General features: G+C 73.8%; 43 protein-coding genes and 1 tRNA gene (1 of these 44 running past the window's edge). 28 read left to right on the top strand and 16 right to left on the bottom strand.

What is annotated here, in order from left to right; genetic code table 11:
• The 4 genes from AC6EXY_RS10675 to AC6EXY_RS10660 form a co-directional block, all read right to left on the bottom strand.
• Positions 1-468: the 5' end (the start) of an RCC1 domain-containing protein gene (locus tag AC6EXY_RS10675; protein ID WP_165818184.1), read on the bottom strand. The gene continues 723 nt to the left of window position 1, outside the view; the window shows 468 of its 1191 coding nt (coding positions 1-468); its start codon is at positions 466-468; its stop codon lies off the left edge, out of view.
• Positions 469-700: 232 nt separating this feature from the next.
• The gene (locus AC6EXY_RS10670) at positions 701-1144 is read right to left on the bottom strand and encodes a phage scaffolding protein (protein ID WP_101829708.1); all 444 of its coding nucleotides are present in this window, start codon (positions 1142-1144) and stop codon (positions 701-703) included.
• A 466-nt stretch (positions 1145-1610) separates the two neighbouring features.
• Positions 1611-1684 (bottom strand) — tRNA-Pro (locus tag AC6EXY_RS10665).
• Positions 1685-1866: 182 nt separating this feature from the next.
• Entirely contained in the window at positions 1867-2433 is a 567-nt protein-coding gene (locus AC6EXY_RS10660) for a hypothetical protein (protein ID WP_101829724.1), read from the bottom strand.
• Between the two features lie 317 nt (positions 2434-2750).
• On the opposite strand from AC6EXY_RS10660, the gene AC6EXY_RS10655 reads away from it, so the two are divergent.
• The 14 genes from AC6EXY_RS10655 to AC6EXY_RS10590 all read left to right on the top strand — a co-directional run bounded on the left by AC6EXY_RS10655 (position 2751) and on the right by AC6EXY_RS10590 (position 17182).
• The gene (locus tag AC6EXY_RS10655; RefSeq protein WP_499817811.1) at positions 2751-3788 is read left to right on the top strand and encodes a class F sortase; all 1038 of its coding nucleotides are present in this window, start codon (positions 2751-2753) and stop codon (positions 3786-3788) included.
• 657 nt (positions 3789-4445) lie between these two features.
• Complete coding sequence (locus AC6EXY_RS10650) at positions 4446-5564, top strand: C40 family peptidase (RefSeq protein WP_101829709.1); 1119 nt, start codon at positions 4446-4448, stop codon at positions 5562-5564.
• A gap of 152 nt (positions 5565-5716) precedes the next feature.
• On the top strand, positions 5717-6457 hold the full coding sequence (gene clsA, locus AC6EXY_RS10645) for a cardiolipin synthase ClsA (RefSeq protein WP_101829710.1): 741 nt from the start codon (positions 5717-5719) through the stop codon (positions 6455-6457).
• Positions 6458-6468: 11 nt separating this feature from the next.
• Positions 6469-8955: a mannose-1-phosphate guanyltransferase gene (locus AC6EXY_RS10640; protein ID WP_101829726.1), complete on the top strand. Its 2487-nt coding sequence runs from the start codon at positions 6469-6471 to the stop codon at positions 8953-8955.
• A gap of 67 nt (positions 8956-9022) precedes the next feature.
• Positions 9023-9823, top strand: a complete 801-nt coding sequence (locus AC6EXY_RS10635; RefSeq protein ID WP_101829711.1) for a DUF881 domain-containing protein — start codon at positions 9023-9025, stop codon at positions 9821-9823.
• Positions 9820-10152 carry a DUF1290 domain-containing protein gene (locus tag AC6EXY_RS10630; protein ID WP_101829712.1) on the top strand — a complete coding sequence of 111 codons (333 nt, stop codon included), beginning with the start codon at positions 9820-9822 and terminating at the stop codon, positions 10150-10152. The genes AC6EXY_RS10635 and AC6EXY_RS10630 overlap by 4 nt, the downstream gene beginning before the upstream one ends.
• 1 nt (position 10153) lies before the next feature.
• Positions 10154-11215 (top strand): DUF881 domain-containing protein, encoded by a 1062-nt coding sequence (locus AC6EXY_RS10625; protein WP_499817812.1) that lies wholly within the window; start codon positions 10154-10156, stop codon positions 11213-11215.
• A gap of 153 nt (positions 11216-11368) precedes the next feature.
• Complete coding sequence (gene gcvH / locus AC6EXY_RS10620) at positions 11369-11749, top strand: glycine cleavage system protein GcvH (protein ID WP_101829714.1); 381 nt, start codon at positions 11369-11371, stop codon at positions 11747-11749.
• Between the two features lie 291 nt (positions 11750-12040).
• Positions 12041-12586 carry an FHA domain-containing protein gene (locus AC6EXY_RS10615; RefSeq protein WP_101829715.1) on the top strand — a complete coding sequence of 182 codons (546 nt, stop codon included), beginning with the start codon at positions 12041-12043 and terminating at the stop codon, positions 12584-12586.
• Positions 12587-12602: 16 nt separating this feature from the next.
• Entirely contained in the window at positions 12603-13382 is a 780-nt protein-coding gene (gene ftsR / locus AC6EXY_RS10610; RefSeq protein WP_101829716.1) for a transcriptional regulator FtsR, read from the top strand.
• A gap of 159 nt (positions 13383-13541) precedes the next feature.
• Positions 13542-14027 (top strand): bifunctional nuclease family protein, encoded by a 486-nt coding sequence (locus AC6EXY_RS10605; protein ID WP_101829717.1) that lies wholly within the window; start codon positions 13542-13544, stop codon positions 14025-14027.
• A 611-nt stretch (positions 14028-14638) separates the two neighbouring features.
• On the top strand, positions 14639-15178 hold the full coding sequence (locus tag AC6EXY_RS10600) for a MerR family transcriptional regulator (RefSeq protein ID WP_101829727.1): 540 nt from the start codon (positions 14639-14641) through the stop codon (positions 15176-15178).
• Positions 15179-15284: 106 nt separating this feature from the next.
• Positions 15285-16346 (top strand): ATP-binding cassette domain-containing protein, encoded by a 1062-nt coding sequence (locus AC6EXY_RS10595; protein WP_101829718.1) that lies wholly within the window; start codon positions 15285-15287, stop codon positions 16344-16346.
• The gene (locus tag AC6EXY_RS10590) at positions 16343-17182 is read left to right on the top strand and encodes an ABC transporter permease (RefSeq protein ID WP_101829719.1); all 840 of its coding nucleotides are present in this window, start codon (positions 16343-16345) and stop codon (positions 17180-17182) included. Before AC6EXY_RS10595 ends, AC6EXY_RS10590 begins: the two co-directional genes overlap by 4 nt.
• 58 nt (positions 17183-17240) lie before the next feature.
• Here the strand turns inward: AC6EXY_RS10590 and AC6EXY_RS10585 are convergent, their stop codons facing one another.
• On the bottom strand, positions 17241-17825 hold the full coding sequence (locus AC6EXY_RS10585; protein ID WP_423748020.1) for a phosphatase domain-containing protein: 585 nt from the start codon (positions 17823-17825) through the stop codon (positions 17241-17243).
• A 685-nt stretch (positions 17826-18510) separates the two neighbouring features.
• Here AC6EXY_RS10585 and AC6EXY_RS10580 point away from each other — a divergent pair.
• The 5 genes from AC6EXY_RS10580 (at position 18511) to AC6EXY_RS10560 (ending at position 25583) form a co-directional block, all read left to right on the top strand.
• Positions 18511-21663 carry an FtsK/SpoIIIE domain-containing protein gene (locus AC6EXY_RS10580; protein WP_499817813.1) on the top strand — a complete coding sequence of 1051 codons (3153 nt, stop codon included), beginning with the start codon at positions 18511-18513 and terminating at the stop codon, positions 21661-21663.
• Positions 21664-21774: 111 nt separating this feature from the next.
• Complete coding sequence (locus tag AC6EXY_RS10575; RefSeq protein WP_499817814.1) at positions 21775-23112, top strand: hypothetical protein; 1338 nt, start codon at positions 21775-21777, stop codon at positions 23110-23112.
• 6 nt (positions 23113-23118) lie between these two features.
• Positions 23119-23382, top strand: coding sequence for a hypothetical protein (locus tag AC6EXY_RS10570; RefSeq protein ID WP_101834421.1), 264 nt, complete (start codon positions 23119-23121; stop codon positions 23380-23382).
• 271 nt (positions 23383-23653) lie between these two features.
• The gene (locus tag AC6EXY_RS10565; protein WP_101834419.1) at positions 23654-25174 is read left to right on the top strand and encodes an alpha,alpha-trehalose-phosphate synthase (UDP-forming); all 1521 of its coding nucleotides are present in this window, start codon (positions 23654-23656) and stop codon (positions 25172-25174) included.
• A 217-nt stretch (positions 25175-25391) separates the two neighbouring features.
• A complete protein-coding gene (locus AC6EXY_RS10560; RefSeq protein WP_423748154.1) occupies positions 25392-25583 on the top strand; it encodes a hypothetical protein in 192 nt (63 codons plus the stop codon).
• Between the two features lie 176 nt (positions 25584-25759).
• On the opposite strand, the gene AC6EXY_RS10555 is transcribed toward AC6EXY_RS10560, so the two are convergent.
• From AC6EXY_RS10555 to AC6EXY_RS10540, 4 genes are all read right to left on the bottom strand, one after another.
• A complete protein-coding gene (locus tag AC6EXY_RS10555; RefSeq protein ID WP_101834416.1) occupies positions 25760-26305 on the bottom strand; it encodes a SixA phosphatase family protein in 546 nt (181 codons plus the stop codon).
• Positions 26306-26605: 300 nt separating this feature from the next.
• Entirely contained in the window at positions 26606-26980 is a 375-nt protein-coding gene (locus AC6EXY_RS10550; protein WP_101834439.1) for a WhiB family transcriptional regulator, read from the bottom strand.
• A gap of 791 nt (positions 26981-27771) precedes the next feature.
• The gene (locus AC6EXY_RS10545) at positions 27772-28134 is read right to left on the bottom strand and encodes a rhodanese-like domain-containing protein (RefSeq protein WP_101834437.1); all 363 of its coding nucleotides are present in this window, start codon (positions 28132-28134) and stop codon (positions 27772-27774) included.
• 80 nt (positions 28135-28214) lie between these two features.
• Positions 28215-28814 carry a cysteine dioxygenase gene (locus AC6EXY_RS10540; RefSeq protein ID WP_101834414.1) on the bottom strand — a complete coding sequence of 200 codons (600 nt, stop codon included), beginning with the start codon at positions 28812-28814 and terminating at the stop codon, positions 28215-28217.
• An 830-nt stretch (positions 28815-29644) separates the two neighbouring features.
• On the opposite strand from AC6EXY_RS10540, the gene AC6EXY_RS10535 reads away from it, so the two are divergent.
• On the top strand, positions 29645-31336 hold the full coding sequence (locus AC6EXY_RS10535) for a GAF domain-containing sensor histidine kinase (protein ID WP_499817815.1): 1692 nt from the start codon (positions 29645-29647) through the stop codon (positions 31334-31336).
• Positions 31337-31405: 69 nt separating this feature from the next.
• Here AC6EXY_RS10535 and AC6EXY_RS10530 read toward each other — a convergent pair whose 3' ends face one another.
• Positions 31406-32104 (bottom strand): response regulator, encoded by a 699-nt coding sequence (locus tag AC6EXY_RS10530; protein WP_480014759.1) that lies wholly within the window; start codon positions 32102-32104, stop codon positions 31406-31408.
• A gap of 800 nt (positions 32105-32904) precedes the next feature.
• On the opposite strand from AC6EXY_RS10530, the gene AC6EXY_RS10525 reads away from it, so the two are divergent.
• The gene (locus AC6EXY_RS10525) at positions 32905-34146 is read left to right on the top strand and encodes a hypothetical protein (RefSeq protein ID WP_499842332.1); all 1242 of its coding nucleotides are present in this window, start codon (positions 32905-32907) and stop codon (positions 34144-34146) included.
• A gap of 302 nt (positions 34147-34448) precedes the next feature.
• Here the strand turns inward: AC6EXY_RS10525 and AC6EXY_RS10520 are convergent, their stop codons facing one another.
• Positions 34449-35648 carry an MFS transporter gene (locus AC6EXY_RS10520; protein ID WP_243407986.1) on the bottom strand — a complete coding sequence of 400 codons (1200 nt, stop codon included), beginning with the start codon at positions 35646-35648 and terminating at the stop codon, positions 34449-34451.
• Positions 35649-35930: 282 nt separating this feature from the next.
• Complete coding sequence (locus AC6EXY_RS10515) at positions 35931-36803, bottom strand: rhomboid family intramembrane serine protease (protein ID WP_101834431.1); 873 nt, start codon at positions 36801-36803, stop codon at positions 35931-35933.
• A 103-nt stretch (positions 36804-36906) separates the two neighbouring features.
• Between AC6EXY_RS10515 and bioA the strand changes: the two genes are divergently transcribed.
• Together bioA and AC6EXY_RS10505 are read left to right on the top strand one after the other, a co-directional pair.
• Positions 36907-38307, top strand: a complete 1401-nt coding sequence (gene bioA, locus AC6EXY_RS10510) for an adenosylmethionine--8-amino-7-oxononanoate transaminase (RefSeq protein WP_499842331.1) — start codon at positions 36907-36909, stop codon at positions 38305-38307.
• A 445-nt stretch (positions 38308-38752) separates the two neighbouring features.
• Entirely contained in the window at positions 38753-40840 is a 2088-nt protein-coding gene (locus AC6EXY_RS10505) for a sensor domain-containing diguanylate cyclase (RefSeq protein WP_499818718.1), read from the top strand.
• 9 nt (positions 40841-40849) lie between these two features.
• Here AC6EXY_RS10505 and AC6EXY_RS10500 read toward each other — a convergent pair whose 3' ends face one another.
• The 3 genes from AC6EXY_RS10500 to AC6EXY_RS10490 all read right to left on the bottom strand — a co-directional run bounded on the left by AC6EXY_RS10500 (position 40850) and on the right by AC6EXY_RS10490 (position 44858).
• The gene (locus AC6EXY_RS10500) at positions 40850-41680 is read right to left on the bottom strand and encodes a bifunctional 5,10-methylenetetrahydrofolate dehydrogenase/5,10-methenyltetrahydrofolate cyclohydrolase (RefSeq protein ID WP_101834404.1); all 831 of its coding nucleotides are present in this window, start codon (positions 41678-41680) and stop codon (positions 40850-40852) included.
• 268 nt (positions 41681-41948) lie between these two features.
• The gene (locus AC6EXY_RS10495) at positions 41949-42548 is read right to left on the bottom strand and encodes a TetR/AcrR family transcriptional regulator (protein ID WP_101834426.1); all 600 of its coding nucleotides are present in this window, start codon (positions 42546-42548) and stop codon (positions 41949-41951) included.
• Between the two features lie 468 nt (positions 42549-43016).
• On the bottom strand, positions 43017-44858 hold the full coding sequence (locus AC6EXY_RS10490) for a hypothetical protein (protein ID WP_165818605.1): 1842 nt from the start codon (positions 44856-44858) through the stop codon (positions 43017-43019).
• A 318-nt stretch (positions 44859-45176) separates the two neighbouring features.
• Here AC6EXY_RS10490 and nicT point away from each other — a divergent pair, with 318 nt between their 5' ends.
• Positions 45177-46370, top strand: a complete 1194-nt coding sequence (gene nicT / locus AC6EXY_RS10485) for a Nickel transporter NicT (RefSeq protein ID WP_101834402.1) — start codon at positions 45177-45179, stop codon at positions 46368-46370.
• 395 nt (positions 46371-46765) lie between these two features.
• Here the strand turns inward: nicT and AC6EXY_RS10480 are convergent, their stop codons facing one another.
• Positions 46766-47407, bottom strand: coding sequence for an SDR family oxidoreductase (locus AC6EXY_RS10480; protein ID WP_499818717.1), 642 nt, complete (start codon positions 47405-47407; stop codon positions 46766-46768).
• 417 nt (positions 47408-47824) lie between these two features.
• Between AC6EXY_RS10480 and AC6EXY_RS10475 the strand changes: the two genes are divergently transcribed.
• Genes AC6EXY_RS10475 through AC6EXY_RS10460 form a run of 4 tightly spaced genes read left to right on the top strand, consistent with a single transcriptional unit; the run spans position 47825 to position 56755 of the window.
• Positions 47825-49546, top strand: a complete 1722-nt coding sequence (locus AC6EXY_RS10475) for a TIGR02677 family protein (RefSeq protein ID WP_499818716.1) — start codon at positions 47825-47827, stop codon at positions 49544-49546.
• Positions 49543-50826: a TIGR02678 family protein gene (locus tag AC6EXY_RS10470; RefSeq protein WP_101834398.1), complete on the top strand. Its 1284-nt coding sequence runs from the start codon at positions 49543-49545 to the stop codon at positions 50824-50826. Before AC6EXY_RS10475 ends, AC6EXY_RS10470 begins: the two co-directional genes overlap by 4 nt.
• A complete protein-coding gene (locus AC6EXY_RS10465; protein ID WP_499818715.1) occupies positions 50823-55205 on the top strand; it encodes a TIGR02680 family protein in 4383 nt (1460 codons plus the stop codon). Before AC6EXY_RS10470 ends, AC6EXY_RS10465 begins: the two co-directional genes overlap by 4 nt.
• Positions 55202-56755 (top strand): TIGR02679 family protein, encoded by a 1554-nt coding sequence (locus AC6EXY_RS10460; protein WP_165818604.1) that lies wholly within the window; start codon positions 55202-55204, stop codon positions 56753-56755. The genes AC6EXY_RS10465 and AC6EXY_RS10460 overlap by 4 nt, the downstream gene beginning before the upstream one ends.
• Positions 56756-57671: the final 916 nt, after the last annotated feature.

The following is a 57671-nucleotide window of genomic DNA, read 5'->3' as shown; positions in this document are numbered from 1 at the left end:
CCCGCGGACCTGCACCGGGACGGGGCTGTCGGTCCGGGCGCCGTTGCCGAGCTGGCCCGAGCCACCCCGTCCCCAGGCCCAGACGGTGCCGTCCGAGCGCAGGGCGTAGGCGGTGGCGCCGCCGCCGGCGACCTGCCCTACCTCGTCCAGCCCCGGTACCAGCACTGGTAGCGGGCGGTCGGTGGTGGTGCCGTCGCCGAGCTGGCCGGAGTCGTTGCGGCCCCAGGCCCAGACGCGGCCGGGGTTGTAGAGCGTGAGGGCGTAGGCGGAGAGTCCGCCCGCGGAGATCTGGCTCGCGTACCAGATCACGGACACCGGGCCGAAGACGTGCCCGGTTTTCGGGGCCCGGCCGTTGCCCAGCTGCCCGTAGGCGTTGCTCCCCGCGGCGATGACCTGCCTGGGTGGGTACGCCTTCGCCGGGCCTGCCGGCAGTCCGACCGACGTCGCCACCGCGAGCAGGACCACCACCGCCCTGGCCGCCCAGTCCTTCCTGCGTCGCGAGTCTTCGCCTTCTCTGGTCCCGCGCCGTAGGCATCCGTACCGCATGCCGGCCTCCCGTGCGTTGACCCCGTCACCTACCTTGTGCGGACGGTAGCGGCGCATCGGGACTCAGCGTCGCCAGACGTGAACTATCCGTGCCAGAATGTCACGGGAAGACCACGGCCGGCGGCCCACCGGACGCCCCCTCGCCGAGCGTTGGTCAGCCTCCGCCGAGTTGTGCGGCGAGGGCCGCCGCCGACGTCTTTGGCCTGGTCGACTCCGGCTTGCGGTCGGAGCCGTCAGCTTTCGGTCGCGGTGGCGACTTCGGGCCGGCGAACAGCTCCGGGTAGTCGGTCTTGATCGACGCCACCTGATCGGCGAGGCCGGTGATCGTCCCGTCGTCGGTGACCTCGACCTCGGCGAGGTTCACGAGCCGCAACAGGCGGGCGAGCTTCTTCGGGTCGGCTTCGCCGTCCTTGTCGAAGACCTCGGCTTTGGCTCCGATGAACGCCGCGGAGGCTTCGGACCGGACGACAAGCGGCTTGTACCGCGCGTCGGCCGTCTGCGTCGCCAGCTCCCGCGCCTCCCGGACCGCGGTTTCCGCGGCGGTCTCCCCGTCCTTCGCCGCCTTCGCCGCGTCCGCTCTGAGCTGGCGGCCTTCCAACCGGTGTGGCGGTCGGCGCGGCTAGGCCCTCGACGTGCCGGGCGTAGGTGAGGAGGCCAGGTAGACCGTCGAGGGTGACGGTGTCGAGAAGGTCATTGTTGGCGTCGGGGCCCCAGCCCTGCGGGGTTTTGCTCTCGTCGTACTCGCCGGAGTAGTCCATACCCGCTCTCCATCGACAGTGCTTCATGGTGTCCTTGACGACAGTCTTGCACTATTAGCGATACGAAGCGATATGGCGCCGAGCGAGCTGGCCGACATCCACCCAACTGGCGCGGCCGCACGTTCGGGTACCGCTGTTGTATCGCTTACTGATCCAAGATGGAATTTGGTCGCAGCTAGGCGATAGATTCCGATACTACCGCGAACGAAGATCGCTCAGCGCTCCCCTGTGGCTCCCCTGAACAAGAAAGAAAAATCCCTCCGACCATGATCGGCCGGAGGGGCGATTTCCTTTTAACTGCAGTTGTCGGGACGACAGGATTTGAACCTGCGACCCCCAGACCCCCAGTCTGGTGCGCTACCAAGCTGCGCCACGTCCCGTACGCGAGCAACATTACCGTATCCGGGACCCGGCGTGTGACCGGGGGTCGCGCCGGGTTCGACGCGACCCCCGACCCTCGTGCGCGGCCCCGCGTGGGACCAGGCCGAGGCCGTCACCCACGAGGGTGTCCAGGCTGCCCGCGCTCCTGTAGGGGACGTGCGGGCCGCGTGGAGAGGGAGGGTCAGACGGCACCCTGGGCGCGCCGCCTGGCCACCCCGGCGCCGATCAGGAGCGCACCGACGGTGGCACCAGCGATCGGGAGCAGGGGCGAGGACGAGTCGTGGCCGCCAGCCATGCCGCCGCCACCGGCGGCCACACCGCCGGCGCCGACGCCACCGACACCCACACCGACACCGGCGACGACGCCGCCGACGCAGTTGTGGTCCTTGTCCCTGTCCTTGTCCTTGTCGTCCCAGTCGAACCAGTCGTCGTCCCTGTCGTTCCTGCCAAGGTCGTCGGCACGGCCCTGCTTGTCGCCGTCGATCTTGTCGTCGTGCCCGAGGCCCTTGTCGTCGTGCCCGAGGCCCTTGTCGCCGTCGATGCCGTCCTTGCCGTCCCTGTCGTCCTTGTGGTCCTTGCCGTCCTTGTCGCCGAAAAGGTCCCAACCGTCTTTCTTGTCGCCGCAGCCACGGTTGTCCTTGTCGTCGAAGGCGTAGGCGGCAGCCAGGCCCGGCCCCAAGGTGAGGGCGACGCTCGCCGCGCTCGACAGCGCGAGGACGGCGGCGCCGCGACCCATACCCTTCTTCATCTGGTCCCCTTTCTCACGTACGGTGATCAGCACATCACTGCGAGTGACACAGTAGCGACTCGATGTGGAGATGCGCGTCAAGCGCAGCGGGCGTGGTGCGGTCGGATTCGGGGGTCCGACCGGCGTCGACGGTGCGTCCGCGTCACCGGTCGTCCCGGTTCGGGCGGTGATGGCGGGCGCCGGTGGCGCTCCGGTCCCACCTGGTCCACATCCTCACCGATTGTGTTCACTCGAATCGATAGAGTAACGGTCGGTGAGGTCGTCAACGCGGGCGAGCCCGTGGATCCGACGGCACGCGCGCACAGGCGGGAGGCACCGTGGGACACGGCAGCAACGGCGGCCACTGGCCGCCCGGCGGCCCCCGGCCTCCCGGCGCCCGGCGGCCACTGATGTGGCGCGGCCTGCTCCTGGTCGGTGCGGTCCTCGTCCTGGGCAGCGGATTCCGGCTCGCGGAACCGGCGCTTGACGCCGTCCGCGGCGATTCCCGGTCAGACGCCACGGCAGACCTCCCGCCGATCCCGCCGATCCCGCCGCCCCCGTCGACCGCGCCCGCCGGCACGGGGACCGCGCTCCCGCAGCGCCCGGCGGTCGTCATCAGTGAACCGACCCGGCTGCGCGTCCCCAGGCTGTCGATCGACGCGCCGATCACCCACATCGGGCTGAACGCGGACGGCAGCATCGGCGTCCCCACGGCGTGGGGGGACGTCGGCTGGTTCGACCGCGGCCCCGCGCCTGGAGGGATCGGGCCGGCGGTCCTCGTCGGGCACTACGACTCCACCACCGGCCCGGCGGTGTTCTACCGGCTGCCGCAGGTGGTGGCGGGCGACCGGGTCGAGGTCGCGGGCCCCACCGGCGCCACCCAGGCGTTCATCGTCGACCGCTCCGAGGAGGTGACGAAGGCGACCTTCCCCGCCGACCGCGTCTACGGCCCGGTGGCGAGACCCGAGCTGCGCCTGATCACCTGCGGCGGCGCGTTCGACCACAAGACGCATCACTACCTGAGCAACCTGATCGTCTACGCGCACGCCGACACGTCGGCCCCACCCGTCCCCGGCGCGAACGTCCCCGGCGCCGCCCCGGGACAGGCGGCCCCCGCCCAGCCGCTACCGCGTCCGCCCGGCGCGGCGTCGCCACGCGTGACGCCACGCCCGCCGGCGACGTCCGCTCCCGGCGTGGCACCGCTTCCGCCGGCGACGTCCGCTCCCGGCGTGGCACCGCTTCCGCCGGCGACGTCCGCTCCCGGCGTGGCACCGCTTCCGCCGGCGACGTCCGCTCCCGGCGTGGCACACCTTCCCCCGGCGACCTCCGCCGCCGCCGCGGCGCCGCTGGCGACGGTGGCGCCCAGGCGGGCGTGAGGCCGCGCGGGACGGCCGCATACCCGTCGGCGGAGTACTGACCGACGCCGTGCGCGCGTTTCGTCGAGCCGGGGCGCGGGGGTGGCGGAGCGCAATGGCACCCGAATGTCACGGGCCGGGGGTGGCTCATCTGATCGCCTGCGGATCGTCACCGCGCCGCCCGCCGCCGGCACGCAGGGTCGGCATCCGTGCGCCCAGGTGGTGGTGCCGCCCGGTGGCGTGCCCGCCCGGCGGTGAATCCTGTCGCGGACGATCCTCGGACCGGCACTTTCTGCTGCCGGTCGACGAGGCCGCGGTTGCGTGTTCAAACGTTGGGTTCAGGGTGGTTGCCGGCCATCCCGGCATGTCCACTATGGTCATCTCCAACACGTCTGATCCGGGTTCGGAACGTCACCCAGAACAGGGCGTGCTGGTTGAACCTGCATGGCGAACAGCGATTCCCGTCGAACCGATGCGCCTTGTCCTGCCCCCGGTTCGGCGGCCCCTCCGAGCATTGTCGGGGCAGGCGTGGGGGACCTCTGGTGGTCCCGGGGGGTTCCATCGGCAGTCGTGCCGGTGGCGTGCCCGGGGACGATCAGCGGGGTCCAGGCGGCTGGCCTCGGGCTCCCCGGCCCGGATCCGGCAGCTCACCTCGTCGGCGCACGGGAAGGACGCGTCTTGCCCCGTCGTGGTATGGCCTGGCTGCCGGAGGACTGGGAACAGTTCGTCCGGGGTCGCCAGCGCCCGCCGGCGCCCCGCGCATCCTCCGGCGCCGGCACGGGCACCGCCCGCCGCCGTACCACGGCCCCGCCCCGGCGCGCGGTGACGATCGCCGCGTTCACCACCGGGACCATCGCCGCCTCGACCGCCGCGTTCGCCGCGACCGTGCCCAGCGGCACCGACGGCGCCGCCTCTCTCGACGCGAACGCGCTGACGTCCCAGACGCACGAGGCCGCCCTCATCCCGGGTCAGAGCGGGGGCTCGTCCGGCGATCTCAACGCCGCCCGCACCCTCGCCCCGCTGGCCAGCGCCATCGCCGACCACGACTCGGTGTTCACCAACGTCTCCATCAGCGCCGACAAGACGAACGTCGCCCCCAACACCCCGGTCGTGCTGACCGTGCGGGCCACCGAGGCGGACTCCGGCGCGCCGCTGGCGAACCAGGACGTGCGCATCGTCGTCGTCAACGGGCCGCAGTGGCAGACGTCCACCCGGCTGCACACCGACGCGAACGGCAACGCGCAGATCACCGCCCGGCTGCTGTCGACGACGACCATCACCGCGGTCTTCGACGGGTCGAGCGCGCTGCGCCCCTCCCTCGCCGGCGCCGCCACGGTGACGATCTCCAGCCCGACCCGCGGCGGGAGCGGCGCCGGCGGCCTCGGGGGAGTCGGTGGCAGCGGGTCGGCGATCGACCAGGCGATCCCCACCGTCATCCCGGGCAGCTCCATCGGCGACAAGGCCGTGTACCTGGCCTCGCTGAACAAGGGCAAGCCGTACGTGTGGGGCGCGGAGGGTCCCTACTCGTTCGACTGCTCCGGGCTCGTCCAGTACGTGTTCAAACAGCTCGGCCGGTCACTGCCGCGCACCGCGCAGGGGCAGTACAACGTGTCCACCAAGGTGCCACAGTCGGGCAAGCAGCCCGGCGACCTGATCTTCTATGGCACTCCGGGCAACATCTACCACGTCGGTATCTACGCCGGGAACGGCTACATGTGGGCCGCGCCGCAGACCGGCGGCGTCGTCTCGCTGCGCCCCATCTACAGTTCGACCTACAAGGTCGGCCGCATCCACTGAGCCCGCGGCCCGGTCCCCGTCCTCACGATCCCCTGAGCACTGCCGGCCGGCACCGGCCGACCTGACGCGACCACCATCGGCTAGCGTCAGCCATGCCCGGCCTGCCGGCCGGTCGACGCCCGTGGAGGAGGACGTCGCATGGAGGACGGCGGATGACCGCGCCCACCACCTCGCAGCCCGCGGCGTCCGGTCCGGCGGCGCCGTTGCCGGACCGGATCTGGACGATCCCCAACGCACTGTCCGCGCTGCGTCTCGTCGGTGTGCCGGTGTTCCTGTGGCTCGTGCTCGGGCCGGAGGCGGACGGCGCCGCGCTCGGCGTCCTCGCCTTCGCCGGGATCAGCGACTACCTCGACGGCAAGCTCGCCCGCGCGCTGAACCAGGCCAGCCGGCTCGGCGCGCTGCTCGACCCGCTCGCCGACCGCCTCTATATCCTGTCGACGATCGTCGCGCTGACCGTGCGCGACATCGTGCCGCTGTGGTTCGCGGTGGCGCTGCTCGCCCGGGACGCAGCCCTGCTCGTGCTGCCGCCGCTGCTGCGCCGCATCGGCGTCGGAGTCGCGCTGCCCGTGCACTACCTGGGCAAGGCGGCGACGTTCAACCTGCTCTACGCCTTCCCGCTGCTGCTGCTGTCCGCCGGGGACTCCTGGCTCGCGACGGCGGCGCGCCCCGCCGGATGGGCGTTCGCGATCTGGGGTATCGCCCTGTACTGGTGGTCCGGCGTCCTCTACTTCGTCCAGGCGGGCCAGCTCGCCCGGACCTACCGGGAGGTCGTCCACGGCGGCGCGGCGGTCCGGGACGGTACGGCGGCTCGGGACGGTACGGCTGCTCGGAATGGCGGGCCTGTTCGCGATGGCGGGCCTGTTCGGGACGGCGAGAGCGGAGGTGGCGGGTGAGGGCCGTCGTCATGGCGGGGGGTGAGGGCACCCGGCTGCGGCCGCTGACCGCCAACCTGCCCAAGCCGCTGCTGCCCGTCGTCAACCGGCCGATCATGGAGCACGTGCTGCGGCTGCTGCAGCGGCACGGCTTCGACGAGACGGTCGTGACGGTCCAGTTCCTCGCCTCGATGATCCGCACCTACTTCGGTGCTGGCGACGAGCTCGGCATGCATCTGTCCTACGCCACCGAGACGACGCCGCTGGGCACCGCCGGCAGTGTGAAGAACGCCGAGGACGCCCTGCGCGACGAGGCGTTCCTCGTCATCAGCGGCGACGCGCTCACCGACATCGACCTCACCGACCTCGTGGCCTACCACCGCCGCCGCGGCGCGCTGGTCACCGTCGCACTCAAGTCCGTGCCCGACCCGCTCGAGTTCGGCATCGTCATCACCGGCGAGGACGGCCGCATCCAGCGCTTCCTGGAGAAGCCGACCTGGGGGCAGGTGTTCTCGGACACCGTCAACACCGGCATCTACGTGATGGAACCCGAGGTGCTCGCGCATGTGCCGCGCGGCGAGCCGGTGGACTGGTCGGGCGACGTCCTCCCGAAGCTCGTCGAGGCCGGCGCGCCCGTCTACGGCTATGTCGCGGCCGGCTACTGGGAGGACGTCGGCACGATCGCGAGCTTCCAGCGGGCCCAGGCCGACGTGCTCAACCGGCAGGTCGACGTCGAGATCGGCGGCTTCGAGGTGTCGCCCGGGGTGTGGGTCGGCGAGGACGCGGAGGTCCACCCGGAGGCGGTGCTCAAGGGGCCGCTGGTCGTCGGCGACTACAGCAAGGTCGAGGCCGGCGCCGAGCTGCGCGAGTTCACCGTGCTCGGCAGCAACGTGCTGGTCAAGTCCGGCGCGTTCCTGCACCGGGCGATCGTCCAGGACAACGCGCTCATCGGCCCGCAGGCGAACCTGCGCGGCTGCGTGATCGGGCGCGGTACCGACGTGCTGCGGGCGGCCCGCATCGAGGAGGGTGCGGTCATCGGCGACGAGTGCGTCGTGCGCGAGGAGGCCTTCGTCTCTCACGACGTGAAGGTCTACCCGTTCAAGACGATCGAGGCCGGCGCGGTCGTCAACACCTCGGTGATCTGGGAGTCGCGCGGGCAGCGCACCCTGTTCGGCCCGCGGGGCGTGTCCGGGATGATCAACGCGGAGATCACTCCCGAGCTCGTCGTCCGCCTCGCCGCCGCCTACGCCACCACCCTGAAGAAGGGCGCCACCGTCACCACCGCGCGCGACGGCTCCCGCGCCGCCCGCGCGCTCAAGCGGGCCGTGATCAGCGCCCTGACGACCGGCGCGATCAACATCCGCGACCTCGAGGTCTCCCCGACGCCGGTCACCCGCTTCGACGTGCGCTCCTCCAGCGCCGCCGGCGGCATCATGGTCCGCACCACCCCCGGCGACCCCGAGCGCATCGACATCCTCTTCCTCGACGCCGACGGTGACGACCTCTCGCCCGCCGCGCAGCGCAAGCTCGACCGGGTCTTCTCCCGCCAGGAGTTCCGCCGCGCGTTCCCCGGCGAGATCGGTGACCTGCGCTTCCCCGCCCGCACCGTCGACCTCTACATTCAGGACCTGCTCGACCGGGTCGACACCACCGGCGTCGCCGAGGCCGAGCTCAAGATCGTCGTGGACCCGTCGGGCGGCTCGGCGTCACTGGTGCTGCCGACGCTGCTCGGCCGGCTCGGCGTCGACGTCCTCACCGTCAACGGCCGGGTCGACGAGATCATCCCCGCCCACAGCGCGTCGGACGACCTGAGGGCCACCGACCGGCTCGGCGCGCTGGTCGCGAGCTCCGGCGCGGCCTTCGGGGTCCGCTTCGACCATGTCGGCGAACGCATCGCCATCGTGGACGAGCGCGGTGACCTCATCGACGAGGACCGCGCGCTGCTGGTCTTCCTCGACCTGGTGTCCGCCGAGAGCCGCGGCGCCCGGGTCGCCCTGCCCGTCACCACCACCCGCGTCGCCGACCAGGTCACCGAGTTCCACGGCCTGCGCGTGCACCGGACGTCGCTGTCGGCGGCGGCGCTGTCGCACGAGGCCCGCCAGGACGGCGTGGTGTTCGCCGCCGACGGGCGGGGCGGTTTCGTCGTCCCCGAGTTCGGGCCCGCGATCGACGGCCTGGCCGCGTTCGTGAAGCTGCTCGCCCTGGTCGCCCGCACCCGCCTCACGCTGTCCGCCATCGATGCCCGGATCCCGTCCATCGCGATCCTGCGGCGCTCGGTGCCCACCCCGTGGGCGGCCAAGGGCACCGTGATGCGCCGCGTCGTCGAGTCCGTGGACACCGACGCCGGCTACGCCCTCGACACCACAGACGGCGTGCGCGTCGTCGGCCCGGACGGCTCCTGGGTCCTCGTGCTGCCCGACCCCAGCGAGGCCGTCACCCACCTGTGGGCCGAGGGCGCCGATCTGACCGAGGCCCACGCGCTGCTGCGCCGCTGGGCCGACGTCGTCGACTCCCCGTAGCGCCGACCTCCGCGCGGCACGCGCGGCGGGACCGAGGTCGGCGGTCTGGCGGGTTTGGTCGGTGAGAATGCCGCATGTGCGGGATGAGACCGGATGGCGACGGCGAGGGGGGAATTGCCTCGGCGGCCGTCGGCTGCGGGGCCTGGCGCTCGCGATGACGCTCGTCCTGCTCGGCGCCGTGATCGGCCTCGGCGTGCGGCGCGCCGCCGTCACGGACGCCAGCCGGGAGCGGCTCGCGCAGACCCTGCGGGCCCAGATCCGCGAGCGCACCACCGAACTCGCCGCGACCCGGTCGCGGGTCGGTGAGCTGCGAGGGCAGGTCGCGGCGAGCCGCGGCGAGCGCCGGCGCGCGGCCGCGGAGCGGGCCCGCGCCGACGCGGACGTCGCCGCGCTCGGACCGGCGGGTGGCTGGCTGGCGGTGCGCGGGCCCGGCGTGCGGATCACGCTGGTCAACCGGCTCGGCGGCGGATCCGGCCCGGCGGATCCCCGCGCGGGCGCGCCGCGCGGCGTGGCGGCCGGCGGACTCGTCCAGGATCATGACCTCGCCGACCTGGTGAACGTGCTGTGGATCGCCGGGGCCGAGGCGATCACCGTCAACGGCGTGCGGCTCACCGCGCTCAGCGCCATCCGCTCGGCGGGTGACGTCGTGCTCGTCGACTTCGTGCCCGTGCTCTCCCCGTACACCGTCGAGGCCGTTGGCGACGCGACGACGCTCGCGGGCCGGACCGAGCAGTCCGCGGTCGTCGACCGGCTGCGCCACCGGCCCGGCTCGCCCGTCACCTCCCTGACCGTGGCCACCGCCGCGGACCTGACCCTTCCCGCGGCGCCCGCCCCGGTGCTGCGCAACGTCCGACGGAGCGGATCATGATCGCACTGCTCGCGCTCGCCCTCGGTGTCGTGGCCGGACTCGTGCTGGGGCCCACCGCGCCGGGCTGGCTCGACCCCTACCTGCCGGTCGCGGTCGTCGCCGCGGTGGACGCCGCCCTCGGCGCGGCCCGCTCGGCGCTCGAGCGGGAGTTCGACGACCGGGAGTTCATCGTCACCTTCCTGTCCGACGTGCTTCTCGCCGTGCTGCTCGTGCTGCTCGGCGACCTCATCGGCTTCGGCGGGGCGCTGTCGACGGCGGTCGTGGTGGTCTTCGGCATCCGGATCTTCACGACCGCCTCGGCCCTGCGCCGCGTCCTGATCGGCCGCTGACATGCCACCGGACACCCCCGAGCCCGCAAGCCCCGCCGAGCCCGCGGCACAGCCCGGCGATGACCCCAAGCCGGCCGATGACCCCAAGCCGGCCGAGGTCCCCAAGCCGGCCGAGGTCCCCAAGCCGGCCGAGGTCCCCAAGCCGGCCGAGGTCCCCAAGCCGGCCGAGGAGTCCAAGCCGGCCGAGGAGTCCAAGCCGGCCGAGGACCCTGAGCCGGCCGAGGACCCTGAGCCCGGCGAGGAGTCCAGGCTGGCCGAGGATCCCGGAACCGGAGAGGACCCCGGAACCGACGAACCGCCGCCCGCTCAGCCGACGGACACGGACCCGTCGGCTGAGCCGCCCGCGGACCGCGGCCGGGGCGGCGGGGCGTCGGCGCGGGCCCGGGTGGCGCGCGGGGCGACGCTGGTGCTGCTGGCGGTCCTCGGCTTCGCCACGGTGGTCGCGGTGCGCTCCGCGGACCCGTCCCACTCGCTGGCCACGGCGAGCCCGGACCAGCTCGCCGCCCGGCTGCGGGCGATCGGCGCGGACGACCGGTCGCTCGCCGCGCGGGAGGGCCGGCTGCGCGGCGAGCGGGACGCCCTGGCCAGCTCGCCGCCGGCGGCCGCACAGGCGAGCCCGGGCGGCGACGCGGTGGCCCGGGCCGACGAGTTCGCCGTGCTGGCCGGGACGGTGCCGGTGGACGGGCCGGGCCTGGAGCTCACCGTCCGCGACCCGCAGCGGTCCGTCGACGCGTCCGTCCTGGTCGACGCCCTGCAGGAACTGCGCGACGCGGGGGCGGAGGCGATCGAGATCGCGGGGGTGCGCGCCGTCGTGTCGACCTACGTCGCCGACGACCCGGGGCATGGACTCATCGTGGACGGAATGTCGGTTTCTCCGCCCTATGTCCTTAGGGTCATCGGTGCTGCGCACACCCTTGACCAGGCCCTGCGCATTCCGGGCGGGGTGCTCGATACGGTAGCGGCGCGGGACGGCGCGCAGGCGAGCGTGCGGACCTCGGACCATCTTCGGATCGATGCGCTGCGGGCCGCACCCCGGCCCCGCTACGCTCGCCCGGCCGGATAGCTCCACCACCGCGCGGGTTGCCCGTAGCGGCGGTGTTCCTGGTACTTGCGGGGTCGCCGCCACGGCGGTGACGCCGGTGTCGCGGTGATGTCAGATGTCCGACGGCCCGCGCGGGCCCTCGGTGGGACGCGGATCAAGGGGAGGCGATCTCCGGTGTACCCGGAAGACCTGAAGTACACCCGTGAGCACGAGTGGGTCCGGCTCGACGGGTCCACGGCGATGATCGGGATCACCGCCTACGCTCAGGAAGCCCTCGGTGACATCGTGTTCGTCTCGCTGCCCGAGGTGGGGGCGGCGCTGGCGTCGGGGGAGTCGTTCGGTGAGATCGAGTCCACCAAGAGTGTCTCTGAGGTCTACACGCCAGGGGCCGGCAGGGTCACCGCACGTAACGATCAGCTCGAGAGCGAGCCCGAGCTGGTCAACTCCGACCCCTACGGTGACGGCTGGCTGGTCATCGTCGAGCTTGCGGATGCAAGCGGTCTCGAGGAACTCCTGACCGCCGGCGAGTACGTGGAGTACACGAAGCAGGGCTGAGAGTGGTGTACGTGCCGCCGGGTGGCCGGTGGGGCACGCCACGCCGAACAACACGGGTCGCACCCTTTTCACGACCGTGCCCCTGATGCACTAGCCTCGGAGTGCACCGGGGTGCGGTCGTGGACGGGCCGGTCGTCGGCATGTGATCATCCCGGTGGTGGGGGTGGGCTGCGAACGTCTGGCTACCACCATCGCAATGTTGGTAGAGACGTTCCCGCCGCCTGTCCGGCGGCGGCCGAGGCGGCTGGCGAGCCCGCGTGTGCGGGGTCCCGGCAGGAAGCGGACGCGACTGTGTTCTGCACGAGGTGCGGACAGCAGAACCCGTCCGACGCGCTGTATTGCGCGCGGTGCGGGTCCCCTCTCGTGCGCCCGGGTGAGCCCGTGGCGCCAGAGCGGCCCGCCGAACAGACATCGACGCTGAACCTCGCGGCCGCGCTGTCCGGGATCGAGGGCGACCACGTCGACGAGTCGACCGAGCGCGACGCCGTGGCCGCCGTCGACGCGCTGCCGCCGGGGTCGGCGTTGCTGGTCGTCAAGCGGGGCCCGAACGCCGGCAGCCGGTTCCTGCTCGACGCTGACCTGACCACCGTCGGCCGCCATCCGGAGAGCGACATCTTCCTCGATGACGTGACGGTCTCCCGGCGGCACGCGGAGTTCCACCGCTCGCCGTACACCAAGGGCTTCTCCGTGCGCGATGTCGGCAGCCTCAACGGCACGTACCTCAACCGTGAGCGCATCGACTCCGCCGAGCTCACCAGCGGCGACGAGGTACAGATCGGCAAGTTCCGGCTGGTGTTCCTCACCGGCTCGAGCTACGGGGGGTCGGCGGCGCGGTGATCGGCAAGGTCCAACGGTGAGTGGCGTCGCCGCGGCGTCGTCGGCGCCGGGTCCGCGTGTCCCCGGCCCGGCGGCCGGTATCGGCCAGGCCGCGAAGGTGCTCACCATCGGGCAGGTCCTGGAGCGGCTGCGGGCGGACTTCGCCGACATCACCCTGTCGAAGATCCGCTATCTGGAGGCGGAGGGCCTGGTCGAACCGGCCCGCACGAGCTCCAACTACCGCAAGTACTCCGCGGACGACGTGGCCCGGTTGCGTTACGTCCTGCACGCGCAGAGTGAGCGTTTCCTTCCGCTGCGGGTCATCAAGGAGGAGCTGGCGTCCCTGGACCGCGGGGAGACGTCGCCGGTGTACCGCCCCGGCCCGCGCGCGCTGCCGCCCCATCCCGCGCCCACCGGCCTGGACGCGATCCTCGGTGTGGATCGGGTCAGACTGTCGCGCCGGGAGCTCCTGGCGGCCGTGGGGCTCGGTGAGGAGGAACTGGCCGACCTCGAGCGGCACGGCCTGGTCGCGCCGATCGCCGGCGGCGGGTACTACGACTCCGACGCCCTGCTGGTCGCCCGCACGGTCGCGCTGCTCGCCGGGCACGGCGTGCAGGCCCGGCATCTGCGGGCCGCCCGGACGGTGGCGGATCGTGAGGCTGGTCTCATCGAGGCCGCCGTGGCCCCGTTGCGCGGCCAGCGAGGCGCGGACAGCGCCGGCCGGCACGCGCAGACCGCCGATGAGCTGGCGGCCTTGCTGGTGCGGCTGCACGCCGCGCTGCTGCGCTCCCGGCTGGCCGCCGGCAGATCGACCTGAGCGTTGGGCCGCGAGACCGGGGAGAAGTGCCCTGCCGGGCGGTGGAACCGGTGGGCGCGCTGACGCCGGGCGCAAGCGGGGATACTGTCTCCCCTGTGGGGTTTTCTGGCTCCGGTCACAACATCCCGCCCTGCCCCACCTGCGCGAGGAGGTAGATCGGTGCATCGGCTGGACATCGTCGGCGTGCGAGTCGAGCTTCCGTCGAAGCAGCCGATCGTCCTGCTCAAGGAAGTGGGGGGCGAGCGGTACCTGCCCATCTGGATCGGTGCCGTCGAGGCGACCGCGATCGCCTTCGCCCAGGAGGGCATCACGACGGCCCGCCCCATGACCCACGACCTGATGCGGGACGTGCTGCGGGCGCTGCAGACGGACCTGACCCGGGTGACCATCACCGACCTGCAGGACGGCGTCTTCTTCGCCACGCTGGTCTTCGGCAATGGCGTGGAGGTCTCCGCCCGCCCGTCCGACGCGATCGCGCTGGCGATGCGGATGGGCGCGCCGGTCTACGGCGTCGAGGCCGTGCTGGCGGAGGCCGGGATCACGGTGCCCGAGGAGCAGGAGCAGGAACAGGAGAACGAGCTGGAGAAGTTCCGGGAGTTCCTGGACACGATCTCCCCGGAGGACTTCAACACCCCGGGTTCCTGACGGCGCCCGGCCGCCGGCCCTGATCCGTCCCGCCGCGCCGCGCGGGGGTCGTCGGAGGCCCGCCGTCGCGGATGCCTGTTCGAGGGCGCCCTGACCACATTTCCTGCCTGGTGAGCCGTGGCCACGCGTTGTTTGACCCCCCAGGATTCCTTTTTGTCCGATCTGTCCGGTTGTGTCCGCTGGACTATGGACACGCCGGCTTAGATCATTGAAGGAACTGCGCGTCCCTCCTACGGTCGGAGAAGCCCGAACCCCGGAGCGTGCGCTCGCCCGTGCCCGGGGCGGGCGTGTCAGACGGATGAGCGAGCTCCGGCCCTGATCCCGCCGGGGAGTGAGTGCGGTGCCGGCCGGTCCGGCGCCGCGCGGCCAGCGGTGGGGGGACCGCCGGCCACGGACCGTGGGTGGGGATGGCGCCGACGGGCGAGGTGGCGCACGTGCCGTTCGTGCGTGATGCCGGCCGGCGACGTCCGCGCGCCGATCGGTTCGCGGCGGTGATGGAACGGACTCGACCGGACCGGACGTCCGGGATGGCGACCCGGGATGCCCGGCCGCCGGGACGACCCGGATCGAACGGAGGATGGGGCTGGCATGGCGGCGAAGTGCGTACGACGATGATCGAACAGGGCCAGCTCTTTCCCGACGAGATCCCCGATCCACCCGGGGACGACGTCGGGTACCGCGGGCCGACTGCCTGCGCGGCGGCGGGGATCACCTACCGCCAGCTCGACTACTGGGCCCGCACCGGACTCGTCGTCCCCAGCGTCCGCGGGGCATCGGGTTCCGGCAGCCAACGGCTCTACTCGTTCCGGGACGTGCTCGTCCTGCGGGTCGTGCGCAAGCTGCTGGAGGCCGGCGTGTCGCTGCAGAACATCCGGGTCGCCGTGGAGCACCTGCGCACCCGCGGAGTCGACGACCTGGCGCAGCTCACCCTCATCAGCGACGGGTCGACCGTCTACGAGTGCACCTCCGACGACCAGGTGATCGACCTGGTCCGCGGCGGCCAGGGCGTCTTCGCGATCGCCGTCGGCCGCGCCCTGCGGGACATGCGCGGCCAGCTCGCCGAGCTGCCGTGCGAGCGTCCCGGCGAGCCGCCCACCACCCATCCAGGCGACGAGCTGGCCAGCCGCCGCACCCGCCGCAGCACCGCCTAGCACCCGAGCGGACACGCCGGCGACCGTGCCTGGCCACTCGGGCCGAACTCCCCGCCGTCGAGGACCGGGCGGGAGAACGTCGGTGGTGTGCCGTACCGTCCGACGGGTGGCGGATGAACCAGCGGTCCTCGCCGAGGACCTGCGCAAGAGCTTCCGGGGCAAGCGGGCGCTGGCCGGGCTGGACCTGCGGGTCGCCGTGGGCACGGTGCACGGCGTGCTCGGTCCCAACGGCGCCGGCAAGACAACCGCGGTGCGCATTCTGACGACGCTGCTGCGGCCCGACGCCGGGCGCGCGCGGGTGCTCGGGCTCGACGTCGTCCGCGAGGCCCACGAGCTGCGTTCCCGCATCGGCCTGACCGGGCAGTACGCGGCGGTCGACGAGCGGCTCACGGGCCTGGAGAACCTGGAGATGTTCGGCCGGCTCTACCGCCTGCCCGCCCGGGTCGCCCGGGCCCGGGCGCGCGAGCTGCTCGAGCGCTTCGACCTGACCGACGCGGCCGGCCGGCAGACCCGCACCTACTCCGGCGGGATGCGCCGCCGGCTCGACCTCGCCGCCAGCCTGCTCATCAACCCGCCGGTGTTGTTCCTCGACGAGCCGACCACCGGGCTGGACCCGCGCAGCCGCGCGGCGATGTGGCAGGTGGTGGAGGATCTCGTCCGGGCGGGCACGACGGTGCTGCTCACCACGCAGTACCTCGAGGAGGCGGACCGGCTCGCCGACCGGATCTCGGTGATCGACGGCGGCCGGGTCATCGCCGAGGGCACCGTCGACGAGCTCAAGGCCCGCACCGGCGGCAGCCGCCTCGACATCGTCCTCGCCGGGGACGATCCGGCGCAGGTCGAGGCGGCCCGCGCGGTGCTCGCCCGGTTCGGCACCGGGCCCGCGACGGCCGACGCGGACGCCAGGCGGATCACCGTGCCCGTCGCGGGTGCCAGCGTGCTGTCCGCCGTGGTGCGCGCGCTCGACGAGATCGCGGTCACCCTCGACGACGTCGGCCTGCACCGGCCGTCCCTCGACGACGTGTTCCTCTCCATGACCGGCCACCGGGCCGGTGACGACGAGCCGCCGGCGGGCGCCCCCGCGGTCCCCGGCGAGCGCCCGCCGGCCGACGGCGCCGCGGGCGACGACGACTCCGACAGGGACGGCCGATCGGTGGTGACGGCGTGAGCGCGCTGGATGTGGGTGCCCCGGCGGGAGGCGGCGTCGAGCTGGTCCCGGCGCGGCGCGGCCGGCTGGCCTGGGTGGTGATCGACGCCTGGATCATGGCGCGGCGCAACCTCGTGCAGACCTGGCGGATCCCCGAGCTCCTCGTCTTCTCGATGATCCAGCCGGTCATGTTCGTGCTGCTGTTCACGTACGTGTTCGGCGGTGCCATCGACGTCGGGCCGGGCCGCAAGTACGTCGACTACATGATGCCCGGCGTGTTCATGCAGACCGTCGTGTTCGGCGCGATGATCACCGGGATCGGCCTCGCGGAGGACCGCCAGCGCGGCCTGATCGACCGCTTCCGCTCGCTGCCGATGTCCCGCTCGGCGCTGCTGACCGGCCGCACCCTGTCCGACCTCGTCCGCAACGCGCTGATCCTGGTGACGATGCTGCTGGTGGGGCTCGCCGTCGGCTTCCGCTTCGGGGACACGACCGTGCCGGCCGCCCTGCTCGGCTTCGGCCTGATGCTGCTGTTCGCCTATGCCTTCTCGTGGATCTCGGCGGTGATCGGCCTGTCGGTGAGCAGCGCCGAGGCGGCCCAGTCGGGCGGGTTCATCTGGGTGTTCCCGCTGGTCTTCGCGAGCTCGGCGTTCGCCCCCGTCGGCTCGATGCCGGGCTGGCTGCAGGCGTTCGCCCGCCACCAGCCGGTATCGGTGACCATCGACGCGGTCCGCGCGCTGTTCCTCGGCGGGCCGGTGACCTCGGTGCTGCTGCAGTCGCTGGCCTGGTGTGTCGGGCTGCTGCTGGTGTTCGTGCCGTTCGCCGTGCGGGTGTACCGCCGCTCCGCGTCCACCTGAGCGCCTCCCTCGGGCCCGGCCGCGGCCGCCGCCTCCGGGCGCGGCCCGGGCACACGGATCAGGTGCGACCGGCGTCCTCCTGGGCGTTGCCCAGGGTCGCCTCGTAGGCGAGCCACTCGGCGCGCAGCACCGGCCAGCCGTCCGCGCGCAGCAGGTCGACCACGGCGGGGTCGTCGTCCACCACGACGTCGACCTGCCGCCCGACCCCGAGCTCGCGCAGCACCGCGCGCTTGAACACCCGCGCGGGGCGCCGGTCGTCGTCCGGGCGCATCCGCAGCTCGCCGGGCGGCAGGTCCTGCTCGCGCAGCCAGTGGCTCGTCGCCTCCCGGGACCGCTCCGGCCGGCCCGTCAGCCAGACCACCTCGTGATCCTTGGCGAGCTGGCGGACCAGCGCCACCCCTTCCGCGAGTGGCGGGTCGTCGGACGCCGCGGCGAAGAACGAGTCCCAGTCACCGGGGCTCGACCGCAGGAAGCACAACCGGTGGCGGACGTCGGCCACCACACCGTCGACGTCGATGACCGCCAGCGGCCGCTGGCGCGGCACCACCGGCGGGGCCTGCCCGTGGGGTGCCGCCGGTGGTGCCGGTAGCGCCGGCGTCGCCGCGTCGTGCGCAGCCCGGGCCCCGCCCGCCGTGTCCGTCACCACGACTCCCTCCCCGCGTGGGCCGCCGTCCTCCAGCCGCGCCGGGCCTGCGGATGGTCCGTCGGCGAGGTGGCCCTCTTCCAGCCATTGAACACGTGCGGGGCCCATCGTCCGCGCGGTGGCCGAAGGAACCCGCGGTCATGTCCGCGACCCCGGGGCGCTGGCCGCGCTGGCGGCCGGCGCGCGGGGGACGACGGCCGCCGCCGCGACGGGCCCGAGGTGCGCCGTGGTCGGGAGGGCCGCGGGGACGGCGGGCGCGGAGGACGAACTGTCATGGTGATGTCCTGCGCTCCACAAACCCCGCGGACCCCCCGAAACGCTGTCGGATCGCCCACACCGGTGCCTGGCCGGGGCGGGCCAGAACCACGACCCGTTCGTCAATGGTGGTCCGGGCGTCGTCCATGACTGGTCCGGGCCGTGTGATCCGTGGTGGATCCGACACGTCCGCGCCGGGTGGTCGTTAGCGTGGCGCTGGTCGTCGGACGGCGCCGGGCGGTGACGGGACGCCGCGGGCGCTTCGGAACGGACGGGGCGGATCGGCCGGTCGGCGCGTTCTGGGATGTTTGCTTCCCTGGACGTGTCATGGTCGTCGGTGGGCGCGGCGCACCGACGGCCAGGGCCGGTGGTGGACGTGGGTCGTCCGCGGGCGCGAGGCGCCCGCGGACGGTGAGGGGAGGTCGGACCGATGTCGGGTACCCGGCGGGCGCGCACGCTCGTGGCCGGTATCCAGTCGTCGCTGGGAGCCGCCCTGGCACTCGCCGATCGGCTGGAGGAACAGGCCGCCGAGCTGGAACGTGGCGCCGCGGCGGGGACCGGGCCGGGCCGGGGGGCGGGATCCGGCGCGACGCCCGGCGCCGGTCCGGGTGACGGCGCCGGCGGGGCGACCGGCGTCGACGCGGAACTCGCCGAGGCGCGCCAGATCGCCCGCGAACAGGCTCGCGGGTTCGCCGGCGCGTCCTGGTCGGCGCCGGACTGGCGCCACGGTCCGTTCGGCGTCGGACCGGTCGGGCCACCGGGCGCCGGGGGAGTGGGGGACCTCACGGGCTCGGGCGACCTCGGCGGGTCGGCGGGGCTCGGCGGGTCGGCGGGGCTCGGCGGGTCGGCGGGGCTCGGTGGATCGGTGGGCCTGGGGAAGAGGACGGCCGGCGCCGGGCGGGCGCGCTACCGGCCGGGGCTGTGGCGGGTCGGCCAGGTGATCATCCCGGGGGGCGAGCCCGACGGGCCGCACGACGCGGTGCCGCTGGCCGTGCCGCTGCTCGATGCCCGCAACCTGCGTATCGAGGTCACCCGCGGGCAGCGGGCGGCCGCTGTCGACCTGGTCCGCGGCCTGCTCACCCGGATCCTGGCCGCGAGCCCCGCCGGGCGCGTCCGGCTCGTCGTCTACGACCCGCACGAGCTCGGCGCCGGGCTCGCCGGCTTCGCGCCGCTGCGTGGTTCGGGGGTCGCCGAGGCCACCATCACCAGCCGCACCCGGTTGGAGGAGCGGCTCGCGGAGCTGTCCACCGAGGTGGGCCGGATCACCGTCGAGCGGCTCGCCGGCCACTTCGACTCGCTGCGCGACCGGGAGGACGCCGGGCGGGGCCGGGCGGAGCCGTGGACGGTGCTGGTGCTGCTTGGTGAGCCGCGCCTGTACGACGAGGGTGCCCGCGCGCTGTCGGCGGTCGCCGCGCAGGGCCCGGCCTGCGGCGTCAACGTCATCTCCATCGTCCAGCGCCCGCTGCCCGAGCCCGGCGGGGCCGGCGACCTCGACGACGAGGAGGGGCCGCCCGACCCGGACGAGACCGACCTCGGTTTCGACGAGGAGACCGACCCGGTGGCGACCCCGCTGCCGAACTCGGTGGTGTTCACGGCCGTGGAGCTGCTCGCCCAGCGGCCGCAGTGGCGCGACGCGCGATCCGGGCAGTGGCGCACCTCGCTGACCGGCCTGCTGGCCGTCGAGCTCGATGAGGCGCCCCCCACCGAGCTGGTGACGAACGTCAGCCGGCAGGTCGCCGACGCCGCGCGGCGCGAGGCGTCGCGCCCGCCGGGCATCGCCGCGCTGCTGCCGCCGGTGCTGTGGGAGTCCGACAGCGCGGGCGGGGTCACCGTGCCGGTCGCCACCGGCGTGGACGGGCCGGTGCGGCTCACCTTCGACGACGACACCGTGCACGCGCTCGTCGGCGGCCAGGCGGGTGCCGGCAAGTCGACGCTGCTGCTCGACATGGTCTACGGCATCGCCGCCCGCTACGCCCCCGACCAGGTCCGCTTCCACCTGCTGGACTTCAAGGAGGGCCTGGAGTTCGCCCAGTTCGCGGGGGGCCCGAGCGACCCGTTCTACCTCCCGCACGCAGACACCGTCGGCATCGAGAGCGACCGTGAGTTCGGCGTCGCGGTGCTGCGCGCGGTGCGCGCCGAGATGCGCCGGCGCTCGGTGGCGATGCGCGCGATCGGCGCCCGGGACCTGCGCGGCCTGCGCACCGCCGACCGCAGCTCCGCCTGGCCGCGGATCATCGTGGTGGTCGACGAGTTCCAGGTGATGCTCACCCCGATGGACGAGATCGCCCGGGAGGGCGTCGCGCTGCTGGAGGTCCTCGCCCGCCAGGGCCGCGCCTACGGCGTGCACCTGCTGCTGGCCAGTCAGACGCTGTCGGGCATCGATGCGCTCGACTCCACCGCCGGCAAGCGCGGCTCCATCTTCGGGCAGTTCGCGCTGCGGGTGGCGCTGCGCACGTCGATCTCCGAGTCCCGGGTGCTGCTGTCCACGGCGAACGAGGCCGCGGGCGCCCTGGCCGGCGTCGGCGAGGCCATCGTGAACCGGCGCAACGGGCATCCCGCGGGCAACGAGCACGTCCGGGTCGTCTACCCGGACCCGGCGGTGCTCGCCGGCCTGCGCGACAGGCTGGCGACGCTCACCGCACGCAGCCTGCCGACGGCGCCGCCGCCGCGGGTGTTCGTCGGCCACGCCCCCGCGATCCTCGACGACAATCCGGTCTACCGGGCGCTGGACGGGCGGCCCGCGCCGCTCGCCGTCGAGTCGGCCCCCGCCGCCGCGCGTGAGCAGCTCGCCGCGGCCGACGGCGGCGACGAGCCGCCCGCCACGATGGGGCCCGCCGGCCTCGCTGACCCCTACGCGCTGGTCGGCGTGCCCGTCGACCTCGCCCCGGCGGCGGTCGGCGTGCGGCTGGCCGCCTCCCCGGGCCGGCATCTGGCCGTGCTCGGGCCGCTGCGCCGGGAGGCGGTCGGCATGGTGCAGGCGGCGGCCGCCAGCGTCGCCGAGCAGGTGGCCCCCGGCGGGCTCGTGGTCGAGATCGTCGCCGCCGAACCGATGGCGGTGGGCGCGGCGGAGATCCTCGCCTCGCGGATCCGCCGCGTCGGGCACCCCGTGCGGGTCGTCGACGTCACCGGGCTGCGCGCGGTGCTCGCCGCCGCCGCCGACGACACCCGCGCCCGGGAGGAGGCGGCGCTCGCCGGCGACGTCGGGCCGCCACCGCCGATGCGCCTCGTCGTGATCTTCGCGATCGACGCCGGGCGGGCCGCGCTGGAGGCACGCGATCCGACCAGCCGCCGCGCCGGGCTCGACGACCTGCGCACGATCACCCGGCGCGGGCCCGCCCAGCGGGTGCATCTGATCGGCTGGTGGCGCGGGGTGTCCCGGATGTCCGAGGACCTCGGGCCGGTCAACCGCGACGACATCGCCGCGTGGGCGGCGGCGGGGGTGCCCGGCAGCGAGCTGTTCGCCCTCGCCGGCCACCGACCGGTCGCCGGTGGCACGACGGCGAACCGGGCTGTGCTGTTCGACCGGCACGCCCAGTCCGAGCCGCGCACGGTGGTGCCGTTCGCGCCGCTGGTCCGCGGGTAGGCGGCGATGATCGGGCAGGATGATCCGCACGACGGCCGGGTCTGGGGCCCGGGACGCCGGAGGGCCGCGGGTGGGCCCGCGGCAGGGGTCGGGGGAGGACGGAGCGCGATCGTGGCGGGAAGTGAGCCGGTGGACACCTCCGAACGGTGGTCGATCGCCGGGTCCTGGCAGCGGACCGAGGCCGGATCGCCCGACCGGGGCGCGATCGTCGCCGCCCCCGAGACCGGGCCGACGATGGGCGGCGGCCTGGTCGATGCGGCGGGCGGCGGCGCGGACCCGGCGGGTGGGCTGGCCGAGGGGGTCGGCGCGGCCCGGTGGCTTCCGGGCGCCGCCGCGGCCGTCCAGCCGGAGCGCGAGCCCGGGGCCGCACGCGAGCCCGCGCTCGGGAGCGTTCCCGCGCTTGGGTCCGTTCCCCCGTTTGGGTCCGTGCCCCCGTTTGGGTCCGTGCCCGAGGCGGCGCCCGTGGCCGAATCCGAGACCGAGCTGGAGAACCCGTACGCCGCGGCGCAGCGCTACCGCGGGCTGCTCGGTGCCTCGGACGTCGCCCGCGCCCGGGCGGGGCGCGACGCCCACCACCGTCGGCAGGGCAACCGTGCCCAGGCACGCCGGCACCGGGAAGCGGCGGCCGACATCCGCAACCGGGTCGACAACGTCTGGGCCCAGGTCGCCGAGCCGCTCGCCCAGTACGGGCTGACCGACCTCGGCCAGCTCCGGCCGGCGGCCGGCGAGCCCGCGCCCGGCGGACCGGTAGCGCTGACGAAGAAGACCGCCGGGCGCCCGGGGCGCCCCGAGGCCATCGCCCGGGGCGGCCTGGGCGGAGCCGGCGGCCGCGGCTCCGGCCGTCCCCTGGCGAGCGCCGGGCGCGGCCGGGAGCTCCCCGACGGCCGCGAGGGCCGGGGTGGCCGGGCGTCACGGGGCACCGGGCGCGCTGCCAGGGGCGGGCGCGGCGCCGGCCTCGGTGACGCGGACGCGTCGGCGGCCGTCGATCCGCGCACGGCGCCCCGGCAGGCCTATGAGCTGTGCCTGGACGCGATGAGCAAGGCCGCCGAGCTGCGCGCGGTGACGAAGGGTGCCGAGTCGGCGTCCGCGGGCCTCGTGACCGCCCTCGCGAGCCTGCTGAGCCTGCTCGTCGTCGGCCTGCTGCGGGTCTTCACCCATGCGCCCGGTATGCCCTGCATCATCGCAGCGGCGGTGCTCGCCGGCGGGCTCGTCGTCGCCGCGGCCGGCGTGGAGGGCGGGGTGAAGCCGGCGCTGCGGGCGGGGGTGCTGGGCGCGGGCATGGCCGCGGTCGCCGTGCTGGCCACGTTCCGTCTCGCGCCGACCGACATGGTCGATGTGGCCGGGGCGCTCGTCTCGCTGGCGGCGGCGGCGCGGTTCGGGCTCGGTCTCGGCGCGCCGGCGCAGCAGCAGGCGGCCGGGGCGCGGGCCGGCGGTTCCAGGAAGGGATGAGGACGGGTGTCAGGCACGATCGCCGACGTCAAGGCGCAGCTCGACGAGGCGTTCCGGCGGACCGAGGAGGTCGCCGGCCAGTTGGAGGGGGCGCTGAGCATGCTCGAGGAGGCGCAGGCGATGGTGATCGCGGCCACCGACGGCAGCGAGCACCGGGCCGTGGAACAACTGACGAGCGCGCTCGTGGAGACACGCGACACATTGCAGATGTCCCTGGCGTCCCTGGGTTCGGCGGTGCAGGAGGTCCGGGACTACCGGGACGGGCTCTGACGGCAGGTCCGTCGCGGCCAGTGCCTGATGATGCGAAACGCGTGACGGCGACTCCCGAATTCAGGGAGGTATCGGTCGCGGAGGGTGTCCGATCGGACGGTCAAGGTGACCAGGTGAAAGTCTGGGTAACAACCGTTTGGGCGCCCTGCAACGCGGTGCATCCGGAACCGGGTCTCACTACAGTCCGGATTGTCCCCGTGCGCCCGGGGCGCTGGCACCACCAAGGGCACCGGACGCCGAGTACCGCCCGTGACCAGGAGGCCGCATCGCCGTGTCGGACTTCATCCCCCTCGACCTGCCACTCGTGCTCCTGTCCAATCGCGGTCCTGTCAGCTTCGACCGGGACACCGCCGGTCGGACCGTCGGCCGGGGTGCCGGCGGGCTCGTCTCAGCCCTGTCCGGGCTCGCCGAACATCTCGACGACGCCGTCTGGGTCTGTGGCGCCGCCAGCGAGGAGGACGCCGCCGTCGCGGCGGAGCACTCGGGCAGCTCCATCCTCGTCCAGACCCACCCGCAGCCCCGCCTGATCGAGGGGGAGGCGGAGGGGCCGGCGATCCGCGTCCGGCTCGTCGTCACCGATCCGAGCGCCTACGCCGACTTCTACAGCGTCTGGTCCAATCCGATCCTGTGGTTCATCCAGCACGGCCTCTACGGGCGGACGCTGTCGCCGGTGCTGACCCGGGCCGAGCACGACGCCTTCGAGAACGGTTACGCCACCGTCAACCGCGCCTACGCCGACGCGGTCGTCGACGAGGTGCGCGCCCGCGGCGGCAAGGCACTCGTCCTGCTGCAGGACTACCACTTCTACCTGGTGGCGGACTGGGTGCGCGAGCAGTGCCCCGACGTCGTGCTCACCCATTTCATCCACATTCCCTGGCCTGGGCCGGACGAGTGGCGCATCCTGCCGGGGGACATCCGGGAGCGGCTGCTGCGCGGCCTGCTTGGTAGCGACGTCGTCGGCTTCCACACCCGCCGTTACGCCCGCAACTTCGTGCTGTGCGCGGCCGAGCTGCTCGGCCTGCCGACCGACCTCGAGCAGCTCACGGTGACGGTCGGCGACCGGCTGGTGCGGGCCCGGTACTACCCGATCTCCGTCGATCCGGCCGCCCTCGACGCCACCCAGGCGTCCGAGGAGGTCGCGGCGCATATCGCGATGCTGCGCTACCTGTTCCTCGACGACGACCGGCAGCTGATCCTGCGGGTCGACCGCACCGACCCGTCCAAGAACGTGGTGCGGGGCTTCCTCGCCTTCGGAACGCTGCTCGACCAGCATCCCGAGCTCGTCGGCAAGGTCAGCTTCCTGGCCCTGCTGCAACCCAGCCGCACCGACGTGCCGGAGTACGCCGACTACATCGCCCTGATCGGCGGCCTGGTGGCCGAGATCAACGCCCGGCACACCAAGGAGGGCCGCCAGCCGATCGACCTGCGGATGGTCGAGGACTTCCCGCTGGCCGTGGCCGCCTACTCGATCTGCGACGTGCTCATCGTCAACGCGATCGCCGACGGGATGAACCTGGTGGCCAAGGAGGTGGCGGTCGTCAACCGGCGCGGCGGGGTGCTCGCCCTGTCGGAGATGGCCGGCGCCCACGAGGAGCTCGGCGAGTTCGCCGTCACCCTGCAGCCGTTCGACGTGCAGCAGATGGCCGACGCGCTCTACACCGCGCTGACCATGCCGATGGAGGAGCGCCACCGGCGCCTGGCCGCCGCCGCCGAGCAGGTGCGCACGCACGACGTGCGGCGCTGGCTCGACGACCAGCTCGTCGACCTGCGCCGCATCGCCGGGTTCATCTGAGCCCGGCGCCCCCGCACGCGAACGGTGACCGAGCCGGTCCGCCCGCGCGACACCGGCCGGACCGCCCGCCCGAGTGGGCCACAGGGCCCGGGCCGGGCGCCTCGCCAGCCGGGAACCCGGCCGCCGATCGCGGGTAGTCTCGCAGCGGGCGCCATGCGGTGGGAGACCGACGCGCCGCCGGCCCGCGGGCCGGCGCAACGGACGAACAGGAGTGGACGTGGCTGAGACCGGTCACCACAAGGCGAACACGGGTTCGTGGCTTGCGGTGCTGCTGATTATCGCGGGCTTCGTCGTCGGGGCCATCGCCCTCCCGCTCGCCTCCACGGCGCTGTGGATCGTGACGGCGGTGCTGGTGGTCGGCGGAGCGGCCATCGCCCTCGCCTCGCGGATCATGGAGCAGGCCTACTGAGCGTGCCGGTGAGCCGAGTCGTCGGGGCCCGCACGTCAGGCGGGCCCACGACGACGCCGCCGGGCGCCGGGTCCCGGCCGGCGGGTGCCGAGGTCTCCGCCCGGTGCCAGTCATGTCCGCTCGCCCGGCCGCCGCTCGCCCGGCCGCCGCTCGCCCGGATGTCGCCCGCCCGCGTCTCAGCCGGCGTCGCCGCCCGCGGCACCGGCCGACTCGCGCAGCTGGCGGGGAGTGACGAACGCGACCAGCCGGGTGGTGTCCTGGCCGAGCTCGGCCCAGCGGGACACGGCGAGGTCCTCGACGGCGAGCGCCGCCGTCGGGAAGGTGGCGATCCGGTGGCGCTCCGGCGGGGCCAGCAGCGCCACAGCCAGCGCGTGGATGCCCGGATTGTGCCCCACCAGCAGGACGCTCGGCACCCCGTCATCGACCTCCTGCAACCGCTCCAGCAGGGCCTGCGGCTCCGCCAGGTACAGCCGGTCCTCGACCAGGACGGGGACGCTCGCCGGTAGCGCCCCGGCGATGCCCTCGACGGTCTGCCTGGTGCGCAGCGCGGCCGAGCAGAGGATCAGGTCGGGCGCGAGACCGGCGTCGGACAGATGGCGGGCGACGAGTTCGCAGCCGCGCCGACCGGCCGCCGACAGCGGGCGGTCCACGTCCGGCGTCGCCCCGTCGGCCCAGTCGGACTTCGCGTGGCGCAGAAGCAGCAGGCGACGCGGCGGCCTCATCGAGGCACTCGCACCGTCGCAGGCCGCCGTGCCCGTGTGTCCGCGTCCGTCACGTCTACTGCCGTCTCCCGGATCTCGACCGTCCCGCGAACCGCGGGCGGTGGCTCGCAGCCTGCCGGGCGGGGGCTGTGCTCGTCAATGGGGAGATCCGGCATCGAGGTGGGTACACCCGCTGCCGTCCGGTGGGACGGATCTGGATATCCGGGTGCGGCAGGTATCCGTCATCACGGCGCTCTGCCACACCTGGATATCCCGGGTGTGTCACGGATACCCGGCGTCACCGGATATCCGTGCCGGTGATCAGCCGGCGATGGAGGCGGAGGAGGGCAGCAGCAGGCGGTCGGCGAACAGCAGGGCGTCTTCGGCGCTGAGGCGGCCGCGGGGGACGACGGAGGACCGCTCGTCCGAGGTCAGCCCACCCCAGACACCGTGCTCCTCCTGGCGGAAGATCGCGGTGGCGAGGCAGGGGCGCTGCACCGGGCACTCGGAGCAGATCTTGCGTGCGCGGGACTCCGCGGCGGCGCGGGCCTTGGTGTTACGGCCGTCCGGCGGGAAGAAGGCGTCCGGGTCGCCGTCACGGCACGCGGCGTCCTGGCGCCAGTACGCGGGCCAGCCGGCGCCGAAGGGCTGCGGAGGCAGATCGCGGCCGGGAAGGACGGGTACGCCGGCGCTCATCGTGCGCCGCCACAGTGGCACGAGGACCGGAAGCCGAGTGAGGCGACACTTCGGGCAAAAGGCACATTGAGCTGACTGGGCATACCGTCTCCTGCTGACGTTGCAAAGGCGGACACGTTTGCTGTGCAGACCGCCAAATCCGGCGTAACGCACACCCAGACAGGCAGGTCAACCGCGGTGAGGCGAGATGCCACCGGAAGGTCCCGAGGGAATCCGCCGCCGGCGCCATTTACCTGGCATACCGGGGGCGGCCTCGCCCGGAAACGATCCCGTCTCGCCTCGTTAACCGAGGAACGTAGACGCCTCTCGACCGGATAGCAAGGGTTCCGGAACGCGAACGTCCGGAGCCACTTGAGACTCGTTCGAGGGCGCGCGGCGACCGGGTGAGGTGACCCGGCGCGACCGTTTCGCGATCTTGGGCGGCGGGCGGCGGGCGGTGTGCGGTGGCCCACAGGTGTGCCCGGAATCGCTGTTGGGCAGCGGAAACGAGCATCCAAAAGATCGCTGTCGACTGTCCGACAGGTCGCGCGGGTGCACCGGCGGGGAGGCCCGGAATGGGGGTGCAAGCTGCGTCTCAGCCTGGTTGCGGGCACGTGTCGGGCGCGCGCGGCGGCGGCCATCTGGCACTTTTGGGTCGATTTGTGCCATGAAGTGTGCCGAGAACCACACCCGATCGCTTTGCTGGTGCAAGCGCGTTGCGCCCCGTTCGGGGTAGCGGCTTCAGGCTGTCAACCGACCTCGCGGCGCTGGCCGGGCCGGCGCGGGTCGGGATGGGGGAGTTGTGTTTCTGGTCACCCCGTGGTGGGCAGCCCGGCGGCGGCCCACGCGTGGTAACCGCCGATGACGTCGGTGGCACGGTGCAGGCCGAGCTGGCGCAGCGCGTCCGCGGCGAGGCTCGACGTGTAGCCCTCGGAGCAGATCACGATGACCTGAAGATCGTCGCTTGTCGCGAACGGCAGCCGCGCGTCGCTCGTGGGGTCGAACCGCCATTCCAGGACGTTGCGCTCGACGATCACGGCGCCGGGAATCTCGCCCTCCGCGGCCCGCTGGGCCGCCGGCCGGATGTCCACGAGCACGCCGCCGGCCTCGGCCAGCGCGTGTGCCGCCTCGGCCGGTTCCAGCCGGCGCAGACGGGACCGGGCGGCGGCGAGCATCGCGTCGATCCGGCTCCCGCCGCCCTGCGGCTGGTCCCTGCCCTGCGGCTGGTCTCGGCCCGGCCCCGCGCAGGCGCCGCTCATCGTGCCGCCGCGCCCGCCGCGACCGTCTCGGCGCGGCTCGGGTCGATCAGGGCGGTGGGCTGGGACCCGATGATGCCGGCCGTCGCGGTGGCGTCGCCAGCGCTCGGCCCGTACCGGAGCGGCAGCTCGGGCGGGGAGTAGGCGTGGATCGTCGTGGCCGGCGTCAGCCCTCGGTTGGCCACCCGGTGGATATGCGCGGCACCGAAGCCGACTGTGGCGCCGCCGCGGTGCTCGCGCACCCGGGTGAGCCGCCACCGTCGATCATACTGGTCCTCCTCGACGGACCCGTCGGCGACGGCCAGCGCGCCGAGGGCCCCACCGTGGTCGTGCACCTCGGTCTGCTGCCCCGGATACCACCCGATCAACCACACCTCGACCGACGCGGACAGGAGCAGGCGGGTGTACCACCGGCGGTCCGCGTGGTGGCGGATCACCGGGCGCCAGACCTCGGGCGCCGCGGCCAGCGTGGACGCCAGCCGGCGCAGGGCGGTCAGGCCCAGGCGTTCCGGCTCGTCGCTGAGGCACTCGGCCGGCAGGTACGGCGCGGGGCGCGGGACCGTTCCGGCGACGAGCAGCGCCGGATGCAGCAGAGGCACGAGGACTCCCAGATAGACGGTCGGAACGACACGGCAGGGTGGGACGGGGCCGAGCGGCCCGGGGGCAGGTCCGGGCTGGTGACCGCTGGCACCGGCGTGGGCGGCGTCGTCGGCGGTGGGCGCCGGACGGCTCGGCGCTCGCCTGCCGCCGGCTCAGTCGCGCCCGCCGGCGCGGGCGGGTGAGCGTCGCCGGCCGCGGCGGGATCCACGCGCCTGGCCGGGCTGCCCCGGGACACGGATCCGCGCGGCGGCGTGGGCATCGGCTGGGCCTTCGCCGACCAACGCGGGCGATCTTCCGGCGCGGCCCCGGCGCACCCGACGGGTAGCCCCGGCGGTGGCTCGAAAGGACCGGTCCGCGAGCCGTTCCCGGCGCCTCTACCGACCGGAGCCGCTCACCGTCCGTAGCTCTCGGGACGGCCATGGTGCGACACGGACATAGAGAGGAGGGGCGGGACGATCACGACGGACGATCACCCGGGAAGGTGCGGGCGCGGGGCGGGAACGGCGCGGAGCCGCCGGCGGCGCCTCAGGCCCGGCCGGTACAGGCCGCGCTGGCGATCCGGCCCAGATCCGTCACGCGATCGCGGTGCAGGAGGAGGCGGGGCGCTGCCATGCCCCCACCTTACGTGGCCCGGATCGCGGGCGGGGAGTGACGCGCGGCGTTGACGCACGATCGGCGGTGCGTGGTCAGCGTGCTCCCCGGGGTGATTCCGGTGGATATCCTGCGGGGCAGAGCGAACCACCGCGGTCGGCCTTCCTCCGCGCCAGGTGGGCGGTCGGGGGAGCGAGGGGATGTCGTGCGCGAGGACGGGCGAGCCGCCCGATGACGGATGGCTGAGACGCCCGCCGGCGGGCGGACCGGGCCCCCGGCGGGCGATGACCGGTCGCGGCTGGACGGTCTGCTCGGCGGGATCGTCGAGATCGCGCAGGAGCGCAGTCTTCCGGTGACGTTGTGCCGTGTCGTCGAGGCCGCCATCCGGCTGGTCGGCGCCGAGGGGGGCGCCCTGGGCCTGCTGGGCGAGGCGGGCGAGGTCGCCGAGGTCTTCCCGGCCGACGCCGCCGACGCCGCCGACGCCGCCGAGGCCGGCGACGCCGCCGACGGCGCGGGGGCGCTGCTAGGGCTGCTGCCGATGGGGCGTGGCCTGGTCGCAGAGAGCCTGCGTGATCGGTGCCCGCCGCGTCTCGCCGCCGACAGCGCGTTCCTGCATGTGCCGATCGCGGTGCGCGGGGAGGTGTTCGGCGCGCTGCTGCTGGTCGGCAGGGGCAGCAGCGGCGCGTTCACCGCGCCCGACGAGGCGCTCGTCGGCGCGCTCGCCGCCGCCGCCGGGTTCGCCATCGGCCACACCCGGCTCTACGAGGCGACCCGGCGCCGCCAGGCGTGGCTGCACGCGAGCGCCGAGATCACGACGGCACTGCTGTCCGTCGCGGATCCGCAGGAGGCACTCGGCCTGGTCGCGCGTCGCGCCCGGCAGGTGACCGCGGCCCGCCTCGCGGTGATCCTCGTGCCAGACGTCGAGGACGTCGAGGGCCTGGTGGTGGGCGTGGTCGACGGGGAGGGTGAGGAGCGGCTGCGCGGGCGGATCCTGCGCCACGAGGCGCGGCTGCTCGACGCGATGCGCACCGGCCGGGCGGCGCTGGTGGGGGCGGACCGCGGCCCGCTGTTCGATGCCGGCACGCCGGATCCGCCGGCCGAGCACGGCATGGTGGTGCCGCTGATGGCGGGCGGGCGGACGCTGGGCATCCTCGTGCTGGGCACGGAGGGCTCGGCGGTGCCGTTCAGCGGGCCTGACCTGGAGATGGCGGCGGCGTTCGCCGGCCAGGCGGCGCTGTCCCTGGAGCTCGCCCGCATCCATCGGGACCGGGAGCGGCTCGCGGTCTTCGAGGAACGTGACCGGATCGCCCGCGACCTGCACGACGTCGTGATCCAGCGGCTGTTCGCGACCGGCCTGCAGCTGCAGAGCCTGGCCCGGTCGGTGGACGGCCCGGCCACCGCCCGGCTGCATATCGCGGCCGACGAGCTCGACCAGACTATCGCGGACATCCGGCAGACGATCTTCTCGCTGACGTTGGTGGACGACGAGGGGGGCGATCTCGCCGGGGAGATCCGGGCGATCGTCGCGCAGACCGAACGGGCGCTGGGTATCACGCCGCAGATCCGGGTCGACGGACCGATCGAGCGCCGGGTGCCGGCGTCGATACGCCCGCACATGCTGGCGGCGCTGCGCGAGGCGCTGTCGAACATCGCCCGGCACGCCCGGGCCACCCGCATCGACGTGCTGTTGCGGGTGACCGGTGTCGACGTGCTCGTCGAGGTCCGGGACGACGGCTGCGGTCCGGGCGGCGCCTCGCGCAGCAGCGGGCTGGCGAACCTGCGCCGACGCGCTGTCGACCTCGGCGGCCGGATGGGCTTCGGCCCGGGTGAGAGCGGTATCGGCACGACCGTGACCTGGCAGGTCCCGCTCATCACCCCACCCGCGGCGCTGCGCGTGGTGCCCTCGCTCGAGGGGTTTCCGCCGCGGTGAGATCCCTCCCACGGCGGAAACCCCAGGTATGCGGTTTTTCCCGGTGGGCGCGGGGTGGCGCCCGCATCCTCAGGTGGTGTTGAGCCGGGTGGCGAAGACGGCGGCCTGGGTGCGGCTTTCCAGGCCGAGCTTCGCCAGCATGCTGGAGACGTAGTTCTTCACGGTCTTCTCGGCGAGGAACATGCGATTGGCGATCTGCCGGTTCGTGAGCCCCTCGGCGATGAGGCGCAGGATTCGCCGCTCCTGGTCGGTGAGCCCGGCGAGTCGCTCATCCTCAACCGGTCCCTCCCGCAGGCGCACCAGCACCCGTGGGGTCACCGCCGGGTCGAGCAGGGACTTGCCGGCGGCCACCTGGCGCACGGCGTCCACGAGCGCGGTGCCCCGGATCTGCTTGAGGACATAGCCCGCCGCGCCCGCCATGATCGCGGTGAACAACGCCTCCTCGTCGTCGAAGGAGGTGAGGATGAGGCAGGCGATGTGGGGATCGGCCGAGCGCACCTGCCGGCACACCTCGATGCCGCTGCCGTCCTCGAGCCGTGCGTCGAGGACAGCGACGTTGGGGCGCAACGCCATGATCTGCCGCAGTGCCTCGTCGGCGCGGCCGGCCTCGCCGACCACCTCGACGTCGGAGACCTCGGCGAGGAGGTCTCGCAGGCCGCGACGTACCACCTCATGGTCGTCGAGAAGGAAGACCCTGATGGATCCGGTGGCGGGCGCGGAGACCGCCGCGCTGCCGGCGCCGGACCCGTCCGCCAGTTCGTCTGACACCGTTGACTCCGCCCGACCTCGCTGTCGTAAGAAGACCGTCGCTGTATGTCACGTCCGGCAAGCAGAATATAACGCTCTCTGGCCACCGCCCAGGTTGGCTTGGCCGAACGGGCGAAGCGACGTGCAACGCGGGAATCGCGCCGACGGGGTCGCGCTGGCCGTCTGCGGGTGCCATCCGGAACGGGTGGCCGGAAGGCCGGCACCGACGGAGAGACAGCTCTGGCAATCCAACAACCGCTATGTGTAGTTCCCCGATATGATCGCACTCTGAATGTGATGCGGTAGAACCCGCATCGCGCCGCCGGCCACCGGCCGGGCGACCAGAGGGTCGAGGGGCACGCGCGGTGCCCGACTGGGTGCCCGCGTGCGTGCGTGTCGCCGTGATCGCCGCGCCGGACGGCTACTGCTCGGCGTGCATCAATGATGTCCGAGTTGACGCCAGTTTGCGACGCTATGTCGCCAGTGTGTCGAAACACACCCCGATGCGGAGCGCGCCGGACCCGTCCGTCAGAATGCGGTCCTCGTTCGCGGCCGGTGTCCAGGCCGTCCATCTCGGAGGTGGGCGCAGGCGCCGCCGGTCGTCGGCGCGATCGTCCCGCCCATGACGCAACGGCGCCGGGCGCGGGGCGGACGGCCGCATCGGTGCGCTCGCCGGGCATCCGGCGCGGACGGGAGCCCCGACGGTGCGATGCCGCCGGGTCAGCGCCCGACTTGTGTGACGCCGACAGCGTGAAGGACCGACACCGTGAACGAAAGGACGTGCGTCCGTGCGATGGGGTAAGAGCGACGACCCGGTGCCCATGACGGTCGAAGCGAGGATCGCGACACTGCTTGCGGCGCAGATCGAGGCCAGCCCGGCGGCTGACGGCAGGGTGAGCCGATCCTGGTCCCTGGCCGGGAGCGTGGACGACGCCGCGACGGTCACGTACCGGGTCTCGGCGACGGTCACCCGGCACGTCCCGGCCGGCCCGGGTGAGGCCGTCGACGGGGCCAGTCCGGCGCCCGTGGCCGGCCTGGCCGGCGACACCGCCGCGGGGGCCGACACCGCCGCGGGGGCCGAGCCCGCCGCGGTGGTGGACCTGACCCTGTCCTACGAGCAGCTCGCGCGCTTCCGCGACGCCCTGGGCGCCGACGGCTACGTCGTCACCGACGTCTTCGAGGGCTGGCGCACCGTGGCTCTCGAGGTCACGCCCGCCGTGCCCGCCTCGGCCGCTCCCACGACCCGCCGTGGCCGCAAGGCCGCCGCCGCGGCCGAGCCGGCAACGGCCGGCGCCGAGCCCGAGGCGGCTTCCGGCGAGGCCGCGCCGGAGACCGCGGACGGGCCCGAGCAGCCCGCCGAGTCCGCGCCGAGCGCCGAGCCGCTGTCCGGCGCCGAGCCGCCGGCCGAGGCGTCGACTGAGCCCGCCGAGCCCGCGGCCCCCGCGTCGCTCGCCGGGCCGGCTGACGAGGAGACGCCCGCCGCCGGGCCCGGTGTGACCACCGCCTCCGCAACGGCGCCCACCGACGGCGCGACCGTCGAGGCTGTGGCGACCGAGGAGCCTGTGGCGACCGACGGGGACTCCGCGCAGGCCCGCCAGGACGACGCGCCGACCCCCACCGCGGAGCCCGCCGACGAGCGGCCCGCCGCGGAGCAGCCCGCGACCGGCGCCGAGCTCGTCGCCGCTGCCGAGCCGACCGCGGCGGAGCAGACGGCGGCGGCCGAGCCCAAGGAGGGGGCGGCCGGCTCCGAGCCCGCCACGGACACGTCCGCGGAGCAGGCCGGGGACGTCGTGGCGCAGCGCGACCCGGCGGAGGAGGAAGCCGCGCAGGAGAAGGAGAAGGACGAGGGCACCACCTCGCAGCGGCGGGGACGCAGGCGCCGCGGCGACGGCGACGTCTCCCGGCCGCGAACCCGCCGCGGGCTGCTGGGCCGGCGCCGTCCGGTCGAGGCGGCCGCCGCCGCGGCGACACCGGCCGCCGCGACCACGACCGCCGAGACCGCCGGTGACGACGCGCCGGCCGCCGACACCACCGGCGCGGCGAGCGAGAACACCGCGCCCTGATCGTCGGCCGGTCCCGGCCCCGAGCCGCCGGTCGGGGACCGGGACCGGGACCGGCGGCTCGGGGCCGCGGCCGACGCAGGCGCGCCCGCGGACCGCCGTGTGCCCGCGGACCGCCGTGTGCCCGCCGACCGCCGTGTGCCCGCCGACCGCCGTGTGCCCGTGCGTCACGACCATGGAACAACCGTAGGACGGGCAGCCCAGATTGTCGAACGCATGTTCGTTGCCTGTGGATGGCCCGCCCGTGACGCCGGCCGGCGACCGCCGGGTCGAGGCGCCGTCCGCGGAGAGGGGTGGCGAAGGGTTCAGCCGGGGGTGGTGTTTGGCAGGCAGCGGCGCCCGCACAGGGCCGCGAGGCCGGCGAGCAGGCCCGCCGCGGCCGGGACGAGGAAGCCGAGCCGGGCGCCGCCGCCGTCGACCAGGTGGCCGGCGACCGGCGCGCCCAGAGCGACGCCGCTGGCCACGGCCATGGTGAGCCAGGCGAAACCCTCGGTGCGTGACCGCGGCGGGACGAGTCGCTCCATCGTCGCGTTCGCACTGATCATCGTCGGGGCGGCGGTCGCGCCGGCGAGGACGGCCAGCGGGATCATCGCCCACACGGTGACGCCGGCGAGGGGCAGCGCGAACCCGGCCGCGAGCAGTGCCACCGCCCGCAGCAGCCGGGCCCGCGGTGGGCGGTGGGACGCGCGGGCACCGTGGAGCAGGCCGGCCACCCCCGAGCCGGTGGCGAACAGGCCCAGCAGCAGCCCCCCGACGGCGGCCAGCCCCTGCTCCCGGGCGAAGGCGACCATGGAGACGTCGACGCCGCCGAACCCGACCCCGATCGCGAAGACGATCGCGACGAGCACCCGCGCGGCCGGCTGTCGCATGATCCGTACCGGTGGGCTCGCGGCCGGCGGCCGCGGGCCTGGATCGGTGTCGCGCTGCGCGGCGAGCCCGGCGGCCCCGATCATCAGCAGCATCGTCGAGGCGATCAGCCCCCCGGCCGGCGCCACCAGCGTGACCAGTGCCGTCACCAGGGTGGGCCCGACGACGAACACCAGCTCGTCGATCGCCGCCTCCAGCGCGAAGGCGCTCGGCAGCAGCGGTGAGCCCGCCAGCAGCATGCTCCACCGGGCCCGTGCGCAGCTGCCGACGGGCGGCAGGCACGCGCCGGCGATCGCGGCCGCGGCGAACCACAGCGGCCGCGGCAGGCCCGCCCAGACGGCCACCAGCAGCGCGGCCACCCCGAGCAGGTGGCCGACGAGCGCGACGAGCAGCACTGGGGCCTGACCGCGACGGTCCAGCAGCCGGCCCACCCCGGGGGCGCAGACGGCCTCGCTGATCGCGGTGGCCGCCGCGACCGCGCCACCGAGCGCGTACGAGCCGGAACGGTCCTGGACGAACAGCACGGTGCCCAGCGCGTGCATGGACAGGGGCAGCCGCCCGACGATGGAGGCCGGAATGAACCGCCGGACGCCGGGTGTCGCGAGCGTCCGCCGGTAACGGCCCGCCCGCGCCGGCACGGCGGGCGCGGCCGGTGCTCCCGCGGGCGTGGCGGACGCCGTCGCGGCCGATGCGGCCGGCGGGGCCGATGGGACCGACGTGGCCGGCGGGGCTGATGGGAACGGCGGCGCCGATGGTGGAAACGAGGCCGAGGAGGCCGGCGGGGCAGGGGGCGGGTCGGTCATAGCCGGCCCAGCCTGCCGCAGCGAGGCCGACCGATGCCACCCGAATTAGCCCAGCTCACGTGGGCTGAGCGGGACGAGGACGGCCAGCGGAGCGGGACGCGGCCGCCCCCGCGCCGGTCAGTAGCCGCGTCGGTGACGGGCGGCCGCCCCGGCGCCGCCGGTCCCGCGGACCCAGCGATGCTGCGGGACCCGGGGCGCGATGCCGGGCCCGGCGGCGCGCAGCTGACGGACGAACGGCAGGACCAGCAGTGCCCCGACCACGAATCCGACGACATGCGCGCCGTATGCCACGGCCCCGCCGTCGGCCACTCCGAAACCGGTGAAGTACACGTACTGGAGCGCGAACCAGAAGCCGAGCACGATCCAGGCCGGAAGCCAGAACGGCAGGAAGAAGAACACTGACACCAGCCCGATGACCCGGGCCCTCGGGAACAGCACCAGATAGGCGCCGAGAACCCCGGCGATCGCCCCGGAGGCGCCGATCAGGGTGTTCGAGGAATCGCTCTGGAACAGGGCAAAGCCGTAGGTAGCCGCGTACCCGCAGACCAGGTAGAACAGCAGGTAGACCAGCCGCCCCATGCGGTCCTCGAGGTTGTTGCCGAAGACGCCGAGAAAAAGCATGTTGCCGATCAGGTGCAGCCAGCTGCCGTGCAGGAACATGGCGGTCAGGGCGGACAGTGCCGGAATCTTGTGGAACGGCGGCGGTGACTGTGCGATGCATCCCGGATTGCCGGCGGAATCCACCCCGATGTGGCCCGAGTTCACGACGGTGAGCGCCGCGTTGTGCAGCAGCTCGCGGGGGATGGCGCCCCATTCCTGGAAGAACCGCTGCTGCTCGCAGACGTTCTGCGCCACCGACGTCCCGATCCCGGCGACGGAGGTCACGACGGGCTCGAGGAAAACGAAGATCACGACGTTGGCGGCGATCAGGAGCCAGGTCATGACCGGACGCCGGCTCAGCGGGTTGATGTCGTGAATCGGGATGACCACGTCGACCATCCTGCCTGTTCGGTCGGCCGGCGGCACGGCCGGGTGAGGGCGCGGGCGGGCGGACGTGAGGTGGGTCGCGCGCGCCCGGCAGCCGATCGTCGTCATGGGCCACAGTGGAGGCGTGCATCCACACTCGCCGAGCACCGATACCCCCACCGTTCCCGGCGCCGCGACCACCGTGACCGCGAGGGACGCCGCAGGCGCGGGGCACACCGCGGTGGTCGGCCACGGTGATCTCGTCGCCCGGGATCGGCGGGTGGTGTGGCATCCGTACGCGTCCGCGACCGCGACGGCACCCCTGTTCGGCGTCCGATCGGCCCGTGGCGTCCGGCTGACGCTGACCGACGGTCGCGAGCTGGTCGACGGCATGTCGTCGTGGTGGGCGGCGATCCACGGCTACCGCCATCGCGTGCTCGACGAGGCGGCGCGCACGCAGCTCGACGCCATGTCGCACGTCATGTTCGGCGGCCTGACCCACGAGCCCGCGGTGCGGCTCGCCGAGACGCTCGTGGCGATCACCCCGGCGCCGCTGCGGCGGGTGTTCCTGTGCGACTCGGGATCCGTCGCCGTCGAGGTCGCCATCAAGATGGCGCTGCAGTACTGGACCGGGCGGGGGCACCCGGAGCGGACGCGGCTGCTGACGATCCGCCGCGGCTACCACGGCGACACCTCCGGCGCGATGGCCGTGTGCGACCCGGACGCCGGCATGCACCACCTGTTCAGCCAGCTGCTGCCCCGCCACCTGTTCGCCCCGGCGCCGACCTGCGCCTACGACGAGCCGTGCACCGACGCGCATGTCGCGCCGTTCGAGGAACTGCTCGCCCGGCACGCCCACGAGGTCGCGGCGGTGATCCTCGAACCGGTCGTGCAGGGTACCGGCGCGATGCGCTTCTACGCGCCGGCGTGGCTCGCCCGGGTGCGCGAGCTGTGCGACGCGTACGGGGTGCTGCTGATCGCCGACGAGATCGCGGTCGGTTTCGGTCGCTCGGGGGAGCTGTTCGGCTGCGACCACGCGGGGATCAGCCCCGACATCATGTGCCTGGGCAAGGCGCTGACCGGCGGCTACCTCTCGATGGCGGCCACACTGTGCACCGACGAGGTGGCCGCGGGCGTGTCCGACTCGCCGGCCGGGGCGTTCATGCACGGCCCGACGTTCATGGGCAATCCACTGGCGAGCGCGATCGCGAACGCGAGCGTGGAACTGCTGCTGTCCTCGCCGTGGCGGGCCCGCGTCGCGGAGGTCTCCGCCGGGCTGCGCGCCGGCCTCGCCCCGGCCGCGGACCTGCCGGGCGTCGCGGACGTGCGGGTGCTCGGCGCCATCGGCGTCATCGAGACGCGCGAGCCGGTCGACATGGCGGTGATCCAACCGCTGCTGGTGGACCTCGGCGTCTGGGTGCGTCCGTTCGGCCGGCTGGTGTACACCATGCCGCCGTTCGTCATGGCGCCCGCCGACGTCGCGACGCTGACCGGCGCCATGGTCGAGGCGGTCGCCCGGACCACCTGATGCGTCCGGGTGATCCGTCACCCGCGGACACGGGCGACGGGCGGGTCCGGCGGCGGGAACCAACGGTGGATGGTCCGGCGCTGGTCCGGACTTCGGCCCGACGTGGTCCCCGACGCGGAGCCACACGTCCCCCCCGGCGTGTCGTGTGTGGTCTCTGCGCGGGCGTCGGTCACCTGACAGAGAGCCGGCGCCCCGCCGGCTGTCACTTTCGGCATCGGATTCGTCGCCGCAGGTCAGCTGGCATTTCCGCAACCGGATCGCGCCGGGGAATGCGCGACCCGCGCCGGTAAGCCGACCCAATGCGACGGTTGCGAATCCCGCGAGCGGCTTCGTACTCTTCGTTTTCGATGATTCACTGTGAGTAGCAAAGACAAGGTTGGATTCACCCGGGCGGTTCCGGCCCGTTACCGCGGCCGCGAACGAGAACGAGGAAGGCCATCCGCCAATGCCGTTACGCCTACGACTGCCAGGCCGCGCGGGTTCCGTTCTGCTGGGTGTCGCCCGCGGTCTGCGGCGCCGCGGGTCACGGTCGCGCGCGCCCTGGCGCGGGCTGGCCTGGAACCGCCGGTCGGGCGAGCGGGCACCGGCCGCGCCGCCGCCGACCGCCGCCGCCTGCCCGTTGGCGCTGCGCCTGGCCGGCGTCACCATGCCCGCGGTCAACCCCGCCGGCCCCGCGGCCGTCCGGGCAGGTCCGGACCAATGCGCCCCCGCCGGGCAGGCCGACCCGGCACGGTCGGCGACCTCCACGCCCGCCACACCGGTGACGGCCTCCGCGAGCGCGGCGGCGGGCGTCTCCCCCGCGGTGGCGCCAAGGTCGGGTCCCTGCGGCCCGACGATGGTCGGCACGGACAGGGCTGGCTGCGGGGTGCCTGGCTCCGGGGTGCCTGGCTCCGAGGTGGCGGGCCCGGGGATGGTCGGCTCCAAGATGGCCGCCGCGGGAGTGGCCGCCGCGGGAGTGGTCGGTGGGGGCCGGGCGGTCCGGCCGCGGATCGCGGTCGCGCGCCTCGTCGGGTGCGGCTGGATGCTGTGGCGGGCGCCCCGGGCGGTCGCGCGCCGCATCGTCCTGGTCAGCCTGGCCTGGTTGGCGCTGTGCGGGTTCGCGCTGTCGGGGCTGCGGTGGCGGTGGACGGACCTGATGGCGTTCGGGGCGTTCCTGGCGCTCGGCGCCGTCGCGGTCGCCGCGGCCGCGCGGCTCGGTGAGGATCTGGCGGTTCCCCGGATCGCCCGGCACGATCTGCTCGCCACCTGGGCGGTCGCCGTCGCCGTCCTGCTGCCGCCGTTCTACCCGGCGGTGATCGGCCTGCCGCTGTGCTGGCTGTCCGGCCGGGCCGACCCGGTCCGGCCCCCGCACCTGCGGATGTTCCAGGCGGCGACACTGGGCATCGCCGGTTACTGTGCCTCCGCCGTGCACCTGCTGCTGAGCCCGGACGGGGGCCGGGCGACCGTGGACGGCCTCGTCGGCTCGGGCCCCGCGGTGGCGGCGTTCCTGGCGGCCGTGGCGGTCTTCCCGATGGTCGCCTCCCTGCCCGCCCTCGGCATGGTCCGTGCGGGCCGCCAGGACGGGCTCGACGCCTGGCTCGGCGTCTCACCCCGGGCCACGATCGACCCCCCGGTCGGGCCGTACGTCACCGCGGGCGACCATGGCCCGAACGGGCTGGCCGGCCCGGGCCGGTCGGCCGCCGCGCCCAGCGCGCCCGTCATCCCCGGCAGGGCGGTGGTCGGTGCGCCGGGTGGCGTGGTGGGGACGGTGCCGGGTCGGGACGCGTCGCGGGTGGAGGCGGCCGGCGGCACCGTCGCCGGGCGCGCGGGACTGAGCCGGCATGCCGGCACGGAGGGGCTGGCCGGGTCACGGCTGCGACCCTCGCGGCACGAGGCGGTGCCGGCGCGGGCCGCGGAGATCTGCACGTCGATCATCGTGGCGGTGCTGTGGGCGGCGAGCCCGTTGCTGATCCTCGCGGTCGCCCCGCCGATGCTGCTGCTGCAGCGCAGCCTGGTGCACACCGACCTGCTGCACGCCGCCCGCACGGACGCGAAGACCCGGCTCGCGAACCCGGCCTACTGGCGCCAGGTCGCCGAGCGCGAGTTCGGCCGGGTCGGCCGGGACGGGCGGCCGCTGTCGGTGCTGCTCGTCGACATCGACCACTTCAAGCGGGTCAACGACCGCTTCGGGCACCTTGTCGGGGACGTGATCCTGGTGGCCGTCGCCGACGCGCTGCGGGCCGCGACCCGGCCCCGCGACCTCGTCGGCCGGTTCGGCGGGGAGGAGTTCGTGGTCCTGCTCTCCGAGATCGGGCGGGACAACGCGCTCGACGTCGCCGAGCGGATCCGCCGCCAGGTCGCCGGCACCCGCTGCGGGCAGGTGGACGGCGGCCCGCCGCTGTCGGTGACCGTGTCGGTCGGCGTCGCCACCCATCACGGGGCGCCGGGCGACCTGTCCGCGCTGCTCGCCCGCGCCGACAGCGCGCTGTACCGGGCCAAGGCGGACGGGCGCAACCGCGTCCGCCTGGCCGATCCGGTCTATGCGCCGGTGTGACCCGCGTGGTCAGCCCGGCTGGGCCGCGCGGATCGTGTTGCGCAGCAGCAGCATGGTCGTCACCGGGCCGACGCCGCCGGGCACCGGGGTGAGGGCGCCCGCGACGGGGGCGATCGCCGCCGCGTCCACGTCGCCGACCTCGCCGGCGTCCGTCACGGCGGTGCCGACGTCGATGACCGTCGCACCCGGCCGGACGAAGCCTGCGCCGATCAGGTTCGGCCGGCCGGTGGCCGACACGATGATGTCCGCCTCGTGGGCGATCGTCACCAGGTCCCGGGTGCGCGAGTGACACACGGTGACCGTCGCGTCCTCGGCGAGCAGCAGCAGCGACACCGGCTTGCCGACGACCGGCCCGCGGCCGACGACGCACACCCGTGCCCCGGCCATCGGCACCCGCGCCCGGGTGAGGATCTCCACCACGGCGGCGGCCGTCGCCGGCGCGAAACCGGGAAGGCCGAGGGCGAGCCGGCCCAGGCTCGCCGGGTTCATCCCGTCGACGTCCTTGTCCACTGGGATGCGCTCGCCGATCTCCCGCGAGCTCCCCCCGTCGGGCAGCGGGGTCTGCACGATGATCCCGTCGACGAGCGGGTCGGTGGCCAGGGCGTCGACGGTGTCGACGAGCGCCGACAGGCCGCCCGACGGCTCGTGCAGCTCGCACCGGATACCGACCTTGCCGGCGGTGCGCTCGATGATGTGGGAGTAGGAGCGGGCGGCCGGGTCCGCGGTGGGCAGGACCACGGCCAGGGTGGGGGTCTTGCCGGTGACGGTCAGCCGCTCGGCCTCGTCGACGACGTACCGGCCGATCTCGGCGGCCATGGACCGCCCGTCGAGCAACCTCATGCGGTGCTCCGATCTTCGCGTGCGTGGGTCGCGTGGGTCGCGTGGGTGCGGGGCGGGCGGGGCGCTCGGGTGGCTGGTGTGTACCCGGCGCGGGGGCGTCCCCGTCCGCGTGGGTCTGCGGACGGACACCCCTGCTGCCCGTTTCTGGCGCCGCCGTGCCCTGGTGTGCGAGCCTGGAGGCTTCTGCGTCCGGTCGCGGACGCTCGCTTGCTCGTACCGTAGCAAGGCCGCGCGGGCCGAAACCCACCAACGGGTCAGCGCCCGCGCGTCAGCGGGGGAGATCGCGCAGGATCAGGTCGAGACCGGCGAGGAACTGCGCCTCGTTGTCGTCGCGCAGGTGCGGCGCGACGTCGGACAGGTCGGGATGGCGATCCTCCGGCGGGCGCACCGCGGCGACCGGACCGCCCTCGGCGCCCGCGCCCTCGCGCTCGACCGCACGGGCGAGCTGGCGGGCCTCGGACAGGGTGTGCCCGAGCGTGTAGAACAGCAGCGTCTGGTAGACGTTCGCGGCGTCCACCGGGTCCATGCCGGCCCGGTGCAGCTGGGCGACGGCATGGTCGGAGCGCTCCCAGTAGGCGCCCACTCCCGGCGGTCGGCGCAGCACCAGCGGGGCGAGCGTCGGATGGGCGAGCAGGGAACGGCGCAGCTGGCGGAAGTTCTCCCGGATGTCGGCGCGCGGGTCGTCCGTCTCCGGCAGGGTCGCGGCGCCCTCGCGCACGACGCTGTCGACGAGCGCGTCGAGCAGGGCGTTCTTGCCGGTGAAGTGCCGGTACATCGCCGTCGGATCGCATTCGAGGAACGCGCCGAGCGCCCGCATGCTGAACGCCCCCGCGCCTTGCGTGTCGACGACCTGCATCGCCGCCGCCATCAGCACCTCACGCGACAACGTCCCCCGCGGCGTCCGTCGCGGTCGCCCCCGCCGCCCGCGACCCTCGCCACCCACTGCCCGCCCGTTGTCAGCGGACTGCGAACCCGTCGCCGGTTCGGTGCCCCCCAAGGGTTCGGCGCCGATGTGTCCGGTGCCACCGCCTGCCGACCCGGCCGACGCTGGCGGGTTCGCCGTCTCGTCCACGTCCTCGTCAATGCGACCATGATAATCAACGATGTTGACGCCGTCCCGCGCCGCCAACCGGGTGCCCCCGGCGTCACGCTGCCACGACCCGCCGCGGCAGCGCCGGGGCGCATCCCAACCTGGAACGCGACCTACGCGGGCCAGGGACTGAGCAGAGCGACGGACATGTCCGCGAAGTCCTTGATGCTGCACCTGCCCGGCGCGCTGCAATGACTGCAATGTAGGCATGGCGGATGCGCTGTATGCAGTATGCCTCTGCCGCGGTCAGGGGGAGGGGGCGGTGGTGAGGGGGTGACGGTGGGCGAGTTCGTTGGCCCAGGTCTGGATGCAGGTGGCGAGCTGGGAGTCGCTGAGGCTGGTCGGTGGGCCCGCGCAGGCGGTGGTCGGCGAGGTGCCGGGCTGGCCGGCGGCGGGTGATGGTCCCGGGCCCGCGCCGGGGCGGCCGGCGGTGGGGGAGGTGCTGGCGCCCGGGGTGTTCAGGGCGACGAGCTCGGTGGGGATGCGGTTGGCGTAGCTCATCGTCAGGCGGTAGACCACGCGGCCGTTGATCTCGACGTAGGACTGCCAGATGTCGTCGCGGACCGGGAGGAACTCGACGAGCTTCGCCCCGGAGCTGATCAGGCCGGGGTTGGCGGCGGCGATGTAGTCGGTGGCCGCGGCGACGAGCTGGTCGAGGTTGACGATGCGCGGGTCGTCGTCGGCCAGGACGGCGATGTCGAGCGGGTTGAGCTGGCCGTCGGTGACGGTGTCGGCGGGCACCGTCTCGTAGGCGACGAACTGCTGGGAGTCGCTGGCCCGCGGCCGCACCGGGGTGACCCAGTACAGCCGGCCGTCGGCGACGCGGCGCAGCAGGTAGTCGTCGACGTTGCCGAGCTGCACCGGCGAGCTCGTCGGCGCGAAGCCGAACATGCGCCGGTCGCGGACCTCCCGCCCGCCGGCCCACTGGGCGGCGGCGCGCTGCGCGTCGACGAGCGAGTCCGGGTACACCGGCCCGGGCAGCGTGCCGGGGCGGACGTCGGTGCGGTGCTCCAGGCGGACGCCGCCGTTCGAGGAGCCGCGGACGAGGACGACGCCGGCGGGGACAGCCACCGTCCGCGCGTGGTAGTGGATCTGCCTCTGCACGGGCAGGACGACGATCGGCTCGGCGCCGGCGCAGTACCCCCAGGCGTCGTCGGCGGAGAAGATGAGCCGCGGGAAACGGTCGTTGAGCAGGTTCGGCAGGCTGTTGCTGCGCTCACCGTCGAACGCCCGGTCAATGCGGTACTTTCCGCTGAAATGGCATTGCGTGGGCCGTTCGGAGCCTCCCCTCCATTCGACGACACCGTACATGGGGGTGTCGATCCCGCTGCCGTCGCGGATGGCGGACCAGGCGGCCGGGCGGCCCTTCGTCGCGTTCAGGTAGGTGAGTGTGCTGACGCGGAGCCGCACGTTCGCGATGTTCCCGGAACTCGCGCTCATCACGGCGATCGCGCCGTCGCGGGAGCCGACCCGCGGCTCGAACCCGGCCATGCTGAACGTGCCGCGGCGAATGCAGGTCGCCACGTCGCTGCCGTGCGGGCCGAGCAGGTCGCAGCGTTTCCCGTCGCCGCGGGCGTTGTCATTGATCAGCACGGAGACCGCCGTCGGCGGATGCGCTGGATCGGGCACGACGAACGTGGTACGCGCGCCGTAGAACCGGGCGAGGTCCTTGTCGTTGTCCCACACCGCCCGGACGAACTGGACGAGGCTGACGACGGCGAGCGTGATGCCGACGACGACGAGGATCGCCGCGGGCGTCGCCAGCCGCGTGGACGGCGCGCCCGCGTTCGCCCACCAGACGGCGACGATCAGCACTGTGCCGACCGCGCCGACCCCGAGAAACTGCCACCGCCATCCCGAGCCGACGAAATACCAGGCGTCGAGCCAGCGCCACAGGCCCAGATGCACCGGGCCGACGCCCGGCAGGAACACCGACACGAACACCCACCACACGAAGATCAGGGCCGGCCACCACAGCCAGAAGAAGGCCAGCCGCACCAACATCACGCGGAACTCGCGCCGAGCGTTCGACGTCGTCTTCGCCGCCATGTCCGACCGTCGCTCCTCGCGTTCGCCCCGTCCCGACACTGATCGCCACCTTGATACCAGCGTGGCGCGGACAGATACGGAGGAAACCGAGAAGCCGCACTGTCGCCGATCCGACCGCGTGAGCCGCACTTCCACCGGACCGGCCCGCGAGGTCCCGCCGGACCGCGCGACCTCGCGGCCGCGGCGATCAGCCCGGCGGCGTGGAACCACACCCCAGCAACGCATCGAGCCAGTTGCAACAATGTTGCAGGTACGAGATAGTTGCGGCGTTGGGATCCCGCCCGACCAGCACGATGTCCGGCCGATCCGCCGCGCCGGGTCCGCGCCGGGTCCGCGCCGGTGACAAGGAGGCATGGCGTGGCCCATCCAGCGCCCGGCAGGGGCGGCCCCGGTCTCACCGAGCGGCTGGCCCGGTTCCACCGGAGCCTCATCCCGGCGGACAGACGCTCGCTGGCGGGCATGGCCGCCTTCATCATCCTGCTGCACGCGGTGGGCTTCGTCGTCCTGCTCACCCTGGTCACTCCGCACGGCTACCACCTCGGCGGCGACCACCCGGTCTTCACCGCCGGCGTCGGGGTGCTCGCCTACACGTTCGGCCTTCGCCACGCGTTCGACGTCGATCACATCGCCGCCGTCGACAACACCACCCGCAAGATCATCGCCGACAACACCGCCCGCGAGGCCGACGGGCACTCCGGGCTGCGTAAACCGCTGTCCGTCGGGTTCTGGTTCTCCCTCGGTCACTCCACCATCGTGTTCGCGCTGGCATTCCTGCTCTCGGCGGGCGTCAGATCCCTGGTCGGCCCGGTCGAGGACGACTCGTCGCGGCTGCACACCATCACCGGGGTCATCGGCCCGTCCGTGTCCGGTGTCTTCCTGTGGATTCTCGGAATCCTCAACCTCGCGGCCCTGATCGGCATTGTGAGGGTGTTCCGCGAGATGCGTCGCGGCACCTACGACGAGCAGGAGCTGGAGCGGCGACTGGACTCGCGCGGCTTCATGAACCGTTTTCTCGGCGGCCTGACCAGGACCGTCACCAGGCCCTGGAACATCTACCCCATAGGCGTCCTGTTCGGGCTCGGTTTCGACACCGCGACCGAGGTGGGCCTGCTCGTCCTCGCCGGTGGGGCGGCCGCGTTCGACCTGCCCTTCTACTCGATTCTCGTGCTGCCGATCCTCTTCGCCGCCGGCATGTGCCTCATGGACACCATCGACGGCGTCTTCATGAACGCCGCCTACGGCTGGGCCTTCGCCCGGCCCGTCCGCAAGGTCTACTACAACATCACCATCACGACCATCTCGGTCATCGTCGCGCTGGTCATCGGCACCATCGAACTCGTCGGCGTCCTCGCGGACCGGTTCACCATCGACTCCGGGCCGCTTGCCTGGATCGCGGCCGTCAACCTCGACTACGCCGGCTACGCCATCGTCGGCCTGTTCTTCCTCGCCTGGGCCGTCGCCCTGGCCGTCTGGTACTTCGGGCGGGTCGAGGAACGCTGGACCACCAGGGCGCCCTCGTCTCCGTCCACCACCACGACGGAACCGGTCTGACCATCCCGGATCCTCGGGCGGTCCTGCGGGACCAAGATAATCAACGGCGTTGACGACGTCCCGCGGCCGCTGATCAACGAGCACCGGGCTCAGAGCCGGGGCGAAGGCCGTCGGAATCGTCAGGATTCCCGACGCGCGCACCCGCTGCTCCGCCGGGAACACCCGGAACAGCACTCAGGCAGCGCAAGGTCGGGCGGACTGGCATGTGGTCAGACGTCTCGGTCGCCGGTGTCGCGGAGCTGCTCGATCCGCTGCGCGGACAGTCCGGTGAGCGCGGCCACGCTCGCGGACAGGGAGCCGTCGACGACCTGCATGGAGGCGACCATGCCTTGACGGACCTCCCGGAGTGATCTCGGGAGTTGGAGACGGCCGACGTATGAGCTCGCGACCGCCGCTTACGCGACGGTGAAACCACCGTCCACGGGCAGGATGCTTCCGGTGACCAGGCGGGCGCCGATCAGGTATTCGATCGCATCGGCGACGTCGGCGGCGGAGGCGATCCGGCCGGCAGGCACGCTGCTCGCGGCAGCGTCGAACTGGGCTCGGCGCTGATCCTCGGGGAGGAAGGACCACCAGGCGGTGTCCACGACTCCCGGGGCCACGGCATTGACGCGAACCGGCGCGAGCTCGGCCGCGAGCGGAGACACGATGCGCTCGATCGCTCCGTTCACGGCCGCGAGGGTGACCGTTCCGGGAAGGGCGGCCCGGGCACTGGCGGCCGAGATCATCGTGATCGACTCGGTGACCTTCGCCTCGCGAATCGCGTGGATGTAGTGGATGTAAGCGAACAGCTTGGCGGTGAACGCCGTCTCGACGTCATCGAGGCTGATCTCGCGGATCGGTCCGAGTCCGGCCGCGCCTGGGCTGAAGGCGAGCACAAGATGCTCGAACGGGCCGAATCGCTCGAGGAACGCCGCGACCGCGTCGCGGTCGGCGCCGTCGAGTTGCTCGACGCCGGCTACCCGACCGGCCAGCGCGGCGACCCTCCTGCCGGCGGCCCGCGAGCACGCGGAGTGGGCGACCGGAGTGCTGCGCACGATGGCCGTCCAGCAGGCCAAGCATCCCCTCATCCAGAAGGTGGGCCAGGTGGCGGAGAAGACGATGGACACCGTCCGGAACGCCGTCACACCAGGCTGAGCCAGGAGCACCGGCACCAGGAGTAAGGTCCAGCTTCCCGGCCACGAGACCGCGATCGTCGATCATGGCCCATCCACCCACCGCCCGCCACGACCGCTGCCGGCGAGTCCCGCTTGTCACCCCCTGGGACTGTCGTCGGAAGGCGGTCGCCGGAACTGCGACGAAGGCTCACCGGCGTGACGTCCTGGCGAGGCAGCGCGGATGGTCCCCAGCCGGACGCGTACGCTGGGTGTCCATCTGCGGACCCGTCGGAAACGCGCCGGATGGGTGTGTGGCGACGGGGTGAACGCTGACGGACAGCCGGGAGGTTGATGCGGGTGGCGGGGGTTGTGACCTCTGAGCGGGGAGGGGGTGGCGACCAGCCCGCGAACGTCTCGAGGTTCGCCCCCTTCGCCCATGTGACGGTGGACAAGGCCCCGCTGTACCGCGCCATCATGCGGACGTTCGTCCGGGCCAAGCGCAGGTTCAATGTTCATCTGCGTCCTGAGGACGTCCTGGAAATGCTGGCCCGAGAGCCGGGCCAGCACGGACTGGACCTCGGGGGAGTCACGGATGTCAGCGCCGAGCTGCGCAGCCTGGCCGGCTGGGGCAACCTGCGCGGCGATCCGGACACAAGCCGGGTCACCTCGGTCGAGGACTTCAACCGTCCCCGTTTCCTCTACCAGCTCACATCGGCTGGAGAGGCCGCCGAGACCGCGCTGGAGGCGTTCGACGAGGCGCTGGGCCGGCGCGGGGAGCTCCAGGCCGTCGCCCTGTCCGACATCCACAGCCAGCTGCGGGCGCTGCTCGCCCTGCTGGCGCAGCCCGAGATCGACGCGGCGAAGGCGCATCAGCTGCTGCGTGACCTGGCCGGCGTCTTTCGCGGGCTGGCGGACAACGCCCAGGCATTCATGGGGTCCCTGCAGCGCACCATCGACCTGCACGACGCCGACCTCGACGTCTTCCTGGCCTACAAGGAACAGCTCATCGACTATCTCCAACGGTTCATCCGCGATCTCGTCGTCACCTCGGCGCGGATTGTGGACGTCCTGGGGGAGATCGAGACGCACGACATGAGCCGGCTGCTGCGGGCGGTCGCCGAGCGCGAGGCCCGCGACGCGGCGCCCGACCTTGACCAGCCGCCCCGAACGACACAGCCAACACAGCCAACACAGCCGGAGCTGACGCAGGGAGAGCCGGCCGGGTCACCAGCGGGCGGGGTTGTCGGCGAACGGCTGGCGTTGTGGACCGAGCGATGGGAGGGGCTGCGGCACTGGTTCGTCGGGAACCGGACGCACCCGCCGCAGTCCCGCCTCCTGCGGGAGCGGGCCCGGGCCGCGGTGCCGGCCCTGCTGTCGGTGGTGCTGGTCCTCAACGAGCGCAGATCGGGCCGCAGCGACCGGTCGGCGGACTTCCGCGCGCTCGCGCTCTGGTTCGCGCAGGCCCCGAGTGACGACGACGCCCACCGGCTGTGGCGCGTGTGCTTCGGGCTCGCCCCGGCCCGCCACCTCACGGTCGACGCCGCGACGCTGGAGGCGCGTGACGCCGAGCCGGTGCCCGCGTCGACGCCGTGGAACGAGGCGCCGCCGATCATGGTCGACATCCGGCTGCGGCGCACCGGGCGGTACGAACGCCGGGGCGCGCCCAACCGGGTCCGCGACCGCGCCGCCGAGCGACGGCTGCTGGCCGAGAAGCTGGCGGCCGAGGAGGAGGTGGTGCGGGCCGCGCGCCGTCGGCTCGCCACCGGCGAACCCGTGCGCCTGTCCGAACTGGCCGAGCTCGACGACCCGACCTTCCGGCTGTTCCTGACCGTCCTCGGGGACGCGCTCGCCCGCCGTCGCCCGGGGGAGCCGAGCGTCGTGACCAGCAGTGCCGACGGCACCCTGTCCATCTCGCTCACACCGACCGCCGACAGCGTGATCGCGACCATCCCCACCAGCGCGGGCCTGTTCACCGGCCCCGACCACGTCCTAGAAATCCACGACCTGCTGGAGAGCAACGACCTGCTGGAGAGCAGCGACCTGGTGGCGACCAGCGACCTGATGGCGGAGACGGCGTGACCGCCCCACGTCGCGACATCCCGCGCAGGGCGCGAGCCGGGTCGTCGTCGACGGCGGTCATCAACGCCCTCGACGCGCAGCGAGACGCCGAGCGCCGTCGGGCCATGCGCGCGATCCTGCGCCGCCCGCTGCTCGTCGCGCACGGTGCCGACGCCGACGTCTTCCGCCTTGTCCGCCGGCACCAGACGTGGCTGCGGGACTGGTTCACGCGGGAGACGGGCTGGTCGCTGCGGGTCGACCCGGAGGTGGCCCGGCTGGCGAAGATCCCAGCCGATCTGACCGACGGTACCCGGCCGGCCACCACGGGATCGGCCCAGCAGCCGTTCGGCCGCCGCCGGTACGTGCTGCTCTGCCTCGCCCTGGCCGGCCTGGAACGGGCCGACAACCAGATCACCCTGGGCAGACTTGCCGACGACGTGATGCTGGGCTGCGCCGCCCCGGAGTTCACCGAGGCCGGGATCAGCTTCAGCCTCGACAGCCGGGACGAGCGCGCCGACCTCGTCGCGGCCGTCCGTGTGCTGCTGGACCTCGGCGTGCTGCGCCGGGTCGCCGGCGACGAGACGACCTTCACCGCCGGCACCGGCGACGCCCTCTACGACCTGGACCGCCGGGCGCTGGCCGGCATGCTGGTCACCCGGCGCGGGCCGTCGACGGTCAGCGACAACCCGGGCCCGGCCGACCTGGACGGCCGGCTGGCCGCCGTCGTCGAGGAGCTGACGGCCGACACCGACGACGCACGTAACCTGGCCCGCCGCCACGCGCTGACCCGGCGCCTGCTGGACGACCCGGTCGTCTACCTCGCGGATCTGGACGAGGGCGAGCGGGCCTACCTGACCAGCCAACGGGCTGCCCTGACCCGGCGGATCACCGAGGCGACCGGCCTGGTCGCCGAGATCCGCGCGGAGGGCATCGCGATGGTCGACCCCGACGGTGACCTCACCGACACCCGGATGCCCGAGGACGGCACCGACGGTCACGCCACCCTGCTGCTCGCCGAGCATCTCGCCCGCGAGGGCGCCCGCCTCGGCCCGCAGGAGCCGATCGCCGTCGCGGACCTCGACGCCCACATGCGCGAGCTGATCGCCCAGCACCAGCGGCACTGGCGCAAGGGCGTCGCCGAGCCCGACGCGGAGGTCGAGCTGGTCGACCGGGCGCTGTCACGGATGCGCGCACTGGGCCTGCTGCGCCGGCGCGGGGACGACGTGTTCGCGCTGCCGGCGTTGGCCCGGTTCGCGCTCGGCGACCTGCGGGACGGCGGCGGTCAGGAGGCGCTGGCGTGACGTCCTGGACCGATTCCCCGTCCTGGACCGATTCCCCGCCCTCGACCGATGCCCCGCCCTCGCCACGGCTGGCACCCGGCGTCGAGACGGACGCCCGCCAGCCGGCTTCTGCGCCGGACGGCGCCCCGGGTCGGCCGGTGCCGACGACCGAGCGCTGGCAGCCGCTGCGCGCCGGCCTGGTCGACGTCTTCCTCTACGACGAGGAGGAGTTCCACTTCCACGAGGGCAACCTGCTGCTGCGCGGCAACAACGGCACAGGCAAGTCCAAGGTCCTCGCGATGCTGCTGCCGTTCCTGCTCGACGGCGAGGTGTCGGCCCACCGCGTCGAACCCGACGGCGACCCGAAGAAGCGGATGGAGTGGAACCTGCTCATGGGCGGGCGCCATCCCCACCCGGAGCGCCTCGGCTACAGCTGGCTGGAGTTCGGCCGGCTCGACGCGGCCGGCGCCGCCGAGTACCGCACGATCGGCGCCGGGCTGAAGGCGGTCGCCGGCCGCGGGTCGGTCACCACCTGGTTCTTCATCGCCGACGCCCGCGTCGGCGTCGACCTGAGCCTCGTCGGCCCGACCCGGACCGCGCTGACCAGGGAACGGCTGCGCGACGCCCTCGGCCCGCGTGGCAACGTCTACGAACAGGCGTCGCGCTACCGGCGCGCTCTGGACGAGGCGTTCTTCGGCCTCGGCGAGGACCGGTACGACGCGCTGGTCAACCTGCTCATCGCGCTGCGCCAGCCGCAGCTGTCGAAGAAGCCGGACGAGCGGGCACTGTCGGCGGCGCTGACCGAGGCGCTGACCCCGCTCGACCAGGCGGTGATCGCGGACGCGGCCGAGGCGTTCCGCGGCCTCGAGCAGGAGCAGTCGGACCTGCGCGGGTTCGAGGAGGCCCACGCGGCGGCCACCGCGTTCCTCGACCACTACCGACGCTACGCCCGGATCAGCGCGCGGCGCCGGGCTCGCGAGCCCCGCGCCGCGCAGGCCGCCTACGAGTCGGCGTCTCGCCAGCTGGGCGACGTCCGGGCGGAGCGGGAGCGGGTCGAGGCCGAGGCGATCCGGGTGGACGGCGAGGACAGGGAGAACGAGGAGCGCATCACCGCGCTCACCGCCGAACGGGACACCCTCGCCGCCCGCCCGGAGATGGACCAGGCCCGCGAACTCGCCCGACTGCAGCAGCGGATGTCCGAGCTGGAGCGCTCGGCCAACCGGGCCCGAGCCGAGCTGACGGCGGCGACGAGTCAGCGCGACGGGTTCGCCCGCCGGACCGCCGACGCGCGCCTGCGGGTCACGGCGACCACGGACGCGCTGGACCGGGCCGGCGAGACCGCCGCCACCGGCGCTGGCCACGCTGGCGTCGGCGCCGAGCACCAGGCGCTGCTCGCACCCCTGCACCTGCCCGACGGTCCTCCCGCCGAGCAGGTCGCGGAGGCCGCCCGGACCGCCCAGCGCGCGGCCGAGGACGTCACCCGCCGCCGCGAGGACGCCGTCAGGCTGGTCGCCCGCCTGACAGACGCCGACCGCCAGGCCCAGGACCGGTCGACCGATCGGCGCCGCGAGCGCGACAGGGCCCGGTCGGTCCTTGACGAGGCGGCCGAGGCCGCTGCCGGCGCCGAGGCCGCCCGGGAGGCCGCCGCCACCGCGTTCGTCGACGCGGCGCGCCGCCACCTCGAGGGCGCCGAGCAGCTGCGCCTGCCCGCCCTCGACGACGTCCTCGCCGCCGTCGCCGACTGGCTGGACGGCTTCGACGGGTCCAGTCCGCTGGTTGCCGCGGTCACCTCGCGCGCCCGCGAGCTGGAGAACGAGTTCGGTGCCGCCGACCAGCGGCTGGTTTCCGCCATCGGGGACGCGCGGGCGCGCGCGGGTGTCCTGGCCACCGAGCGCCGTGCGCTGGCCGAGGGGGCGCGACTGTCCCCGCCGGCCCCGCCGACCCGCGCCGCTGATCGGGATGGCCGGTCGGGAGCGCCGCTGTGGCAGCTCATCGAGCCGCGCGAGGCAGACCCGACGCCGTCGCAGGGCCCGACGCCGCCGCTGGGCCCGACGCCGCCGCTGGGCTCGGCGGAGATCGCCGGGCTGGAGGCGGCGTTGGAGGCGTCCGGACTGCTGGACGCCTGGCTCTGCCCCGACGGACGGCTGCTCGCCCCCGGCACCCACGACGTGGCCATCGTCGCCGACGGCGCCGGCGGGGGCCTGGTCGGCGGTGACCATCTCGGTGCGGTGCTGCGTCCCGCGGTCGACCGCTCCGACCCGGCCGCGGCCACCGTCCCCGACGCGATCGTCGCCGCCGTTCTGGCCCGGATCGGCTTCGTCCGCGCGGAGGCGTCCGGTGTGGCGGATCCGGACGCCGTCGCTCGTCTCGGCGACACCTGGGTCGCCGCGGATGGTCGGTTCCGCGTCGGGCGACTGCGCGGAGCCTGGGCCAAACCGGCGGCCCGCTACCTCGGGCACGCGGCGCGTGAACTGGCCCGCCGGACCCGCCTCATCGAGATCGACGAGGAACTGGCCGCTCTCGACCGGGAGATCGCCGAGCACGACGTGGCCCGCACGGCTCTGCACGAGCGCCGGGGAATGCTCAACGACGAGGTGGCCGGCGTCCCGGCGGACACCCCGGCCCGGCAGGGGTTCGCCGCCGCCCGCCAGGCCGACCGCGACCGGCGGCGGGCCGACGCGGCCCACCAGACGGCCATGCGTAACGCCGAAGAGGCCGAGGAGACGTCCCGACGGGCCCGGGCCGAACGCGATGAGACCGCCGCCCAGCTCGGCCTGCCCGTCGCGACCGACGATCTCGAGGAGACCCGGGAGGCGCTCGTCGCCTACCGCGTCGCCCTGTCCGCGCTGTGGCCCGCCGTGCGGGAACGCGCCGGCGCCGCGGCCCAGCTCACGCAGACCGAACAGGACCTGGCCGACGCCCAGGAGCAGGTCGCGCAGCGCGAGAGCCAGCACACCGGCGCCCGGACCGAGCACCTGTCGGCCCGCACGGCGTTCGAGACGATGGAACGCACGGTCGGCGCCGCCGTCGCCGAGGTGCAACGCCAGCTCGCCGCCGCCCAGCGCGGCCTGGAGACCGCCACCGGCCGCCGCCGCGAACTCAGCCAGCTCCGGCTGACGATCGCCGAGGCGGTCGGCCAGGCCCGCGGGCAGGAGAGTGGCCTGACCAGCCGGGTCGGGGAGCTCGCCGAGCAGCGCCGGCAGGCGGCCGGACGGTTGCGCCGGTTCGCCGCCGGCGGCCTGCTGGCCATCGCCCTGCCCGAGCTGGAGTTTCCCGATACCGGCCGGGAGTGGGCGCCCGACCCGGCGGTGCGCCTCGCCCGCCAGATCGACGCGGCGGTCGGCGACGTCGACGACTCCGACGCCGGCTGGGACCGGGTGCAGAAGCTCATCGCGGCCGAGCACGGCACCCTGCGGGAGGTGATGAGCCGCCATGGCCACCACGCCGCCGCGACCCTCACCGACGACGGCTGGGTGGTCGAGGCGACGTTCCGCACCCGCATGATGAGCCCGGCGGAGCTCGCGGACGCGCTGGGCGTCGAGGTCAGCGACCGGCGGCGCCTGCTGACGGAGCGGGAACGAACCATCCTGGAGAACCATCTGGTCAGCGAGGTCGCCAGCCACCTCCAGGATCTGATCAGCGACGCCGAGCACCAGGTCGAGCGGATGAACGCCGAGCTCGACGAGCGCCCCAACAGCACCGGCATGAAACTGCGCTTCCAGTGGCGCCCCGGCCCGGACGCGCCGGCGGGCCTCGGCCCGGCCCGGGAACGGCTGCTGCGCCAGGTCGCGGACGCCTGGTCGCCGGCGGATCGGGAAGCCGTCGGCGCGTTCCTGCAGGCGCAGATCAAGGCCGAGCGGGAGCGGGACGCCGCCGGGACCTGGCTGGAACACCTCGGCCGCGCCCTCGACTACCGCCGCTGGCACGTCTTCACCGTGCAGCGCTTCGCCGACGGCCAGTGGCGCTCCGCCTCCGGCCCGGCCTCGGGCGGCGAGCGGGCCCTGGCCGTCACCATCCCGCTGTTCGCCGCCGCTTCCGGCCACTACCGTTCGGCGAGCAACCCACATGCGCCCCGACTCGTCATGCTCGACGAGGCGTTCGCCGGGGTCGACGACGACGCCCGCGCATCCTGTCTCGGCCTGCTCGCCGTCTTCGACATGGATGTCGTCATGACCAGCGAGCGCGAATGGGGCTGCTACCCGACCGTCCCCGGCCTCGCCATCAGCCAGCTGTCGTGGCGGGACGGCATCGACGCCGTCCTGGTCACCCGCTGGCGGTGGGACGGCCGCCAGCGCCTGCCCGCCGGAGGCGCACGGCCCGCCGTCGCCGCGGACGTCGCCGGGGTGAGGAAACCAGACGGCGTCCCACCTGCCGAGCACACCCTGTGGGACGAGCCGTGAGCGCGGAACCGGTGGTCTTCCCCAAGGCAACCGACTCCGGTGCGACCGACTCCGGCTCAGCTGACGCCGAGGCAGATGCCGTCGTCGAGGCGGACGCGGACGGGGACGAAGCCGGGACGGTCGACGTCGCGCGGCTCGGGCGGCTGTTCGGGCCGTCGAACCAGTGGATCATCACGCGGTTACGGTCGCGGATGGAACGGGGCGGGTCTCTCACCGGCGGGCTGACGTTGCCGGACCCGTCCGAAGATCAGCGCGCCGCCCTCGCCGGCCTGCTCGGCCGCCGCCCTGGGGCGGGCCGCACCATGCGGGTCGAGCTCGCCGACCTCGACGAGGTCGTGCGGGGCAGCGGATGCGCGTCGAGCCTCGCCGCCGCCGTCGTCGCGCTCACCGGCCCTGTCGTCAACCGGTCCGCGCTCGCGGCCGAGACCGCCCGGGGCTGGCGGGCCGTGTTCGCCATGGCGGATCCCCTCGTGGACGCCCGCCCGCAGCTCGGGGCCTGGCGGGACCGGCTCGTCGCCACCGGTCTGCCGCGCCGGCTCGCCGATTCGCTCCAGGAGGGGCAGACGCTGATGGGGTCGGCGGTCCGCGTGCTGGACGCGCTGCCCGCCGACAGCGTCCCGATCTCCGTGTTCGCCGCCCGTGTGCTCGGCGACGGTCACGCTCTCGACGCCGACCGTCCCCTGTCCACCCTGGTGCTCGACGCCGTCGCCCTGCTCGGCCGATCCATCACCGCCCACAGCGCCGACACCGCCCACACCGTCAGCGGCGACGACGCCTACGACGTTGACGGTGATGCCGGCGACGTCATAGGCGCTGACGGCGACAGCGCTGACGGCGATAGCGCTGACGGTGACAGCGGGGAGGACGACGGCGGTGACAGCGTTGGCGGCTCCGAGGCGGATGAGGTGGCGGGGCGGGCAGCGCGGTCTGCCGAGTGGCGGAGAGAGGTGTGGGCCGCGGTCGGCGTCCTCGTCAGTGAACTGGCGTTGCCCGTGCTGACGCTGGGGCTGCCTGGCGACCGGCACAGCGTGACCGGTCGCGTCCTGGACCTGTGGCGGGCGGCCGGTGAGCCCGTCCACCTGTCGCTGCGCCATCTTGTCCGTGACCCGCCGCGGCTGGATGCGCTGGCCGGCACGGACGTGTTCATCTGCGAGAACCCGGCGGTCGTGAGCGCCGCCGCAGACCAGCTCGGCGCCCGGTGCCGGCCCCTGGTCTGCGTCGGGGGCATGCCGGCCGCGGCGGCCGCGTCGCTGTTGCGCCTGTTGGCTGAGGCGGGCGCCGTCCTGCGTTACCACGGTGACTTCGACTGGGGCGGCCTGGCCATCGCGAACACCATCACCACCCGTTTCGACGCCGTCCCCTGGTGCTTCGACCGCACGTACTACGAGCGTGCGCTGCGCCCTGGCCTCGCCGAGCTCACGGGCCGCCCTGTCCACGCCCGGTTCGATCCCGACCTGAGCGACGCTCTGGGCCAGCATCGTCGCCGGGTCGAGGAGGAAGCCGTCCTCGACGACCTGCTTGCCGATCTCATCTGCGACCCGCGCGCGTGATCCCGGCGGCGCGCCGAGCGCCTGCATCGGCCCTCGGCCTGACGGCACACCCGATCGTGCCTGCGCAGGTTGCCGCCGGCGCTGCGCGTCGGGACAAGCGCGTCCGCGTCGAGCACGACTACGGCGAACTCAAAGAGGGCCTGGGCCTGGGGCCACTACGAAGGCCGATCGTTCGACGGCTGGCACCGCCACAGTCACCCGCGGCGACAGGATCACCCCGCTCCCAGGGAAGTTGACCTCCGCTGACTCCCCGGCGAGGGGGAGTGACGTGCGCCAGGTCGGCTGGTCGGTCCGATCCGCGCCTGGACCCCTGGTGGCCGTGGAGCGGTGGGAGGTGACCGCGCGATGGGCTGTCGGGCGGGATGACGCCGACGCTCATCACGAGCCGACGCGTCCACGCGGCCCTGGTGGTGTAGGCTTCGTCTTCGTCGCCCCACCGAACTCCACGGAGTCCGATGTCGCGTTGGACCACACTTCCTCCGAGGGGGCATAGACCCCCCGAGGAACAGGGCCTGCGGACGGTGCGATAAGGTGAGAAAGTGGCAATCACCGGTTGGTTCCGGAGAAATCCGGACCTCGGAGCGGATTTGACACGATCCTCCCGGAGCTCGTAGCCTGGAAACATCGCACGGAACGTTCTGGGAATGAGAGCGGGACGGGCGCGGGTGAAAGCAGTACCTGTTCGGCAGGGGTTCGTATCGCACGCAAAACGGCGATTTGACTCCCACCGGAGAGGCCGGTAAGTTTAAGACGCGCCAGGGGAAAGCCGAAAGGCTGGGATCTGGTGACGCGCCTGCTCCTTGAGAACTCAACAGCGTGCCGATTGTCAGTGCCAAATATGTTTTATCCCTCGTTCATGGTCTGTCTGGTTGTGTCCCTGCTGGATGTGGGGGTGTGGCTGGTCGGGTTGTGAGGG

It is taken from the genome of Frankia sp. RB5 (assembly GCF_059816245.1).
Note: the sequence above shows the minus strand (reverse complement) of the source record. Positions and strands in the feature narration are given on the sequence as shown.

Bases quoted from the DNA above. Each gene is read 5' to 3' on its own strand.
- AC6EXY_RS10555 (WP_101834416.1), bottom strand. From the start codon at position 26,305: ATGAGGCCGCCGCGTCGCCTGCTGCTTCTGCGCCACGCGAAGTCCGAC.
- AC6EXY_RS10525 (WP_499842332.1), top strand. From the start codon at position 32,905: ATGACGGTCGAAGCGAGGATCGCGACACTGCTTGCGGCGCAGATCGAG.
- AC6EXY_RS10535 (WP_499817815.1), top strand. From the start codon at position 29,645: ATGGCTGAGACGCCCGCCGGCGGGCGGACCGGGCCCCCGGCGGGCGAT.
- AC6EXY_RS10545 (WP_101834437.1), bottom strand. From the start codon at position 28,134: ATGCTCGCCGCCGCCCGGTCCCGTCTGCGCCGGCTGGAACCGGCCGAG.
- AC6EXY_RS10580 (WP_499817813.1), top strand. From the start codon at position 18,511: ATGTCGGGTACCCGGCGGGCGCGCACGCTCGTGGCCGGTATCCAGTCG.
- AC6EXY_RS10495 (WP_101834426.1), bottom strand. From the start codon at position 42,548: ATGGCGGCGGCGATGCAGGTCGTCGACACGCAAGGCGCGGGGGCGTTC.
- AC6EXY_RS10600 (WP_101829727.1), top strand. From the start codon at position 14,639: ATGATCGAACAGGGCCAGCTCTTTCCCGACGAGATCCCCGATCCACCC.
- AC6EXY_RS10630 (WP_101829712.1), top strand. From the start codon at position 9,820: ATGATCGCACTGCTCGCGCTCGCCCTCGGTGTCGTGGCCGGACTCGTG.
- AC6EXY_RS10635 (WP_101829711.1), top strand. From the start codon at position 9,023: ATGCCGCATGTGCGGGATGAGACCGGATGGCGACGGCGAGGGGGGAAT.
- AC6EXY_RS10660 (WP_101829724.1), bottom strand. From the start codon at position 2,433: ATGAAGAAGGGTATGGGTCGCGGCGCCGCCGTCCTCGCGCTGTCGAGC.
- bioA (WP_499842331.1), top strand. From the start codon at position 36,907: ATGGGCCACAGTGGAGGCGTGCATCCACACTCGCCGAGCACCGATACC.
- AC6EXY_RS10500 (WP_101834404.1), bottom strand. From the start codon at position 41,680: ATGAGGTTGCTCGACGGGCGGTCCATGGCCGCCGAGATCGGCCGGTAC.
- AC6EXY_RS10550 (WP_101834439.1), bottom strand. From the start codon at position 26,980: ATGAGCGCCGGCGTACCCGTCCTTCCCGGCCGCGATCTGCCTCCGCAG.
- AC6EXY_RS10640 (WP_101829726.1), top strand. From the start codon at position 6,469: ATGGCGGGGGGTGAGGGCACCCGGCTGCGGCCGCTGACCGCCAACCTG.
- AC6EXY_RS10505 (WP_499818718.1), top strand. From the start codon at position 38,753: ATGCCGTTACGCCTACGACTGCCAGGCCGCGCGGGTTCCGTTCTGCTG.
- AC6EXY_RS10625 (WP_499817812.1), top strand. From the start codon at position 10,154: ATGCCACCGGACACCCCCGAGCCCGCAAGCCCCGCCGAGCCCGCGGCA.
- clsA (WP_101829710.1), top strand. From the start codon at position 5,717: ATGACCGCGCCCACCACCTCGCAGCCCGCGGCGTCCGGTCCGGCGGCG.